Below are 57,671 nucleotides of genomic sequence, written 5' to 3'. Positions count from 1 at the left end.
CTGCCAGGAACTTCTGTGCACGCGGATGTTGCGGGCGTTCGAAGAAATCCTTGGGCGTGCCGCGTTCCAGGACCTGTCCGGCATCCATGAAAATGATGCGGTCCGCGACTTCGCGGGCAAATCCCATTTCATGAGTGACGCAGACCATGGTCATGCCTTCGCGAGCCAGGTCGCGCATGACCAGCAGCACTTCGCTGACCATCTCCGGGTCCAGCGCACTGGTGGGCTCATCGAACAGCATCAGCGGCGGTTCCATGGCCAAGGCGCGGGCAATGGCGACGCGTTGCTGCTGGCCGCCGGACAGCGAGTGCGGCATGGCGTCGGCCTTGGCGGCCAGTCCGACCCGTTCCAGCAGCGCCATGGCGCGGGTCCTGGCCGCAGCGGGCGCCAGGCCGCGCAGGCGGATGGGGGCCAGCGTGCAGTTTTCCAGCACGCTCAGGTGCGGGAACAGATTGAACTGCTGGAAGACGAAGCCGATGTGAGAACGGAACTCGTTGAGGTCCAGCTTGGGGTCGTAGATGTCCTGGCCGTTCACGCTGATGGTGCCGGACTGTATGGGTTCCAGCCGGTTGATGGTGCGGATCAGCGTGGACTTGCCCGAACCGGACGGGCCGCAGACGACCACGACCTCGCCCTTGGCGACAGTCTCGTTGACATCGGTCAGCGCCTGGTACTTGCCATACCATTTGTTGACGTTCTCGAACTGAATCATGTTCATGCAGGAACTCCTTGGGGTTCCTGCCGGGCTTGCGGACGGCGCGCCAGGCGCCGCTCCATGGCATAGGCGCAGCGCGACAGTGCAAAGCACAGCAGGAAGTAGGTCAGGCCCAGCACCAGGTAGATTTCCACCGGATGGGTCATGACCTGGGTGTTGATTTGCGAGGTGACGAAGGACACTTCGGACAGGCCGATGATATAGCCCAGCGAGGTTTCCTTGATGGTGGAGACGAATTGATTCACCAGGGACGGCAGCATGTTGACCAGGGCCTGCGGCAGCACGATGAAGCGCATGGCGCGGAAATAGCCCAGACCCAGCGAGCGGGCGCTTTCCATCTGCCCTGGCGGCAGACCCTGGATGCCGGCACGCACGATCTCCGACAGGTAGGCGGCGTCGAAAATCACCAGGGCGATCAGCATGGTGCCGAATTGGTCTGTCTTGACGCCGGTCACGCTGGGCAGGAAGAAATAGGCCCAGAACACGACCATCAGCAGCGGCGTGCCGCGCACCACGAAAACCAGCCCTGTGACCGGCCAGCGCAGCACTTTCCAGGGGCTCAGGCGCGCGAAGGCCAGGAGCACGCCCAGCGGAAAGGCCAGCAGCAAGGCCGCTGCCGCCAGTACGAGGGTCAGCGCCAGGCCGCCCAGCGGGCCGTTGGGGTACTGGCCGACGAGGAAATACAGCCAATAGGTGTCGATGACTTCCAGGAAACTCATAGCGCCCTCGCCGGATAACGATGCTGGTACCAGGCGGCCAGCGCGGTGATGAGCAGCGACAGGCCCAGATAGGAGGCAGATGCGAAGGCGAAGGCCTCGAAGCTGCGGAAGCTTGCGCTTTCCACCTGGCCGGCCTGGTACATCAGCTCGGATACGCCGATGACGGTGGCGATACTGGTGCCCTTCCACAGATTGAGGGTCTGCGAAATCAGCGGCGGCACGGTAATGCGCACCGCCTGTGGCAGGATGACCAGGCGCATGCTTTCCAGGTAGCTGAGGCCCAGCGCCCGGGCGGCTTCGGACTGCACCGGTGCGACGGCGCGTATGCCGCTGCGGATGTCTTCGGCCATGTAGGCGGCGGTATAGAGGGAGAGGGCGACGATGGCCGCGACGGCCTCGATTTCGCCGTCATAAAGCCAGTAGCGCACGCTTTCCGGCAGCAATTCGGGCGCGCCGAAATACCAGAACAGCATTTGCGCCAGCAGCGGCACGTTGCGGATGGCTTCCACATAGGCCATGCCCAGCGCGCGCAGCATGGCGAAGCGCGACAGGCGCATGAGGGCCACGATGACCGCCAGCGGCAGCGCACAGGCCAGCGAAACCACGAACAGCAGCAGCGATAGGCGCAGGCCAGCCATCAGCATCTCGTGATACTGGCCGCCCATCAGCATGGAGAGATCAAAACCCATGGTCACCTGCCGGCGTCAGGGCTGGGAAGCCTCGAAGCGGAAGTCCCGCTGCGTGAAGCCGTGGCGGGTGTTCGGGCCGTACCACTTGAAAAACAGGTTCTCTGCCTTGCCGTCCTGTTCCAGCGCGCCCAGCGCGGCGTTGACGGCATCGAGCAGCGCCGGTTCGTTTTTGCGCAGGCCAATGCCGACGGTCGTGGTGCTGACGCGTTCGGGCAGGATGGCGTAGTCGCTGGCCTTGGTGCCCGCCTTGGAAAGGACGCCGATCAGGCCGGATTCATCATCGACGAAACCTTCCGCCTTGCCTTGCTGCAAGGCAAGGAAAGCCTGGGGCGCGCTGTCGAAGCTCACCACGGTGACGCCAGGGACGGCTGCCTTGATGTTGTCTTCCTGGGTGCCGCCCTTGATGGTCACGACCTTGCGTCCGTCCAGTTCCGCCACGTGCTGCAAGCCGCCGCGGTTCGGCACCAGCACCTTTTGCCCGGTCACAAAGATGGGCAACGAAAAGTCGATCTGCTGCTCGCGTTCGGGAATGCGGGCCAGCGCGGCCGCGAGGATATCCACGTGTCCCTGCTGCAAGGACGGGATGCGGGCCGCCACGGCAATCTGGCGGAACACCGGCTTGACGCCCAGAGCCTGCGCGATTTCATGGCCGAGGTCGATTTCATAGCCGACCAGCTGCCGGCTTTTCGGGTCGATATAGCTGTAGGGTTCGGCCGTGCCCAGCACGCCGATGACGATTTCGCCCTTGGCGCGGATGTCATCGAGCTGGTCGGCGTGGGCGGCGGGCAGGGTCAGCAGGGAGGTCAGGGCGAAGGCCGCAGACAGGGTGAATTTGCGGATCATGCGGATAGGTTCCAGAAGGTCTGCGCCGGGATTGCGGCGGGAGAGGAATGGTACAGGCTGGCGGCACGGACGGGAAACGGCGGCGCGGCCCGCATGGTTGCCATGCGGGCCGCTGCCGGAAAGCCGTGCGCCAGGCTTAGCCGTCGATCTGATCGGTTTCCAGCTTGAAATCGCGGGATTCGAACTGAGACTTGGTGTCCGGACCGTACCACTTGAAGAAGATGCGTTCAGCTTCGCCGCTGCCTTCCAGGCCGCGCAAGGTCTCATCCACCACGGCCTTCAGGCCGGTTTCTCCCTTGCGGATTCCGAAGGCCAGGGATTCCTGGCTCAGGTTGTCCTTGAGCACCACGTAATCTTTCTTGGCATCGCCCAGCTTGGCGTAGACGCGCATCAGCGCCGCCTCGTCGTCCACGTAACCTACGCCCTTGCGCTGCTGCAGGGCCTGGAAGGCTTGCTGGCTCGTATCGAAAGTGACCACGTCCACGCCCGGCACCGCCTTGCGGATATTGGGTTCCTGCGTGCCGCCGCGGATGGTCACGACTTTGCGGCCTTCCAGGCCGGAGAGGTCGGTAATGCCGCTGTCCGCGCGCACCAGGGCCTTCTGGCCGGTCACAAAAGTGGTGACGGAGAAATCAATCAGTTCCTCGCGTTCCTTGTTGTGTGTCAGGCCGGCGGCGATCAGGTCCACATGGCCCTGTTGCAGTTCGGGAATGCGGGCCGCCACTGCCACCTGCTTGAAGACCGGCTTGACGCCGATGGCCTTGGCAACTTCGGTGGCCAGGTCCACTTCATAGCCAATGAACTGGCGGGTCTTGGGGTCGATGAAAGTCGCAGGTTCGTCCGTGCCCAGCACGCCCACGACCAACTCGCCTTTCTGCTTGATGTCATCGAGCTGGTCGGCCTGTGCCGACAGCGCGGCCAGCCCAAGCACGGAGCCAGCCAGAACGGAGAACAAACGGCGGAATTTCATCTTGCATCCCTGATTCACGTTGAGTGATTGCAAGACTATCAATAGGACGGAAAATTATGAAATCACATTTTCATATAAACAAAGGATATCTTTTTATTTGGCCTGCAGAGGGCATACGCCAGGTGTGACGCATCCCGCGCCTGTGCTGGTTTCACCTCAAAAGGGCAGGGTGCGGTCCAGGGCGACGGGCCGGGGCGGCATCAGGGAAAACCGGGAGGGCGGGCCAGGAACGAAAAAACAACGCGGCCGGTGGCTGGGAACGTTGCGGGAATATACATCTGTTGATAATAAGTATTATCATTCCATTCCTGGGCCCCCCGAAGTTTGCCTGGCCGCCAGTGGGCAATCCTGGCGCAGCGGCGGGCCCATGCCCGCCGGATTCCGCGGCTGGCGAGTTTTCCCCCTGGATTTCCCTGGAGTAAGGTACCGACAACATGGCGGGCGATATTGCGCAACGCGACCAGATCGTACATGGTCTGTACCGCGAACATCATGCCTGGCTGGTTTCGCTGTTGCGCCGGCGGCTGGGGGACAACCATCAGGCGGCCGACCTGGCGCAGGATGTGTTCGAACGCCTGTTGCGGGTCGACCTGGCGCACCTGCTGGAACCTCGCGCCTATCTCAGCACCATCGCGACGCGCTTGGTCGCTTCCCATTTCCGCCGCCGTGCGCTGGAGCAGGCCTGGGAGGAAGTCATGGCCGGCCAGCCTGAACCCTGCTGCGATTCGGTGGAAACACAGTATCTGATCCTGGAGTCATTGCTGGCGGTCTGGAAAGCCCTCGATGGGCTATCGCTGCGTACCCGCCAGATATTCCTGATGGCGCAGATAGACGGCCTGTCGCACAAGGAAATTGCGGCGCAGTTGGGCGTCACGGCCAATGCGGTGCAGAAAGCTGTTGCGCGAGGCCTGGAACAATGCTATTTCGCTGTCTATGACTTCTCCTGACAGACAAGGCACGCTATTGCGGCCCCCCGGCCCGGCGGACGAGGCGCCGCTGGAACGCGGCATCGTGCGCCAGGCGGCAGCCTGGGCTGCGCGCATACAGGCCGGTGCGGAGCAGCAGGACCAGGAGTCCTGTCGACGCTGGCGCGCGGCCGATCCCCGGCATGAAATCGCCTGGCAACGGGTGACCGGGCTGGGCGTGGCGCTGCAGGATCACCTTGGCGCTGCCGGCGGACCGCAGGTGCGAGAAGTACTGGGCCGGGCGCAGCATCGCGCAGCGCGCCGGGGCCTGCTGCGCGGCGTGACCGGTGCAGCCGCGCTGGCTGCCATCTGGTATGGCGCCGGGCCGGTGCGCCAGACGTCCGCGATCTGGCTGGCGGATGCCAGCAGCGCACCCGGCGAGCGCCGCATCCTGGAACTGGATGATGGCACGCTGCTGTATCTGAACACGCGTTCTGCGGTGGATGTGAACTACACCGCAACCGCTCGCAGCGTCACCCTGCTGCAGGGGGAAATCCTGATCGAAACGGCCGTGGATCTGCAAGGGCGGCCCTTTTTCGTGCAGACGGCCAATGCTGTCCTGCAACCCGTGGGAACGCGTTTCGTGGTGCGCGAACGCGCCGGCATGCATTACGACCTCACCGTGCTGCAAGGCGCGGTGGACTGGCTGCCGCTGCCGGCGGACGGACGCGCGGCCTTGCGGGTGCACGCGGGCGAACGCCTGGCCTTCGGTGCCGGGGACGCGCAAACCCCGGAGCCGGCGCCGCGCAATGCCGCCGCCTGGGAGCGCGGCATGATTGTGGCCGACAACATGCCCCTGGCCGACTTCCTGGTGGAACTGGGGCGTTATCGCCGTGGCTGGCTGCGCTGCGATCCGGCCATTGCCAGCCTGCCTGTCGTCGGAGTGTTTTCCGTGGAAGATACCGATGCTTCCTTGTTGCTTCTGTCGCAGATCCTGCCGGTCCAGGTGCGCCATCGTTCCCGTTTCTGGGTCACAGTGGAAAGTTTGCCGAGCTGATTGTAAGAGTTGTAAGCAATACGGCGGATTTCCGTCCTTCAAGCGACAACCCTGCTGAAGCGCCCGGACACCACATGGGCGCCAGCAACCGTTTTGATGGGATGCCGTAGCCATGCCAGTTACTTTTCTTCCTCGTCTCACTGTGACGCGGGCGTGCCTGATCACTGTTTTCCTGGGGATGGGACATTTGCCCGGTCCAGGCGTTTCCGTAGCTGTTGCGGCGGAAGCCGCGCCGGCCGCTGCACTGCTGGATTTCAGCATTGCCCCTGGCCGCCTTAATGAGGTGCTGGGCCAGTTCGGGCAGCAGGCCGGCGTCATGGTGGGCAGCGCGCCGGCCCTGACGCAGGGAGTGAGCAGCCCCGGCCTGCAAGGGCGTTACTCGGCGGCCGATGGCTTGGGGCGCCTGCTCTCCGGTACCGGCCTGGAAGCGCGCCAGCTTGAGGATGGCAGTTTCCTGTTGCGCGCCGCTCCCCAGGCGAGTGACACGGCGGTGCTGGATACTGTCGTCGTGACAGGGGATGATCTGTCTCCCAAGGACGAGGCTTACCGCAAGGCGGGTTCATCCAGCTACATTTCGCGCGACGACATCGAACGTTTCCGCGGAACCTCGGTGGGCGATATCTTCAAGGGCACGCCTGGCGTGCTGGTGGGCGAGAATCGCAACAGCGGCGGCCTGGATATCAATATCCGCGGCATGCAGGGCCAGGGCCGCGTACCGGTGCTGATCGACGGCGCACGCCAGGAAACGACGGTCTACCGTGGCTACTCCGGCGTGTCGTCACGCAGCTATGTCGATCCCGATCTGATCGGTGGCATCCAGATCGACAAGGGCGTGACCATGACGGCGCAAAGCACGGGCGCCATTGGCGGCATGGTCAGTATGCGCACGCTGGAAGCGGCAGATATCGTCAAGGACGGTGAAACCTTTGGCATCCGCATGCGCGGTAGCGCCATCGGCAACAACAGCGGTTCACCAGTGGACCCGGGCACGCAATCGGGCTACCGCTCGGTGGGCGGGCTGCTGGGCGGCGTGACGGAATACCGGCAGGATTGCGCCAGCGCCTGGCTGTGCCAGGGGTCGGACGTGGCCCAGCTGTATCCCACCGACGACACCATGGACCGCCCCGGTACCTTCACGCCGAAAAGCTATGCCGGCAGCATCGCCATTGCCAAGCGCTTCGAGAAACTGGACCTGGTGGCTGCCTACGCGCACCGCGAGCAGGGCAATTACTACGCCGGCAAGCATGGTCAGACCCCCTGGCTGGACCTGAGCGAGAAGTACAACCGCGGTTTCTACACCCAGGTGGTGCCCAAGCTGGAAGGCGCTTCGCGGTTTCGCGGCGAAGAGCTGATCGTCAACAGCAACTACAAGAGCAATTCGACGCTGCTCAAGGCCAAGACCTGGCTGCCGGCCGACCAGGAGCTGGAACTGGGCTTCATGCGCTACGACAGTTCCTACGGGCAGCTGATGCCCTCGCAGCTGATCTGGTTCGGTAATGCCGAGCAGACGGAGAACAGCGAGGTCACGGTCAAGACCTATACCTCGCGCTACCGCTGGAATCCCCTGGACAATGACCTGATCGACGTACGCCTGAATGCCTGGCTGACGGACACCGACACGCTCAACCGCAACTACTCGGAAACGATAGGGCAGGTTTCAGGTGGTTCGCTCAATGGCCGCGAGAAATACAAGCGGCGCGGCGTGGATCTCACCAATTCCATGATGTTCTATCGCCTGGGCAGCATCCGCCTGGATTACGGTGCGTCGGTACAGTGGGAAAAAATCGGTTCCCATGCGCTGGGTGACGACCAGGGGGCAAATAATGGCTTCTTCCGTGACGGCAAGCGCACCGAATATGGCCTGTTCACCTCGCTGCAATGGAAGCCGGTGGACAGCCTGACGCTGGACGCGGGGCTGCGCTATACGCGCTTCCGTGTTCAGGACGACAACGCCATCGAGATCGACGAAGAAAGTGCGTTCTGCGTGGATGCGGACAACGACGGTCGTTGCGACCCGGTGTTCTACAGCAACCGCAAGACGGGCGTCACACCCAGTCTCAGCGCAACCTGGGAATTCGCCAACGGCTGGCAGCTCTATGGCCTGTATGCCGAGGCGATCCGCATGCCCAGCCTGTTCGAAAGCTCCAGCGGGTTTTCCGTGACGCCCACGCTGGATGCCGACCTCAAGCCGGAACATGCCTACAACCGTGAATTCGGCCTGAACATCTTCCAGGATGGCGTGCTGGCGTCGAACGATCACCTGCGCCTGAAATTCGCCTATTTCCGCAATACCGTGCGCAATTACCTCACGCGCACCATCAGCAATACCTGGGAAGATACCTCGACCGGGCAGAACTCTTTCTGGCGTATGCGTAATATCGACCGCGCCACCTTCAATGGCCTGGAAGTCAGCGGCTCCTATGACCTGGGCTTTTTGTTCACGGATTTTGGCGCTACTCGCTATACCAAGATCGAAACCTGCCTGACGGGCAGCTACCGCCGCTATGCCTGCACGGATTACGGTATTGCCAACAGCTACATCAACAATATGATTCCGCCCAAGTGGCACGCCACGGCCACTATCGGCACGCGTCTGTTCGATCAGCGCCTGACGATGGGCGTGCGCGGTACCTTCATGGGCAAGCGCAATCCGGTGCCGGAAAACAATAACCAGGCGTCCAGCAATATCGGCCTGGCCTCGACTGCGCCGGTGGAATGGCATGCGTACAAGGTGTTCGATCTGTTCGCGTCCTACAAGGTGAACGACAGCCTCAGCGTGGATTTCAACATCGACAACTTCACCGACCGTTATTACCTGGATGCACTGAGCCTAGGGCTGGTGCCGGCGCCCGGCCGCACCGCGCGCTTGAGCGCCACGGTTTCCTTCTGATTTGCAGCGCTTCGATTTTTCCAAGGGGCCGCAAGCCCCGGGAGGCTAGTTTTTATGAGTTCCATATTCAAACATTCCATGGCCGGGCTGGGCATGGCGCTGTTCCTGGCCGCCTGCGGCGGGGGCGGAGACGGCGGCAGTGCCGCGCCCAGCGTCAGCATCAGCGCCGACAAGACCCTGGTCGAAGTGGGCCAGACCGTCAAGCTGACGAGCAGCACCGATGCTGGCGGTTCGCCCGCCTATGCCTGGAAGCTGCGCAGCTTCCCGCCCGCAAGCAAGGCGGTGCTGGCCACGACTGACCAGCCGGGCAGCGCCATCACGCCGGATCGCGTCGGGGATTATGTCGTCGGGCTGAACATCACGGACGGGCAGCGCGGCGCAGAGGCGCAAGTGACGGTGACGGCGTTCAGCAAGGAACCCACGGCCAATGCCGGCGAGGATATCGCCACCTTGCCAGGACCGGTGCAATTGGACGGTTCCGGCAGCCAGCCGCCTTACCAGGGCGACCCGACCCGGCTGATGTATTCCTGGGTACTGGTAACGGTGCCTGAAGGCAGCACGGCCAGCATTGACGACGCCACGCAGGTGCAGCCTCGCTTCACGGCCGACAAGACCGGGGACTACAAGGCGGCGTTGACGGTGCGCTATGGCGATATGGTCAGTGCGGTGGACGAAGTCGATATCAAGGTCGTGGCGGCCAATGTGCCGCCAGTGGCCGTCATCAGCCAGGGCGGCCAGTCCGTCAATGGCAAGACGCTGATGGTTGTGCGGGGCCAGCCGGTGACGCTGAGCGCGGAACTGAGCACGGATCCGGATCATCCCGGCGAGACCGGCCACCTGCAATACCGCTGGGATTTCCAGGGCAACAGCAATTCCAACGGTTTGCCTATCGGCTCGGAAGCGTTCATGCAGGGCGAGCGTACGGTGACCATGACGTTCACGCCCGATGTCGTCGCGACCTATTACGTTACGCTCTATGTCTATGACGGCGTGACGCGTTCCTCGACCATGCTGGGCCTGCGTGCGCAGCCGCCGGAGGGGGCGGAAAACATGCCGCCGGTCCTGGCGTCGCCGTTGCCGCCTTCGGGCAACAATACCTATGAGATCGAACGCAGCAACCAGAAAGTGATCTTCACGAGCGATCGCGCTGCCTTCGATCCTGATGGCGACAGCTATGTCTATGAATGGACCTGGGTGTCCTATCCCTCGGGCTTTGACCCGGTGGCCGATTCCACATTGAGCACGTCCTATTGGGACAGCGGTTTCATTCCCAAGGTGGACGGCGACTACGTCATCGAGGCGCGCCTCAAGGACAGCAAGGGCGCCTACAGCAATACCGTGCGCCAGACGTACACGGTGGTGCTGGGCGCCAACCATGCGCCGCGCGCCGAGGCCAGCAGTGCGACCGGCAATACGAACTTCATGGTGGGCGAAAAGGCTTCGCTTTCCGGTAGCAACAGTTCTGATGTGGATGGCAACCGCCTGGTATTCCGCTGGGAGCTGCTGGATCGGCCGGATGGCAGCGAGGCCGCTTTTGACAATGCGAAGGTGGAAAGGCCGCTGTTGATGCTGGACAAGCCGGGCTATTACACGGCGCGCCTGACGGTCACTGACGAGTGGGGCTTTCCGAACTACTACGCCAATAACCGTCCGAATTACATCACCATCAAGGCGAAGTCCGAAAACCATGCCCCGGTAGTCCGGCCTACGCTGGACCAGCCGTATACCGCGGAACAGCCTCTGGTCCTGGGCGTGCGGGAACGGCGCCAGTACACCAGCGTGGTGACCAATGTGACGGAAGACGTGGTGGTGTACAAATCGTTCTCGGTCGACGCCAATGCCTACGACCCGGATGGCGATACCATGACCTATCTGTGGAATCTCACGGGGGAACCGTCGGGCCACCAGTTCGCCTTCGCCTCCGACGCTGCGTGCCAGAATGGCCGTACCGCTTCGGATGCCTCGCTGGCTGCGGCGGGCAAGACCCTGATGCAGTATTGGGCGGAAATCCTGGAAGCGCGCAGCTGGTCGTGCGCCAAGCAGACCTTGGCGCCTACCATGCCAGGCAACTACTTGATGGAGGCATTGGTGTACGACGGTTCCATCACCGTCGGGCCTTACACCCTGAGCGTGCCGGCCGTGGATAGGGCCCACTTCCCGACCCTGCTGCTGGAGCAGCTGAAGACGCTGGAGTCGGCCGACGAAACCGAATTGAGTCAGCGTGCCCTGCCCAACAAACAGCAGAACTACGTGAACCGCTATTCGTTCTCTGGGAGCTTCAATCCCGATGTCAGCTATTACCGCCTGACAGCCTTCGACAAGGATTACAAGATAGAGAACCTGAAGGCTGTATCCGATGCGGCCGATTTCAGTGCAATCTTCGAGGGGCTGGAAAATGGCCAGATCATCCGCAAGGGGGAATCCGTCGTGTTCCGCCTGCAGCTGCAGCGGGACAATCCGAATGCGGAGATGATTTTCAACGCAACGCTGCTGTGGTCCTTCGAGATCGCCGGCCGTCCGGACTGGAACTTCAGCTACACCGGCTGGTTGACCTATATGTAAGCCGGCAAGTCTTGTCGGCCGGGTTCCGGTACGCCATGGTGATGGGGCGTACCGGAATGGCCGCCTAGCCGGCCGCCAGCGGGTAGGGCGAGAAGCTGCCCAGGTCCTCGCTGACGGCCAGCTTCCCGCCGATGTACGGAAAGGCCCGCTGCGGACAGGCGGGCCGTTCACAGACTTTGCAACCCATGCCTATGGGCGTGGGCGCCTGGGGGTCATGCAGATCCAGTCCTTGTGCATATACCAGACGGTGCGCATGTTCGATGTCACACCCCAGGGCCACGGCAAACATTTTTTCAGGCTGGCCGAAGCCGCCAGTCTGGTGTGACACGGTACGGGCGATCCAGAGATAGACGCGGCCATCCGGCATGCGCGCCAGCTGTCGCAGAATGCGGCCGGGATGGGAAAACGCTTCATACACGTTCCACAGCGGACAGGTGCCGCCTATGCGTGAAAAATGGAAATGCGCGGCCGACTGGCGCTTGGAAATATTGCCGGCCCGGTCTACCCGGATAAAGAAAAAGGGCACGCCGGTGGCATCCGGCCGCTGCATGGTGCTGAGGCGATGGCAGATGGTCTCGAAGCTGACGCCGAATTGTTGTCCGAGCAGATCAATGTCGTAGCGCAAGGCTTCGGCGGCAGCCAGGAAGCGGCCGTAAGGCAGGATCAGCGCACCAGCGAAATAATTGGCCAGGCCCAGGCGTACCAGGCGGCGGACTTCGGCGCCGGAAAATCGGGGTGCTTCTGACATCCGGCGCAGGGTATCGTCCATTTCCAGGAAAGCCAGTTGCGTGGCCAGCTGGAAGGCCTGCTGGCCCGGTGCCAGGGCGGGTGACAGAGACAGCTCGCCGGTCCTGGCATCCAGCCTGCGCTGCAGGCCAGGACCGGGAGAATGCAGACGCACCGTGATGGCGTGGCGCGCCTGCAGACGCGCGGCAAGGCGGTCCGCGAGCTGCTGCGGGTGGCAGTCGGCCAGTTCCCATTCGTCGAAACACTGTTCGGCGCGGCGATCCAGTTCGGTGAAGTGATTGTGATGGGTGAAAAAGAAATCCCGCACTTCCTCGTAGGGCTGGTCGGGGGCCGCCAGCGCCCGGCCGCGGTCGCCGGCATCGTCGCCCGCCAGTACTTCGGCCATGCTGTCCAGGCGTTCCAGGGCTTCGCGATGGCGCCGGTGCAACTGGATCAGCACGCGCCCGACCGCGGGCATGTTCGCTGCGATTTCACGGATTTCCGCGAGAGAAATACGGGCGTCGTCGGTACCGCCCACGGCCGAGGCAGGCAGGCTGGCCGTCACCTCGCGCAAAGCGGCGACCATGCGTGCTTCGCCGTCATCGGAAAAGCTCTGAACGTCCACGCCCAGGACTTCGTTCAGGCGCAGCAACACCGGCATGGTGAGGGGGCGCTGGTTTTTTTCAAGCTGGTTCAGGTAGCTGGGAGACAGCCCCAGCGTGCGCGCCAGCGCTGCCTGCGTCATGCCGTGCTCTTCACGCAGCCGGCGCAGCCGTACGCCCATGAAAACCTTACGCATACCTGTACCTATCCCTGAAAGCCATTTAAGCCGGCATTTTATTCGCAAGATTCGCAAAAGTGGCATTCAGGGTACGCCGATTTTCGCCTTGTAAAGGATGACATGGCGGGGTGGCTTGCGTAGACTGCAAATAAAAATTCAGCGATTCCGCCCAGTCAGCGGCACTGACCGCCAGGAACAAGAGGAGAGCAAAAATGAGTGAAGAAACGACTTCCACAGGCTTCAAGCCCAAGAAATCCGTGGCACTGTCCGGCATCGTGGCGGGCAATACCGCCTTGTGTACGGTGGGTCGCAGCGGCAACGACCTGCACTATCGCGGCTACGACATCCTGGACCTCGCCAATGGCAGCGAATTCGAAGAAATCGCCTACCTGCTGGTGCATGGCAAATTGCCCAGCCAGGCCGAACTGACCGCCTACAAGACCAAGCTGAAAAGCCTGCGTGGCCTGCCGGTGCAGGTACGTGCCGTGCTGGAGGCACTGCCCGCCGCTGCGCACCCCATGGACGTCATGCGTACCTACGTGTCGGCGTTGGGCACGGTGCAGCCGGAAAAGGACGACCACAACCTGCCGGGCGCTCGCGATATCGCCGATAAGCTCCTGGCTTCGCTGGGGTCCGCGTTGCTGTACTGGTACCACTACGCCAACAATGGCCGTCGCATCGAAGTGGAAACCGACGATGATTCCATTGGCGGCCACTACCTGCACCTGCTGCATGGCAAGACACCGCCTGCATCCTGGGTCGAGGCCATGCACACCAGCCTGATCCTGTACGCAGAGCACGAGTTCAATGCCTCGACGTTCGCCTGCCGCGTCATCACGGGCACGGGCGCGGACCTGTACTCGGCGATTACCGGGGCCATTGGCGCGCTGCGCGGCCCCAAGCATGGCGGCGCCAACGAAGTCGCCTTTGAAATCCAGAATCGCTATGCCACCCCTGACGAAGCCGAGGCCGACATCCGCGCCCGTGTGGAACGCAAGGAAGTCGTGATCGGCTTCGGCCACCCGGTTTATACCGTCAGCGATCCGCGCAACAAGGTCATCAAGGAAGTGGCGCGCCAGCTGTCCGGCGAAGCCGGCACGCTGCGCCTGTTCGACATTGCCGAGCGCCTCGAAAGCGTCATGTGGGACGCCAAGAAAATGTTCCCCAATCTGGACTGGTTCAGCGCCGTGAGCTATCACATGATGGGCGTTCCTACCGCGCACTTCACGCCGCTGTTCGTGTTGGCCCGTACTGCGGGCTGGAGCGCGCATGCGATCGAACAGCGCCAGGACGGCAAGATCATCCGCCCCAGCGCCAATTACATCGGCCCGGAAGACCAGGTCTTCGTGCCGTTGGCAAAGCGCGGCTGAGCGCCAGCCGCCTTGCCCCAGCCGGCCTGCATGGGCCGGCATTTTTTACCCATACTTTCTGACAGACGAGAAGCGCCATGTCCGCACACATTTCCAACGTCCGCCCCGAACCCGATCAGGTCCTGGTCGATATTGCCGATTACGTCATCAACTATCGCATCGAGTCGTCGCTGGCCTATGAAACCGCACGCAACTGCCTGATCGACACCTTGGGTTGCGGGCTGGAAGCCCTGGAATATCCGGCTTGCCGCAAGCTGCTCGGGCCGATCGTGCCCGGCACCATCGTGCCGCATGGCGCCAAGGTACCGGGCACGCAGTTCCAACTGGACCCGGTGCAGGCCGCCTTCAATATCGGCGCCATGATCCGCTGGCTGGATTTCAACGACACCTGGCTGGCGGCGGAGTGGGGCCATCCCAGTGACAACCTGGGTGGCATTCTTGCGACGGCCGACTGGATCAGCCGCAACCGCGTGGCTCAGGGCAAGACGCCGCTGAAAATGCGTGACGTGCTGACGGGTATGATCAAGGCCCATGAAATCCAAGGCGTCATCGCTTTGGAAAATTCCTTCAACAAGGTGGGCCTGGATCACGTGGTGCTGGTCAAGGTGGCTTCGACAGCTGTCGTCGCGGAAATGCTGGGCCTGTCGCGTGACGAAATCATCAATGCGGTATCGCTGGCCTGGGTCGATGGCCAGTCGCTGCGCACCTACCGCCATGCGCCCAACGCCGGCAGCCGCAAGAGCTGGGCCGCGGGTGATGCCACCAGCCGTGCGGTGCGCCTGGCGCTCATCGCCAAAACCGGCGAAATGGGCTATCCCAGCGTGTTGACGGCCAAGACCTGGGGCTTCTACGACGTGCTCTTCAAGGGCCAGCCCTTCAAGTTCCAGCGCAGCTATGGTTCGTATGTCATGGAAAACGTGCTGTTCAAGATCAGCTTCCCTGCGGAGTTCCACAGCCAGACGGCAGTCGAGGCAGCAGTCACGCTGCATGGCAAGCTCAAGGCGGCCGGCAAGTCGATCGAGGACATTCGCAAGATCACCATTCGCACGCATGAGGCCTGCATCCGCATCATCGACAAACAGGGCCCGCTCAACAACCCGGCCGACCGCGATCACTGCATCCAGTACATGGTTGCCGTGCCGTTGATCCATGGCAACCTGGTGGCAGCGCACTATGAAGATGCCTTCGCACAATCCGACGAGCGCATCGACGCGCTGCGCGCCAAGATCCACTGCGAGGAAGACCCACAGTTCACCGCGGATTACCATGACCCGGAAAAGCGCAGCATCGCCAACGCGCTGACCGTGGAATTCAATGACGGCAGCCGCCTGGACGAGGTCGTGGTGGAGTACCCCATTGGCCACAAGCGCCGCCGCGAGCAGGGCATCCCCCTGCTGGAAGCCAAGTTCCGCACCAACCTGGCGCGCCAGTTCCCGGCACGCCAGCAGGAAGCCATCCTGGCGGTGAGCCTGGACCAGGCGAAGCTGGAGGACATCCCGGTCAACGAATACGTTGACCTCTACGTCATCTGAGCGGCCTGCGGCAGGGCCGTGACCGCAGGAGAATGCCGGCAGCACCCCGCCAGTCCCCACGGCTGGCGCCGGGTCACCGGCCATGCCGGGCGCGGCGGGGATCGAGATACCCTCGCCGCGCCCGGAACGGCGGCGCAGGACCGGTCTGGATGGCGGGCCTGTGCGGCGAGCAATCGAAGGAGTCTATCAATGAGTCAGGCATCATCCCCCAGGAAGCAGTTGCGCGCGCTGGCCGAGGCTCGCCGCGGCATCATCGTGCCGGGCGCGTTCAACGCCTTGTCGGCCCGCGTTATTGCGGACCTTGGATTCGAGGCCATCTACATCACCGGCGCGGGTGTGACCAACATGAGTTTCGGCTTGCCGGACCAGGGCTTCATGGGCCTGAGCGACATCGCCGAGCACACCGCGCGCATCCGTGACGCGGTCGAGGTGCCGCTGCTGGTGGATGCGGATACGGGCTTTGGCAATGCACTCAATACCTACCACGCGGTACGTACGCTGGAGCGTGCGGGCGCGGACTGCATTCAATTGGAAGACCAGGTCAGCCCCAAGCGCTGTGGCCACTTCTCCGGCAAGGAAGTCATTGCCGCCGATGAAATGGTCGGCAAGATCAAGGCAGCTGTCGATGCCCGCCGCGACCCGGATTTCCTGGTCATGGCGCGTACCGATGCCCGTAGTACGCATAGCTTCGAGGAAACCCTGGAGCGTGCCGGACGCTATGCCGAAGCTGGCGCCGACATCCTGTTTGTCGAGGCGCTGGAGACCCAGGAAGAGGTCCGTCGCCTGCCTGAGCTGGTCGATAAACCGCAGCTCATGAACCTGGTCATCGGCGGAAAAACTCCGATTTTCAATGCCACGGAACTGGGCGGGCTGGGTTTTGCGTTCGTGCTCTATGCCAATGCGGCTCTGCAAGGGGCGGTGGCCGGCATGCAGAAAGTGCTGACGGTGCTGCGCGATGAAAAGGAAGTGCAGGAAGATCCCGCCCTGGTCACTCCGTTCCTGGAACGCCAGCGCCTGGTGAACAAGCCTTTCTGGGACGGCTTGGAGAAAAAATACAGCTGAGGCAGGAGGGCGGCCGCCATTGCTGTTCGCCCTTGAAAGCCGGACCGCCACGAGTTGGCGGTCCGGCTTTTACTTTTCAGGGGCCTGGCCAGGGGCGAGGTTTCAGAACTGTCGCAGGTCATCCGGCATGATGGCGCCAGGCAGGTTCTGGTATGCCACAGGGCGCAGGAAGCGGCGTATCGACAAGGTGCCTACCGATGTTGCACCGAAGTTGGTGCTGGCAGGATAGGGGCCGCCATGCACCATGCTGTCGACGACTTCCACGCCGGTAGGAAAGCCATTGACCAGAATGCGGCCGGCCTTGCGCTCCAGGATGGGCAGTAGTGCGTGCGCCAATGCCGTGTCGTCGTCATCCATCTGCAGCGTGGCGGTCAGCTGGCCTTCCAGCTGGCGGGCGAGCCGTGTCATGTCCTGGTCGTTGCTTGCACGTACCACCAGGCCCAGGGGGCCGAAAACTTCATGCGCCAGGGTGGGGGCAGCCAGGAAATCCTGCGCGCAGACCTCATAGAGGTTCGGGCTGGCGCTGCGCCCGCTGCTGCCGCTGACGTAGACCTCGCGCACGGCGGGATGTTGCTCGAAACGCTGCTTGCCGTGGCAGTAGGCATCGGCAATGCCGCTGGTCAGCATGGTCTGGGGGCCGATATTCGCCAGGGCGCTGGCCGTGGCATTCACAAAGGCATCTCCCTGCGGGCCAGTGCTGACGATGGCAATGCCGGGGTTGGTGCAAAACTGGCCGGCTCCCAGGGTCAAGGATGCCGCCCAGCCCTGCGCCAGTTCTGCGCCCCTGGCGTGCAGAGCGGCGGGCAGGATGAACATGGGGTTGACGGAGCCCAGTTCGCCGAAAAACGGAATGGGTTCGGGGCGCTGGGCGCAGAGATCAAAGAGCGCCCGGCCGCCTGCCTGTGAGCCGGTGAATCCGACGGCAAGAATCAGCGGGTGCTGGACCAGGGCGGCGCCAGTCGCCGGCCCGCCGTCCTGGATCAGCGAAAAAATCCCGGGTGGCATGTTGGTGCGCTGAATGGCGGCGAGGATGGCCTGCGCGACAATTTCACCGGTACCGGGATGGGCGGGATGGCCCTTGACCACGACCGGGCAACCTGCTGCCAGAGCTGCCGCCGTGTCGCCCCCGGCCACGGAAAAGGCGAGGGGAAAATTAGAGGCTCCGAACACGGCAACAGGCCCGACCGGGCGTTGCATCATGCGAATTTCGGGGCGTGCTTGCGGTTGGCGTTCCGGTTGGGCTTCATCGAGGCGCCGGTCCAGGTATTCGCCTTTCAGTATGTGCCGGGCGAACAGTCGCAACTGGCCGGTGGTGCGGCCGCGTTCGCCATTGAGGCGGGCTTCAGGCAGCCCGGTTTCCTGGCTGCCAATGGCCGTGATATCGGCGCCGCGAGCCTCGATTTCATCTGCGATGGCTTCGAGCAGGGCAGCCCGGTCCTGGCGGCTGCTGGCTGCATAGGCCGGGAAGGCGGCTTCGGCGGCCTGGCAGGCACGGTCCACCAGTTCAGGCGAGCCTGTGGAAAAACGGTACGACGGGCCGTGGGCCGGGCTACTCTGGAAGGCGTCAGTGGTGGCGACCCATTCTCCGGCGATCAGATGCTTGCCGTGCGGGGTGAAAGTCATGGTCATCCTTGCATTTTGGTACTGGCCGCGCGGCCAGGCGCGGTAGGGAAAAGTCAGGTATTGCCGGCCGGTTCAGCGCCCGGTCCTGACGCGCCACTCCTCGTATTTCTTCTGGTTCTCTTCCTGGGTGCAGGGGTAGAGGCCGATGATGGGCGTGCCTGCCTGGACTTCCGACAGCACGAAATCTTCGAAGCGCTCCATATCGGCGCATTCATTCGCAATTTCATCGGCCAGATGCGCGGGGATCACCATCACGCCATCACCATCGCCAACCAGTACATCACCGGGGAAAACCGCCGCGTCGCCGCAGGCGATGGGCACATTGATATCCAGCGCTTCATGCAGCGTCAGGTTGGTGGGCGCCGATGCCCTGGCGCAATAGGCCGGCATGTCCAGTGCGCCGATGGAAGTGACATCGCGCAGGCCTCCGTCCGTCACGATACCGGCAGCGCCGCGCAATGCCAGCCGGGTGATCAGGATGGAACCCGCCGTGGCGGCACGGGCATCCTTGCGGCCGTCCATGACCAGGACCCAGCCGGGCGGGCAGGTTTCCACTGCGACGCGCTGGGGGTGGTCTGCGTTGCGGAAAACACTGAGCGGATTGCGGTCTTCGCGGGCCGGAATGTAGCGCAGCGTGAATGCCTGCCCCACCATGTTCTCGGGCTTGGGGGTGACGGGCACAACTCCCTGGATGAATTGGGTCCGAAGGCCGCGCTTGTAGAGCGCCGTGGCCACAGAGGCGGTGGACACTTTTTTCAGCTTGGCGCGTGTAGCTTCTGAAAGCACATAGTCAGACATCTGATACTCCAGTGGGTCAGTAGATGACCGGCTCATCGACAGGCCGGCCATGATCGGTTTTCAGGAAGTCGAAATCGCAGCCCTTGTCAGCCTGTTCGACATGCTTGGAAAAAATATGTCCGTAGCCGCGTTCGTACTTGGGTTCGGGGGCTTGCCAGGCGGCACGGCGCTCGGCCAGTTCCGCCTCGGGGACCAGCATGTCAAGGCGGCGCGCGGGAATATCCAGCTCCACGATGTCTCCGTTGCGCAGCAGCGCCAGCGGACCGCCGATGAAGGATTCCGGCGCGACGTGCAGCACGCAGGCGCCAAAGCTGGTGCCGGACATGCGCGCGTCGGAAATCCGCACCATGTCGCGCATGCCCAGTTTCATCAGCGCCTTGGGCATCGGGATCATGCCCCATTCAGGCATGCCGGGCCCGCCCAGCGGGCCGGCATTGCGCAGCACCAGTACGGTGTCGGGCGTCATCGGATAATCCGGGTCGTCGATGATCTTCTTCAGTTCGGGGTAGCTGTCGGCAACCAGCGCCGGACCGCGGTGGCGGTGGAATTTCGGGTCGCAGGCCGCAGGCTTGATGACCGCGCCATCCGGACAGAGATTGCCTTTCAAAACTGCCAGTGAACCTTCGTGGTAGACCGGATTCGACAGTGGCCGGATCACGTCTTCATTCCAGATGGGCGTATCTGCCAGGCCCTCCACCAGCGGCCGGCCCGTGACGTCGATCGCGCTGGCATCCAGTTTGTCGCCAAGCTGGCGCATGAGCGCGCGCAAGCCGCCAGCGTAGAAAAAATCCTCCATCAGATACTGCGTACCTGAGGGCCGGATGTTGGCAATGACGGGCGTGGTGCGTCCGATGCGGTCCAGGTCGTCAAGCTCCAGTGGAATGCCTGCGCGCCTGGCCATGGCAATCAGGTGAATGATGGCGTTGGTGGAGCAGCCGGTCGCCATTGCCACCGTCACGGCATTCCGGACGGCGGCCGGGGTGATGATCTTGTTGGGTGTCAGGTCTTCCCACACCATATCCACGATGCGACGCCCGCACTCGGTGGACATGCGTTGGTGATTGGCGTCGGCGGCGGGAATGGATGACGCCCCCGGCAGGCACAGGCCCATGGCTTCGGCGATGGCCGTCATGGTGGACGCGGTTCCCATGGTCATGCAATGCCCGTAGGAACGGGCGATGCCGGCTTCCATGCCCTGCCATTCCTTTTGCGTGACATTGCCGGCGCGGCGCTCATCCCAGAGCTTGAACATGTCGGTGCCGGAACCCAGGTACTTTCCGGCGTAGTTACCCCGCAGCATGGGGCCGGCCGGCAGGTAAATGAAGGGCAGTCCGGCGCTGACGGCACCCATGACCAGTGCCGGCGTGGTTTTGTCACAGCCGCCCATGAGCACGGCGCCGTCGATCGGATGGGAGCGCAGCAGTTCTTCCGTTTCCAGCGCCAGCAGATTGCGGTAGAGCATGGTCGTGGGTTTGACGTAGCTTTCCGACAAAGAGAGGGCGGGCAGTTCCAGCGGGAAGCCGCCGGCCTGGAGCACGCCGCGCTTGACCCGTTCCACCCGTTCCTTGAAGTGCATGTGGCAGGGCTGCGCGTCAGACCAGGTATTGATGATGGCGATGCAAGGCTTGCCCTCCCAGTCGGCCGGGTCGTAGCCCATTTGCAGGGTGCGGGAGCGGTGCCCGGATGAGCGCTGGTCATCGGGTGCAAACCAGCGTGCGGAGCGCAGGTCACTGTATTTTTTCTTTTCAGTCATATCTGTTGCCTTTGGTGTTGATTTTCAAGTGCAGCTTTCAGTTGTCCGGAGTGTCCGGATGAGGATGAGCAGGGCGTGGCCGCTGCCAGGCCGGTCGCTTCATCCAGGGCCAAGGCCGATAGCGTCAGCCCGCCTGCCAGTCTCTCCCCGGGGGCCAGTGTGCTCATGGCCGCCAGCGACCCCAGGCCGGGGCGGTTGATGGCGTCGGGCAGGTGGCTGACGGGTTCGGCGCAGAACACGTCGCGGTCACGCGGGAGGTAGACATGGAGATGTCGCAGTGCGCCAGTGCCAATCAGCGATAGCGTCGTTTGCTGTTCTGGCCAGTTGATGCGGGCCAGGGACGGCTGCCATTGCAGAAAGCACAAGTCCGTGCCCTGCCACGCAGACAGCAGCGTCGGCGTGCCTCGCCCCAGTTCCGGATGGGGCTGCCAGGAACCTGCCGGCAGGCCGTCGGCATCCCGGGGGAAGTGGCCGTTCGCCGAGAATGCCAGCGTCGTGCCGGCAGACCTGGGAAACCAGGGGTGCAGGCCCATGCCGAACGGCAGGGCGTGCTTGCCCCGGTTGGTCAGGCACAGCTGGATCTCGATGCCCGTCGAGGACAGCTGGATGCGCTGTTCGATGCGATAGCACCAGGGCATTCCGGTCTGGCCGGCCGGGGTGCCGGACTCATCGGCCAGCACCGCGAGGCTGGCGTCGGCTTGCAGGACTTGCCAGGAGCGATCCCGGGAAAAACCGTGAATGGCGACGTTCTCTTCCGGCCGGTTGATGGGCAGTTGATGCGTGACATGCTCGAACTCGAAGCGGCCTGCGGCGATGCGATTGGCAAACGGGGCCATGATGAAACAGCCCGCCTTCAAGCCCTGGCCTGGCTGATCCAGCGGCGCCAGAAGCGAAACACGACGGCCGTCGGGATGTTGCCAGTCAGCCGTCAGCATCGTTGCGCCATATTCAGGTGCAACGGTCAGGCGGTATCCATGCGCGTCGAGAACCAGCATTGCGCTACTCCGTTTTCGAATAGTCGATGGCGGTGAAGCTGCCGCCCTGGAAGCGCTGTGCGATGGCATCTCCGACTTCAGGCAATTCGCCATGCCGGGAGGCGTCGTCTTCCGGGGTGTAGCCGATGCGTGCGGCATCGTCCTGGTGCCACCATCTGGCACGGTTGGCCGAGGCGCCCCAGACGATGGCGCAGCCGGTCTCCGGCGCTTCGATGGCAGCGCACACCAGCCGCAGCAGGTCGCCGTGCGACAGCCAGGTGGCCAGGTGCCTGGCCTCGGTCGGCGCGGGCAGGCAGGAGCCGATGCGCAGGTGCACGCTTTCGATGCCATGCTTATCGAACATCATGCGGCCCAGCAACTCTCCCCATGCCTTCGACAAACCGTAGTAGCCGTCGGGACGATAGCTGTCATGGCTATCGAGCGGCGTGTCGCGCCCATGGAAGCCGATGGCGTGATTCGAACTGGCGAAGATCACGCGCTGGCGTGCCTGCCGTGCGGCTTCGAAAATATGCGTGCTGCCCAGCACATTGGATTCAATAATGCCGGGATACGGTTTTTCCACGCTGATGCCGCCGAAATGCAGGATGCAGTCCGTGCCCTGCACCAGGCTGGCGACAGCGCTGGCATCTGCCAGATCGGCTGCCCGGAATTCGCACCCGGCAGGCAGGGGGTCCGGAAACGGCACGATATCGGACAGCCGCAGCCGGTAGCCCAGCGCGGAAAGTTCGCGGGCCAGCAGGCGCCCAAGGTTGCCGGAAGCCCCGGTCAGCAACAAGTGCTTTTTCATCTCAGATTCCTTTCATACGGGCCACCGGTGCGCCCGCCACACCGGATCTGGCCAGGAAAATGCCGCCGGATTGTGGCGCTGCTGCCAGTTGCGCTGCGCTGACGTGCCGGTGGCTGGTCACTGCCAACTGCGTGAGCCCGGGGCCGCAGAAGCAGGGCATGGTCGGGGCCGGGACAGGGAAGGGATAGCAGTCCAGCAAGGCGCCTGCCGGCGAAAACAGGTTCAGGACGCCCGCCGAGACGCCTGCGCTCAGGTAATTACCGTTGGCGTCGCAGGCACCGCCGTCCGGCCTGCCGCTGGCTTCGTCGAGTTCGCGGATACGCCGGTGGTTGGACAGGCCGCCGTTGCTGCAATCGAAGTCATAGCGGTCTATCCAGGGGCCGCGCGAATCGGAATGGAACATGGTGCGGCCGTCTGCGGTCCAGGCCAGGCCATTGGAAATCTCGATGCCGGTCGCCTTGATTTCCGCCGTGCCGTCTGCGGTGATCCGGTAAAGCCGGCTGACCTTTTCCCGTTGTGGCCGTCCATCCATGCTGCCGACCCAGAACGCGCCGTCGGGGCCGACTTTGCCGTCGTTCAGGCGAGAGGTCGCGGGTTCGTCGAACCCGTTCCACAGCACCTCGCGGGCGCCGGTGTCGGGGTTGAAGCGCAGCACCGACCGGGCGAGGGCGACCACCAGCGCGCCGCTGGTGCCCAGGCCCAGTGCCGTGACCGCCTGGCCGAATTGCCAGCGGCCATGCGTGTTGCCTTGCAGGTCAAGCGCCAGGACGAGGCCGGTGTCGATGTCGCAGGCAAACAGCAGCTGGCGCCGATCATCCCACAGCGGGCTTTCCAGCAGCCCGCCGCGCAGATCCGCCAGACAGAGAAAGGGGCCAGTCATGATTCGGCTTCCGTACGGCGGCGGATCACATCAGGGTGCGTTAGCACGAATTCCGAAAGCTCCAGGCCCAGGCCGGCTCCTTCGAAGGGATGGATATGACCTGCCTCGATATGCGGCATGACGGTGACCAGGTCGCGGTACCAGGACGTGTAATAGGCCCGGACCGATTCCTGGAAGACTGCATTGGGGGCGTTCAGCGCAAGGTGGATGGATGCTGCGAAGACAACGGGACCGGTGCAGTCGTGCGGCGCCACGGGCCGCTGGAAGGCTTCGGCCATGGTCGCGATTTTCTTGGCTTCCGACAGGCCGCCGCACCAGGAGATATCCAGCATCACGTAGTCCGTGGCATCCACGCGCAGCACATCCAGGAATTGCGCACGCGTGGCCATGGTTTCGCTGGCGCAGACGGGAATTCCGGCTTGCCGGGAATAGGTGGCCAGCGCCTGCGGGTTGGACATCTTCAGCGGGTCTTCGGCCCAGAAGGGCCTGAAGTCGCGCAGCGCGCTGGCAATCGACAGCGCCGAAGTCAGGTCCCACATCGAGTGCAGCTCGACCATGATCTCCATTCGGTCGCCGACGGCATCGCGTATCTGCCGGAAAGGCTTGAGCGCCTGGTCGATTTCCGTGGCGTGGATGAAGTTGCCGCCATTGGCCACCGCGTAGGGGTCGAAAGGCCAGATCTTCATGGCGCTGATGCCTTGTTCCAGCAGGCTTTCGGCGAGGGCGCCCGCATCGCGGTGGAACGCGATCTGGTCTTCGTAAGGGCCTTCCGCGCCCTGGTCCCCATCGCCGATGTAGCGGCGTGCGCCGGCCTTGTTGTACGTATAGCCGGCGCAGGTGTTGTAGGTACGGATTCGTGGCCGGGATAAGCCGCCAAGCAACTGGTGCACGGGTTGTCCGGTGACTTTGCCGAAGATGTCCCACAAGGCGATATCGACTGCGGATGCTGCGCGGATTTCCACGCCGGAGGAACGGAAGCCGACATAAGGTTCCAGCAGCAGCTTGGAAATGCTGTCGATTTCCAGAGGATCGCGTCCCAGCAGCTGTGGCGCTACCTCGCTGTGCAGGTAGGCCGCCACGGCCGTGGCGCCACGGAAGGTTTCACCCAGCCCGATGATGCCTTCATCAGTATGGATGCGCACCCACAGGATATTGTTGAGGTGCGGCAGTTGGATGGTTTCCAGGGCAGTAATCTTCATCTCAGTGTTCCGAGGGCTGGCGGCTGCGCGCCACAATCTGGGTAGGGTTGACGAAACGCAGGGCAAGCAGCAGCCAGACCAGGGAAGTGACCATGTAGATCACGGCCATGGCGTCAATGGACTGCACCGAGCGCACCCCGGCAGCAAATACCGAGTAGTAGAGGGAGACGACCAGTGTTTGCGAGGTCGGGCCTGCGGTCAGGAAGGTCAGTTCGAACATGGCGACGGTACGGACCAGCACCAGCAGCATGGCGGCCAGGATGCCGGGCAGCAGCATGGGCAGCAGTACGTGCCAGAACAGCTTGAACGTGCCTGCGCCGAAGACCCGTGCAGCGGATTCGATCTTCGTGTCGATCTGCTCGATGAAGGGAATCATGACCAGGATGACGAAAGGCACTGTCGGGACGAGATTGGCCAGTACGACCCCCCAGAATGTGCCGCCCACGCCGACTTTGTACAGAACGGTGGCCAGCGGGATACCGAAGGTGATGGGCGGTACCAGCAGCGGCAGCAGGAAGATCAGCATGACGGCCTTCTTGCCCGGGAACTCGCGGCGCGCCATCGCATAGGCCGCGGTGACGCCGATCAGGCCGGATAGCAGCACGACCAGGAAGACGACCTGGAACGTCACCAGCAGGACTTGCCCAAGCTGGAATTCGGCCCAGGAAGCGGCGTACCACTGGGTGGTGAAGCCTTCCGGAAACCAGGTGCCCAGCCAGCGCGTGCCAAAACTGGACACCAGCACTGCGCCGATGACGGCAATCACGTTGAGGACGAAGAAACCGGTGATCACCCAGACTGCAGTGATCCAGAGGCGGGAGAGGAATGTAGTGTCGCGGATCATTTTTTTATCCTTTGCCGCCAGCAGCGGAGCCGCGGTAGAACATGGAGCGCACGCCCAGCAGTGCGCCGACGACAATCAGCTGCACTGCGGCCATGATCATGGCGATCGCCGACGCCATGGAATCGTCATACTGTTCGAAGGCGGCCTGGGCGGCTGCGATCGAAATGACGCGTGTCGGCCCAGACGGCGCGCCCAGCAGGACAGCCGAAGGGAATACCGCGAAGGCCTGCACGAAGGTCAGGCACGAAGCCACTACCAGACCGGGAACCAGCAAGGGCAGCATGACGTGGCGGAAACGTTGCCAACTGCCGGCGCCCTGGGTGGCAGCCGCCCGTTCCAGGGCAGGGTCTATGCCTGTGACGTAGGAAAGTGTCAGCAGGAAGGTGAACGGGAAGACCGTGATCACCAGTGATACGAAGACCCCCCAGTAGTTGTTGGTCAGTTTCAGCGGGTTATCCACCAGTCCGATGGCCATCAGCGTGCGGCTGAACCAGCCCTGGGGGCCCAGGTAGTTGAGCAGGCCTTCCGCGATCAGAACCGTTCCCAGCGTCACCGGCAGCACCAGGATGGTGGTCAGCAGGCGTTGCCGCGACATCAGCCGCACGCGCATGGCGATGGGGACGGCAAACAGCACCGAGAAGAGGGTGACCGGCACGGCCAGCCAAAGCGTGGCACTGATGGTTTTGTACAGGTAGGGGTCGGAAAAGAACTTGCTGTAGTTCGCCAGTGCACCGCCTCCGTCCAGTGGGTCGAACGACAGGAAAAGACCGTACAGGAAGGGATAGATGAATACGCCGACGACGAAGATCAGGGCGGGCAGGATCAGCAGCGTCGTGCCGTCCACGCCGCGATTGGCAAGCCGCTGACGCCAGCCGGGCTGGTCGTCGTCACGTCGCGTGACCGGCAGAGTTTCGGTGATGGACATCATTCAGCCCTCCGGTGCGAATACCAGTGCGCGCGACTGGTCGATATGCAGGGAAATGCGGCTGCCCAGTTCGACATTCTTCGGTGCGTGGAAAATCAGCTGCAAGCCGGTGTCGGTGCGGGCGGTACCGACGTATTCGCGGCCGCGGTACTCAATGGTTTCCACCGTGGCGGAGATCGTGTTGGAACTGGCGCCGCAGGCGGTGACATCGTCGCCGCGTGCGGCCAGGATGGCTTCGTCGCCGATGTCCAGTGCTGCCATGGCGCGGCCGGTCAGGCGGTCGCCGGCGACGGCAATCGTGACTTGATCGCCGGCCTTTTCCACCACCTTGCCGGGGATGGCATTGCGAAAGCCCATGAATGCGGCGACGTCCAGGTATTGCGGGCTTTCATACAGTTCGCTAGGAGCGCCCATTTGCCGGATTTCGCCTTCGCGCATGACGACGATGCGGTCGGCCAGCGACAGGGCCTCATCCTGGTCGTGGGTGACGTAGATGGTCGTGGCGCCCAGCTGGTTGTGGATGCGGCGGATCTCCGAGCGCATTTCCAGCCTGAGCTTGGCGTCGAGGTTGGACAGCGGCTCATCCATCAGCACCAGCGGCGGTTCGATGACAATGGCGCGAGCGATTGCCACGCGTTGCTGTTGGCCGCCGGACAGTTGTCCCGGCAACTTTTCCGCCTGGCCTTCCAGCCGGACCAGCGAGAGAGCCTGGCGGGCGCGTTTTTCGATTTCCGCCTTGGGCATGCCGCGCATCTTCAGGCCGAAACCGACGTTGTGCAGTACGCTCATGTGGGGAAAGAGCGCATAGTTCTGAAACACCATGCCGAAGCCACGTTCTTCGGGCTTGAGCCGGTCGATGCGGCGGTCATCCATGTAGATGCCGCCGCCAGTCGTGCCGAGCAGGCCGGCGATGCAATTGAGCGCCGTGGATTTGCCGCAGCCCGACGGGCCCAGCAAAGCAATGAATTCACCCTTGCGGATGGAGAGGTCGATGGCCTTCAGGGCGTTGAATGCTCCGAAGGCGCGGCTCATGCGGTTGAGCCGGAGTTCGCTGAAAGACATAGCGGATACCCAGAATGTTGACATGGGGCAAACACCCGGCGCGCGCAGGCGGGCGCCGGGGCAAGGCGATGAATCTAAGGACGGCGAAATGCGGGCGGGAGGCAGCGCCTGGCATGCCTTGCGGCAGCGAGGCCGGCAACGGGTGGCGCGTTGGGCGCTACCCGCCGGGGCGCAGGCGGCCTACCTCCGCTGGACGGCTCAGACCGAGGCGACCAGTTCGTCCCACATCCGGAATGCCGCGACCAGCGCTTCCGGTTCCAGCGGCAGGTCGATCGGATTGTTGGCAATCCAGTCTGCGTATTCCGGGCGTCCGTATTCCGCCATGATTTCCTGGCTGGACTTGGGCGCCATTTCGATGGTGACGTTCTTGACGGCGGGGCCGGGATAGAAGTAGCCCGCGTCGTACGAATAGGCCTGCTGGTCAGGTTGCAGCGCGAACTTGATGAATTCCAGCAGCACGGCGATGCGTTCTTCCGGCACGCCGCGGGGAATGGAGAAGTAATGGGCGTCGCAGACCCAATGGAAACCGTCCAGCTTGCCTACCGCCATGGATTTCGGCACCACGCCCAGGGCCCGCGGGTTGATATCCCAGCCCGTGGTGGTGACCGTCATGTCGCGCGTGCCTTCGCCCAGTTCTTTCATCAGGGCGCCGGTACCTGCGGGGTAGTACTCGACATAGCGATTGAGTTCCTTCAGGTAGGCCCAGGTGTTGCTCCAGCCATTGACCGGGTCCTTGGGATCGCTGTCGCCCAGCAGGTAGGGCAAGCCCATCAGGAAGGTGCGTCCCGGACCGGAATTCGCGGGACGGGCATAGATGAACTTGTTCGGGTTGGCCTTGGCCCAGGCCAGCAGCTGCTCGGCATTTTTGGGCGGGTTGGGAACCTTGGCCGGGTTGTACTCAAGCAGGGGGCCGGAAGGGTAATAGGACACCACCACGCCTCGGCCCTTGCCCATTTCCTGCATCCGCCAGGCGGGGTCCAGGTAGATGTTTTTCAGGTCGGGCAGGCCGCTATTGGGGATGGCGGAAAAGTCCGTCCAGATGTCGTCCCCCAGGCCGGCGGACAGGGCATCGGGGCCGATGATGACCAGGTCAATGTCGATGCGGCGGGCCCGTTGCTGCGCCTTGATCTTGCCGGGCAATTCGGGGGCCGGGGCCTTGTTGAAGGTGAAGCGCGAAACCAGCTCGGGGCGCGCCTTGGCGAAGTTGTCGAAGATCGGTTGCGTCAATGCAAGATTGCCTGCCGCGTCGATCACGTTCAGGGCCACGGGTTTGCTGGGCAGCGCCAGCTGTGCCCAGGCGTTGCCCTTGGGCAGAACCAGCCCCAGCCCTGCAGCACTGGCGCCTGCGATAAAGCTGCGCCGGGAAAAGCGTGCATCCATGTCATCCTCCTTTGTCATTGAACGGCTCGTCTTGTGTGTTGTGTCACGGCCGTTTTCTATAAAAACCAGGTCCAGCCGGCTTCATGTCTCCTCCAGAAGCCACTGTTTCAGGCAAGCAACTCGGCAGGGATGCGCGGGTGGTGGTGCGCTCCATTCCGGGTCGTTGCCGGATGCGCTACATGATTCCGTCGGTCTCCCAGTGTTTGATGATGTGTTCCAGACGGGCGCGGTCCTGGGGTTCCAGGCGCTCCAGGCCAGGCAAGCGCGTAGGGCCGACAGGCAAACCGCGGATTTGCAGCGCTTCCTTCACGACCGTGACGTTGGCTCCATTGCGATACTTGGTACGCATGGTTTCGAATTCTGCGATGCTGTCCACCACGGCGCGGGCGCGGGCATAGTCCCCGGCCTCAAGCGCACGCCAGACTGCCAGGGAGCGCTCGGGGGCGATATTCACCAGCCCGGAAGTGAATCCCTTGCCGCCCAGTGCGTGGAAGGGCAGGGCCCAGCTTTCGGCCAGGCCGCAGATCCAGGTGGCATCCGTACCCTTGGTGGCGCGGCAGCATTCAAAGAACAGCATGGTATTGGTGGCGGCGAACTTGACCCCGGCGACGCGGGGGTGGGTGGCCAGGCGCACCATGTCGTCCAGAGGAATCTGGTCGGAACGGATATACGCAACGACGGGCAGCTCGGTGGCTTCGGCGATGGCGATGAAATAGTCCACCTGAGCATGTGGCGCCGCGAAAGGGTCCAGCGGATGATGGATCATCAAACCGTCGGCGCCGTTGGCAGTGGCGGCTTGCGCCAGGTGGATCGCATCACGCACCGAGCGGCCCGCAGAGGCGGTGACGGCGGCACGGCCGGCGTTGGCTTCGATGGCAATTGCCTGCAGGCGGATGATCTCGTCGAGCGTCAGACTGTAGAACTCGCCGGTATTGCCGCCACTGACGATGTTGTGCACACCGGCTGCCGCAATGCTGGAAATGATGCGCCCGGTGAGCGCTGGATCTATTTCCCCTTGCGCGTCGTAAGCGGTTGCGTGAACCCCCGAGATGCCATGCAGCACCTGGCGGTATGCCTTGAAATCCATTGTCTCCTCCTTTTGTTATTGGCTTAGAAAACCAGTTCGATATGTGTCTGACCGGCTTTCAGGATGTGCTCGCGCATCAGCCGTTCGGCAAGGTCTTCATTTCTTGAAGTGATGGCGGCCATGATGTCCCGGTGCTCGCAGAACGATTGCTCACGCACCTCGGGGCTGCTCAGGACGGTGATGCGTGCCGCATGGTCGTACATGCGCTGGGCGTTCTGCAGCCGGCACAGATACGTACAGCCGGAGGCGCTGTGGATGCCGTCGTGGAAGCTTTCATTGAGTTCCACCAGGGCGTCAATGTCGCCCGCGTCCACGGCCTGCTGCATTTGCACGATGGCGTTGCTCAGGAAACTGAAATCTGCGTCGCTGCCGTGTTTGGCGGCCTGGCGGGCAATGATGCTTTCCAGCGCGGCCCGGGCCAGCGTCATTTCTTCGGCCTGGCGGGCAGAGAAGGTGACATAGGTGCCACGCCTGGCTTCGGTGTGGACCAGGCCTTCGCCTTCCAACTGCCGCAGCGCTTCCTTGAGCGGGCTGGTGCTGATGCCGAACTGTGCGGCCAGCTGTCGCTCGTTGAGCTTTTCCCCGGTGCGGAGCTTGCCGGCGATGATGGCCGAGCGCAGTTGATCGTGCACGTGGTCGCGCAGGCTGCGCAGCTTGATCGGCTGGATGGGCGAGGAGAAAACGGCATTGGACATTGTTGCAGCCCCGGTGGGGATCAAAAAAGGAAACGGGTGACAGCGAAATACGGTCTTGGCATCAACAGGAAAATGACTGGGACTGGGCCGGAACCCGGTTTTTGCTGCGCCTTTTCCTGTTGTTTTGTGTTGAAGCCATTGTTCCATTCTGATATATCACAGTCAATATCTGATATATCAGATTTCATGGGGAGTTTCCCGTAGGGAGAAATGCTAGTCCTGGGCAGGCAGCCTGACGGCTGCCGTGATCCCGTCGCGCCAGGGCTGACTCTTCTGCCAGGTGACCTGGCTACAGGGATGGCAAGGGGAAAAGGGGAAAAGAAGGCTTGGTGACTAGTGACGAAGCACAAGGACGGCAAAGCAGTCAGCCGGTCATTGTCGAGGCATGCAGATAGGCGTGGGCACGTGCGCAGCCAGCCTATTGCCGTCATCTTCGATGAATAGGCTATGAGGCTGGGTAGAGGATGATTTCGGCCCGATGCTATGCTGGTTCCTTACCACGCGCTGGCGGGCTGGATGGGGCTGGCGCATCCACGAACGGGAGATTCGCTTGGACAAGCTCATAGTCAAACAGGTAGCCGTGCTGGGTGCAGGTGTCATGGGGGCGCAGATTGCCGCGCATTTTGCCAATGCCGGCATTTCGGTGCTGCTGTATGACCTGACCGCCAAAGACGGTGATCGCAGCGGGGCCGCGGCGCGCGCTGTGGCCAATCTGGCGCGCCTGCAACCGCCGCCGCTGGCCGAGGCCGCGCGCGTCGGCCTGATCCAGCCTGCCAACTATGACGATGACCTGCCCTCGCTTGAAAATTGCGATCTGGTGCTGGAAGCGATTGCGGAGCGGCTGGACTGGAAGCTCGATCTTTACCGGCGTGTGGTGCCGCACCTGCCTGCCCATGCGGTGTTCGCCACCAATACATCCGGGCTGTCCATCAATACGTTGGCGGATGCGCTGCCGGAACCCCTGCGCCGGCGTTTCTGCGGCGTGCATTTTTTCAATCCGCCGCGCTATATGCGGCTGGTAGAGCTGATTGCTGCGCGCGATACTGATGCCGCCGTGCTCGACGGCCTGGAAAGCTGGCTGACGACGCGGCTAGGCAAGGGCGTCGTGCGGGCGCTGGATACCCCGAATTTCATTGGCAATCGCATCGGGATTTTTGCCATGCTGGCGGCACTGCATCACGCCGAAGCCATGGGCCTGGCGCCGGACGAGGTCGATGCCATTACCGGCCCTGCGATCGGTCGGCCCAAGAGCGCAACCTATCGTACGGCAGACGTGATCGGCCTGGATACTTTCGCGCATGTGGTGGCAACCATGGACCAGCACTTGCCGGACGATCCCTGGCATCGCTACTTCCGCCTGCCAGCCTGGATGCAGGATTTGATCCGCCAGGGCGCGTTGGGGCAGAAAACCGGGGCAGGGGTCTATCGCAAGGAAGGCCGTGTCATCCAGGTGCTGGATGCCGGCACGGGCAAGTACCGCGATGGCGCCGGCCGCATGTCCGCAGCCCTGGCAGAGATACTGAAGCTGGAAGACCCGGCCGCGCGTATGCGCGCCCTGCGCGACAGCAGCGATAAGCAGGCAAATTTCCTGTGGAATGTGTTCCGCGATATTTTCCATTACAGCGCGTACCACCTGGCGGAGATCGCACATTGCGCACGAGACCTGGATCTGACGTTGCGCTGGGGCTTCGCCTGGTCGCAAGGGCCGTTCGAGACATGGCAGCAGAGCGACTGGCAGGCAACGGCGCAGGCCATCGCGGCGGATGTCGCGGCAGGCCGGGCACTGGCCGATGCTCCCTTGCCTGGCTGGGTACTGGAGACGTCGCGCCGGGGCGTGCACCAGGCTGAAGGTTCCTATGGCGCTGGTGACGGCCGCCTGCATCCACGCAGCGCCTTGCCCGTTTACCGGCGCCAATGTTTCCCGGAGCGGCTGGCCGGGGAGAGCGCGGCGTCCGGGCGTACCGTGCATTGGGAAAATGAGGGCGTCAGTCTTTGGGCTCTGGATGGGCTGGATGCACGCATCGCGGTGGTGTCTTTCAAGAGCCGCATGCATGCCGTGGGCGAGGAAGTGCTCGACGGCCTGTTGCAGGCGATTTCCCGCGCCGAGCAGGATTTCGATGGCCTGGTGTTGTGGCATTCTGCGCCATTTTCAGTCGGTGCGAACCTGAAGCAGTTGCTTGCCGCTGCGCAGGATGGGCAGTTCGAGGCCGTGGACGGTATCCTGCAGCGTTTCCAGCAGGTGTCGCTGGCGCTGCAATATGCACAGGTGCCGGTGGTGGCCGCCGTGGAGGGCATGGCGCTGGGCGGCGGCTGCGAATTCGCCGTCCATGCGGCGCGGCGCGTCCTGGCGCTGGAAACCTCCATCGGCCTGGTGGAAACGGGCGTGGGCCTGATTCCCGCTGGCGGCGGTTGCGTCTATGTGGCGCAGCGCGCCGCCCTGCTGGCAGCCACGGCGGATGCTACCGGCACCATTCTGCCGCATTTGCGCCCGCTGTTCCAGAACGTGGCTCAGGCGCGGACGTCGCGCAGCGCCTGGGATGCCCAGGCCCTGGGTTATGCACGCCATGGCGATACGGTGCTGTTCCATCCCGCGGAACTGTTGTACTCGGGCATCAGGGCGGCGCGCGGTCTGGCGGAGTCCGGTTATGCGCCGCCGCCGCGTTATGCCGTGATTCCTGTCGCCGGACAGGCTGGCCTGGATATGCTGGAAACCGAACTGAGTGTCCAGCGCGAGGCTGGCCGCATCAGCAAGCACGATTACCGTGTGGCGCTGGGGGCGGCGACGGTATTGTGCGGCGGCCAGCCGGATAGCGGCACGCAGGCGCCGGTTGCACAGATGCTGGCAGCTGAACGCAGGGTGTTCATCGAGCTGCTGCGCACGCCGGAAACACAGGCGCGCATCGCCCATACGCTTAAGACCGGCAAGCCCTTGCGCAACTGATGATTCCTCTTTCGGGCGGGTAGGGACGCAGGAATCGAGTCCATTCGCATACTCATGTGTTAAAAATGCAATTAACATCAATTTTCATTTGTATGTGTGGGCGTGCCACTGCTGTGCCGGTCAGGCCGGTCGGCTTGTGCATCCAGCATGTCCCACAAGCTTGGCTTTCATGCGTGCCCCCTATACCGATATCGAGCAGATCTACCATGCGCACCAGCCCTGGCTGAAGTCCTGGCTGGCACGCAAGCTGGGTGACGTCCATGGCGCGGCCGACGTGGTGCAGGATGTCTTCATGCGCCTGCTGACGCGCATCGAACCTGCGCCCCTGCTGGAACCGCGCGCCATGCTGACGACGATTGCCCAGCGTGTGCTGGCCAGCCGCTGGCGGCGAGAGCAACTGGAACGTGCCTACCTGGATTCGTTGGCACAGCATGAACAGGCCTATGCCATGTCTGCCGAGGCGCAGGCCATCGTGATCGAAACCTTGATGGAAGTGGACCAACTGTTGGCAGGCTTGCCGCGTGCGGTCAGGGAGGCGTTTCTTCTGAGCCAGCTGGAAGGCTTGAGACAGGCAGAAATCGCCGAGAAAATGGGTATCTCGGTGACGACGGTCAAACGCTACCTGGCGCGGGCTGCCCTGCAGTGCTATTTCCCGGAAGGGGTGCAAGCCATTTGCGGCCAGGGCGGCTGATAGCCTCATGCATCAAGATTTTTCGCGTGATGCCGGCCAGCGGCCGGGCAACCCGTCGGCCGCAGATGCGCCAGATCAGGAAGAGGCACCGGTGCCCAGGGACATTGCCCAGCAGGCCGTGCTTTGGCTGTTGACCCTGCAGGAAGACCCTGGCTCACGCCAAACCTTGCGTGAATGGCTGTGCTGGCGCGATGCGTCGCCTGAGCACGCTCGTGCCTGGCGCCGTATCGAAGCGTTGCACGGCAAGTTCCAGCAAGTGCAGGCTGTGACGCCCGATTCGGCTGCTGCAGCAAGGCGTGCCCTGGTGGGCGCGCCGCCAGACCGGCGCCGCCGTGTCTTTGCGGGCATGATGGCGGCACTGCTGATAGGCGGTGGCGCCTGGACGGCGCAGGACAGCCTGCCGGTGCTGCGTTGGACTGCCCAGGTGCGCACCGGCAAGGGCGAGCGCTGGCAGCAACGCCTGGATGACGGCACGGAACTGGCCGTGGCGGGAAACAGTGCGCTGAACGTTCGGTTCGATGCCGCGCAACGCGTGATCGAGTTGCTGGCCGGAGAAGTATTCATCAGCACCGCACATGCAACCGGCGAGTCGCGGCCATTTCTGGTGCGCACGCCGCTGGGCAGCGCCCAGGCGCTGGGAACTGAATATTCCGTGCGCCTGTTGCAAGGGCAGGGCCGGCCGGCAGCCCAGGTAGCGGTCTTCAGTGGTCGGGTGTTGGTCCGGCCAGAAGCCGGGCTGACCGGTTCGGTGACGGACACCGGTTGGTTCAATGGGACGCAGGCTGGTGCCGAAGCTGGCGCCGGGCCAGGGGACGGGGAGAGTGCGGCAGTTGGCCGGGTGCTGGATGCCGGGGAACAGGTCGAATTCCATGCCGGTGGCTACGGGCAACCCGGCCCGGCAGACGTCAACCGGGAAAGCTGGCGGCGCGGCATGATGGTCGCGCACCAGCAGCGCCTGGATGTTTTCCTGGCGGAACTGGATCCCTTCCTGCCGTTCACTGTCAGTGTCGATCCGGCGGTGGCCGGACGCCGCCTGTCAGGCTCGTATCCGCTGGACCGGCCCGAGGATGTGATTTTCAGCGTGGCGCGCATGCTGGGCCTGGAAGTCGAGGCTCGGCGTCGGCGCTGGCGCAGCGATGCATTCCATCTGTCCGCGCGGGCCGACGGGCCAGGCCGCTAGGTCGCCAGGCGAACGAGGCTGGCGGCTCGCAGTACCCATGGCATGACTGGTGCCATTTTTTCATGGGTGGTCTGTTTTTCAGTCTCATGCGACATGACAGGTAGAAGCCCTGGCCGTGGTGCGCCGGGGCATGCGGTCATCCTGCCTGGATGGCGCTACTTGTACGCGGATGAAATGATGACTGTCAAAAATTCCCGGGCCTGGAAGGCCTCCGTCGCGGGCGCCGTCATGCCAGCCCAATTACCTGTTGCAGTAGTGTCGGCCCTGCTCGCGTTGGGTGCACCTCCGGCTTTTGCCGCGTCCGGCGTCGCTGCTGGGGTTGCGGGCAATGCGGCGGCAGTGCAGGCCGGCAGCGCCGGTGTCAGGGCTTTTTCCATTGCGGCGGGCCCGCTGGAGCAGGTACTCAACGATTTTGGCACGCAGGCGGGCTGGCTGCTGACCTATGCGCCCGAACTGGTCGAGCACAAGCAAAGCCCCGGCCTGGAAGGTAATTATCTGCCTCAGGCCGCGCTGGCACTGCTGCTGGAAAATACCGGCCTGCAGGCGGTGGAAACCGGAAGCGGCGGCTATATGCTGCAACGCACACCGGCGCGTGCACATGGCGCCGGCCCGGCACTATTGGATGTGGTGACGGTGACAGGTGTTGATGGCAGCTATGGCAAGCCGGGGGCGCACAGTTCGCGCGTCATGAACGAGAACATGCAAAGCCTGGATGCCGTCCTGCGCAGCATGCCGGGCACCTATACGCAGCTGGATCCCTTGCAGGGCGCGGTAACGGTGAACGTGCGCGGCATGAGCGGCCTGGGGCGGGTGAACACCATGGTTGATGGCGTGACCCAGACCTACTACGGCGTGGCGCCTTCGAGCTATCACGGCGCGGGTGCAAATACGTCTTCGGGCGTGATGATAGACCCGAATTTCCTGGTGGGCGTGGATGTCAGCCGGGGCAGCAGCGCGGGTTCACAGGGCGTCAATGCGCTGGCGGGCAGCGCCAATATGCGCACCATAGGCGTTGATGATGTGCTGCGAGAAGGACGCAGCTTCGGGATGCTGGGCCGGGCTTCAGTGGGCAGCAATGGCCTGGGCCGCACCGGCATGGTAACGCTGGCCGGGCGTACCCAGGCTTTCACTGACAGCGGCAGTATTGCTGCGCTGGTCGGTATGAGCGCCAGCACGCTGCATGCCACCTACACCAATGGCGGCGGCCGCAGCAGCGAGGATTTCCTGGGCGAGGACAACGAATTCCTCAAGCAAAGCCCCCGGTCCCAGCTTTACAAGGTGGAGCTGCGGCCCAACCGCTTCCATCGCCTGGAATTCAGCGGCCGTAACTACAAGACGCAGATGACCAAGCGCGACATCCGCAGCGATGATTACTACCTGAAGTACAACTACGCGCCGGGTTCCGATCTGGTGGATGTGAGCATGCTGCTCAGTACCAGCCGCTCGCAACAGGATTTCGAGCCGGGTGCTCCGTTCACCTACGAAAGCGCAGCCATCAAAAACCGTTCGCAAACCGTGGACCTCAGCAACACCAGCCGGTTTGCGCTGGGCGAGACCAGGCTGGCGCTGCTGGTGGGCGGCAAGTTCATGAACACTCGTTATCAGCGCGATTACTCCCGAGTATGGGAAGACGAGGGTTACAACGCCTTCCTGCCTGAAGGACGCCAGCGCATCGCAGCACTGTATACCGGGCTGGGGATCAGTCGCGGTATTTACCAGCTCGACCTGAACCTGAATTACACGCGCAGCAAGGTCCAGGGCTTCAAGCCCGAATGCCCGGAGGATGTGGCCTGCTTCCCGCAGGGGGCCTCGGAACTCAACCTGAAGGATTCGTCCTTCAATCCTTCGGTAACGTTCTCGGCGCAGGTGACGCCATGGCTGCAGCCCTTTGTCGGCTACAGCCATTCCACCCGGGCGCCCAACGTGCAGGAAGTGTTTTTCGGCAATGAAGGCGGTGGCTCCATGAATCCTTTCCTCAAGCCCGAGCATGCGCGCACTGTCGAGGCGGGGTTCAACCTGATCAAGCCGGACCTGCTGACTGCCGGTGATTCCTTCCGGCTGAAGGCGCTGGCATACCGCACGCGCATCCGTGACTACATTGCCAGCGAATCGTTCTTCCTGTGCAACGACGGCTCCCGCTGCAAGGATATCGACAATTCCAGCGCCAGTTTCAATGCGCACATGTCGGTCAATACGCTTTCGCCTGTCACCACGCGGGGCTATGAACTGGAAGCTGCCTACGATGCCGGTGTCGGTTTCGTCAATGTGGCATGGAGCTGGCAGCATACCAACCAGCCAACCTCGATTGCCAGCACGACGCAGCTCGGGTTCGGCTATGACGACATGGCCGACTTGCCGCGCAGCTATGGCACGATAGACCTAGGAGGGCGCTTCTTCGACCGCCGCCTGGTCATCGGCAGCCTGATCAAGTACACCGGACGCGTTAAACGCCTGAGTACCGAAGGCATCAGCCTGGACAGCAACACCGTGGAAAAGGAAGACATGCCGCGCATTCCGACCATCGTGGACCTGTATGGCAGCTACAAGGTGTCCGAGGCGCTGAGCCTGCGCTTCTCGGTGCAGAACCTGGCCGACAAGGACTATGCCGAAGCCCTGAACCGGATGAATCAGGACCTGTATTACGCTGAAGAGGGGATGTCCATCAACACCACGGCGCGCGGCCGTACCTACATGATCGGTGCCGAATTGCGGTTCTGAGGATGGCAGCGGGGGCCCAGGCAGCCCCCCGTTTTTTGTTCCATGGTAGATGCCGTTGCCAGCCCTGGGTCAAAAAAATCCTGCCGCAGGCCTGAACGGCCGGGCAGGATACAGGGGTAAAGCGTCAGGTCAGCGCGTAACGGGCAGCAGGCCGCCCGCTACGGTCTCGGCATCAGTCACGGCTGCCGCCGGCGATGCCCAGCAGCGCCAGCAGGTTAGAGAAGACGTTGTAGACGTCCAGGTAGATGGCCAGGGTGGCGGACACGTAGTTGGTTTCGCCGCCATTGATGACGCGCTGCAGGTCTACCAGCATGAAGGCCGAGAAAATCACGACCGCCAGGACCGAGATGGTCAGCATCATGGCCGGCATTTGCAGGAAGATGTTGGCCAGGGCAGCCACCAGGATCACGATGGCGCCAGTGAACAGCCACTTCTGCATGCCGGACAGGTCACGCTTGATGGTCGTGGCGAGCGTGGCCATGGTGCCGAAGACGATGGCGGTGCCGCCGAAGGCGGTCATCACCAGCTGCGCACCGTTGCTCATGCCGAGCACGAAGCCCAGCAGGCGCGACAGCATCAGGCCCATGAAGAAGGTGAAGGCCAGCAGCAGTACGACACCCATGCTGTTGTTCTTGTTGCGCTCGATCATGTACATCAGGCCGAAGGCGCCGGCCAGGAACAGGATGGCGGTCAGGCCGGGGCTGCCGGCAGTCAGGGCGCCGAAGTTCATCGACAGGCCCAGTGCTGCGCCCAGCACAGTGGGAATCAGCGATAGCGCCAGCAGCCAGTAGGTATTGCGCAGGACACGGTTGCGCACGACCTCGCCTGGGGCGCTGGCCGAGCGATTGAAGGGGGAAGGTCGTTCGGTATTCATGACGGCTCCTATAGGGTTCCGAATGCCGGGCGCAAGGGCCCGGACGCAAGTTCAGACACGTAGCATAGCTTACAGTTCCCTGAAAACTCAAATAATCCAGTGAAAAAATGAGCACAGGGAGGCAGGGTACACAGCGGCATGCCCGTGGCGGGCAGCGGTGGGCGCATATCAGCGCTGCGAGAGATCGTGCGCCTTCAGTTCGTGGCCGTCGTCCTGGTAGCGGCGCCAGCGCAGGCGGGCATGCTGCCGATCGGCGTCGCTGCCGGAGACGAATTCCAGAATTCTGGTGTAGTGGCCGTACTCCTGGGGGCAGCCGTCATCCAGGTTGATCAACCAGCTTTCGGCTGAGTCAGGCGGTGGCAGCGGCTGGCTGCGGGTCAGCAGTACCGGCGTCTGCGGTGCCAGCGGATCATTGATGGCGACATGCGGGACGAAAGAAATGTCGTCGAAGGTCCAGAGCAGGCGGTCGAAGGCCTGCAGCCTTTGCGTATCGCTGCAGTAGACCAGCAACCGGCGGCCTGCCAGATACTGTCGGTGGACAGTCTGGCAGGCCACCAGCAGGCGGTCGGCTGCGCCGAAGGCGAAGTCGATGCGCGCCATGGCCGTGGGCTCAGGCCGAAGCCTGTTGGCTCAGCAGGTAGTGCACCAGCAGCGGCACGGGACGGCCCGTGCTGCCCTTGTCCTTGCCACCACGCCATGCGGTGCCGGCGATGTCCAGGTGCGCCCAGGAGTAGGCCTGGGTGAAGCGGGACAGGAAGCAGGCAGCCGTGACGGAACCGGCAGGGGGGCCGCCGATGTTGGCCAGGTCGGCGAAGTTGGACTTCAGCTGTTCCTGGTAGGCCTCTTCCAGCGGCATGCGCCATGCGGGGTCCTGGGCGGCGCGGCCGGCATCCAGCAGGGACTGGGCCAGTTCGTCGTCGGTCGAGAACAGGCCGCTGTTGACATGGCCCAGCGCAACGACGCAGGCGCCGGTCAGCGTTGCGATATCAATGACGGCAGCAGGCTTGAAGCGTTCCGCATAGGTCAGCGCGTCGCACAGTACCAGGCGGCCTTCGGCGTCGGTATTGAGGATTTCGATGGTCAGGCCAGCCATGCTGGTGACCACGTCGCCGGGCTTGTTGGCCGTGCCGCTGGGCAGGTTCTCGCACGAGGGGATGAGGCCGACGACTTCACGCTCCAGGCCCAGTTCGGCGATGGCGCGGAAGGTGCCCAGCACGCTGGCGGCGCCCCCCATGTCGTACTTCATTTCATCCATGGTGGCAGCAGGCTTGAGGGAAATGCCGCCGGCATCGAAGGTGATGCCCTTGCCCACCAGCACGATGGGCTGCGCGGCCTTGCCCTTGGCCTTGACTGCCTTGGCGGGCTTGTAATGCAGCACGATGAAGCGCGGCGGTTCCGCCGAACCCTTGGCGACGGACAGGAAAGAACCCATTTTCAGGGCTTCGATCTGCTTGCGCTCCAGCACCTGGACCTTGATGCTGTCGTAGGTGTTGGCCAGTTGCTTGGCCTGATCCGCGAGGTAGGTGGGGGTGCAGATATTGCCCGGCAGGTTGCCCAGCGTGCGGGTCAGCGCCATGCCGTTGGCAATGGCGGCGCCTTCGGCCAGGCCGCGCTGCGCTTCGGCAGCTTCGTTGCGGGCGACGATCAGCGTGAGCTTCTTCGGGCCGGATGGCGTTTTTTTGTCGTCTTTCTTGCTCAGCGTTGCATCATAGCGGTAGCCGGCATTGATAGCGGCCTGGGCTGCCTGGCTGGCGCGGCTGCGCAGCGTGCTGGCATTGGTGGTGGGCAGGGCGGCCAGGGTCGAGGCGGCATCCGCCAGCGAGAGCTGGGAGAGCGCCGCTGCCAGGCCGCGTTCAGCCTTGGCGTGGGCGGCAGCGGTGTATTCTTCCGCCTTGCCCAGGCCGACCAGAACGACGCGGCGGGCCGTGATGCCCTCGATACGGTGCAGGGTCAGGGTTGCGCCGGCAGTGCCGCGAAAATCCTGTTTGACGACGTCGGTAATCAGGCCCTGGCTGGCGCGATCCAGCGCTTGCGCTTCAGGCGTCAGGGTGCCGTCAGCGTAAACGCCGACGGCCAGAGCGGCACTTTTAATCCGGTGCAGCGACACGGTTGACTGTGTGCTAAATTCCATGAGGATTTCCCGTTGCATTCAATAAGGAACGCGACGATTATCCCGCAATTTGCTTCTTCATGTCCCTGTTCAAGAAATCCGTGGTGGGCGAGATCACCAGCCATGCAGGCGTGGTGTTCTCCACGCTCGTCATTGTCTGGCTGAGCGTGCTGCTCATCCGCCTGCTGGGCGATGCTGCCAGCGGCTCCATTGGCGCCGATGTCGTGCTGGGCCTGGCCGCCTTCTCCACCATCACCGCCTTGCCGGTGGTGCTGTCCGTTTCGCTTTTCATTGCAGTGCTCACGACGGTAACGCGCAATTACCGTGAGTCGGAAATGGTGGTCTGGTTCGCCAGCGGCCTTTCTTTGCTGGACTGGCTGCGGCCGGTACTGCGTTGCGCGGTGCCCACGTCCATCCTGATTGCCGTGCTGACTTTGCAGGCCTCACCCTGGGCCTACCGGCAGATTGCCGAATATCGCCAGCGCTATGAACAACGCTCCGATCTTTCCAAAGTCTCGGCGGGACAGTTCCTGGAAACCAGCGGCGGCGCTCGGGTGTTCTTCGCGGAAGAACCCAAGGCGCCGGACGACGAGTTGGGTACGGTATTCCTGCGGCTCAATGAAGATGGCTGGCTCAGCGTCGTTTCCGCCGATGGCGTGCGCATTGAAAATCAGGATAACGGCGACCGTTTCCTGGTGCTGGGCGAAGGCTACCGCTATGACTTCAAGCCGGGCACGCCGGAGTTCCGCATGGCGGAATTCGAACGCTACGGTGCGCGCCTGGAAAGCCGGGGCGGAGAAGAAGCGCTCAAGCAGGCGCGGCTGGAGGCCGAAAACGTAGTGAAGGCGCGTCCGCTGGGCGCTCTGCTGGAAGATGGTACTGATCGGTCGCGCGCCCAGATCATGTGGCGCCTGGCCTTGCCGCTGGCGGCGCTCAACCTGGCGTTGCTGGCCATTCCGCTGGGCGCGGTCAATCCGCGCCTGGGACGTTCCGGCGACCTGCTGCTGGCGGGTCTGATTGCCTTGCTCTACATGAATCTGATCAATCTTTCGCGCAGCTGGATCGGCTCGGGCAGCCTGTCGTTCGGCATCGGTGTCTGGGCGGTGCATGGCGTGTTTGCCTTGCTAACGGCCTGGCTATTCTATGTACGCATGCGTATCAAGGCGCCGAAGCAGTAGCTGCTGCAGACATTGGCCTACCTGCCGGAGGGGGGGCTGAACCCGCCTTCGGCAGGTAACGGACAGGCCAGCGCAGGGGGCAGGCAGTGGACAAACCCCTGTCCGGGGAAGTCGCTTATGCCGTAGGGAAATAGCTTATGTGCATTATTTATAAGCTTTGCTTCCCTTATTCCCTACAATCGGTTGCTACGATGTCGAGGTAGCCACACCATGAACCTGCAGCAATTTCGTTTTGTCCGGGAAACCATTCGCCGCGACTTCAACCTGACTGAAGCCGCTCGGATGCTCTACACCTCGCAGCCGGGTGTTTCCAAGGCCATTCTCGAATTCGAGGACGAACTGGGAATCAAGATTTTCGAACGCCATGGCAAGCGTATCAAGGGCCTGACCCGCCCCGGCCTGGCGGTTTCCCAGGTCATCGACCGCATCATGCTCGAAGTCGACAATCTCAAGAAAGTCAGCGACGAGTACGCGCGCCGCGATGAGGGCGGGCTGACCATCGCCTGTACCCATACCCAGGCCCGGTATATGCTGCCCAAGGTCATCCCGGCGTTCAGGCAGCGTTTTCCCAAGGTCCACCTTTCGCTGGCCGAAGGCAGCCCGCGGCAATTGGCGGAAATGGTGCTGCACGGGCAAGCCGACCTGGCCATCGCTACGGAATCGCTGGCGTTGACCCCTGGCCTGGTAACGCTGCCCTGCTACACGTGGGAACACGTGGTGGTGGTGCGCCCAGATCATCCGCTGGCGGATTTGCGCTCCAGCGCCGTGAAGAAATTGTCGCTGGAGCAACTGGCCGAATACCCGATCGTTACCTACGACCGGGCCTTTTCCGGCCGGACGGCAATAGACGACGCCTTTGCCGGGCAGCGTATCCATCCCGATATCGTGCTCGAGGCCATTGATGCCGACGTGATCAAGACCTACGTGGATGTGGGCATGGGTATCGGCATCATTGCCGGCGTGGCCTACGACCCGAGACGCGACTCCGGGCTGGTGGGCCTGCCTGTGGGACGGCTGTTCGGCACGCATACCACGCGCATAGGGGTCAAAGCAGGGGTGTTCCTGCGCGACTACGTCTATACCTTCCTGGAAATGGCGGCGCCGCAGCTGACCCGCGAGGTCGTGCAGCAGGCCATCATGGAACACGGCGGCGATATCGCGCCGGAATAACATGCGCCTGCGCCTGCATGACCGGGAACGCAAAGAGAGTGTGCCCACACGTGCCCGCCGGCAGGTGCTGGTGTTGAATGGGGATAGGAACGCGCCTGCGGCTGACGCAGGCGCGTTTTTTCTTTTGGGGTGTGTGGGGTGGCTGCCACGTTTGTGCGGGCCTGTTGGGCAGCCCTGCAAGGCTGCTGACCACCTTGCAATAGCGAAAACCTAACGACGCAATAGCTTGAATAGAAATAAATTCGGCATACCCGACTTTTTTACTCTTGCATTCCAAATAGGAATCACTATCATTACATCTATCGTAACGATGCTATGAGGAAAACCATGTCGCAATCACTGAGTGCCGTCGTCGTCGGGGCCGACCGTCTGGGCAATATCCCGGATCTCCTGAAAGGCCACAATATTGCCATCACGCACCACATCAGTGGCCGTGATCCTTCCCATCAGAAGAAAACCTTGCAATTGCCTTCCGGTACCGAGCTGGTCATCCTGCTGACTGACTTCCTCGGGCATAACGTCATGAAGACCTTCCGTAGCGCGGCCATGCGCAGCGGCGTCCGTGTCGTCGCCTGCCGCCGTTCTGTCTGCAGCATGAAGCAGGCGCTCAATCAGTGCGGCCTCTGTTCTTCCTGCTGAAACGGTTTTTTTCCCATAGCATTTGCGTGTTGTCCGGTATGGCGGGCCATACAGGAAAAAATCATGCAGCACCCGTCAGGACTCTTTGCCAGAGCAAAGAGTCCTGACGGGTTTTTTATTTCATGGGGCATCTGTCGCAGCCAGGACGGGTGAGCGCTGCCGGTCCGCATGCAATCAGCGGCAGGGGGGCGATCCTGGCGTCGGCACTAGGGCCAGATCTAGGGCCGGCTACGGGCAGCAAGGGCAGGGTGGGGTGGCACCCTTGTGTTGCAGGCCCGTCCCTGAGGATCCAGGGAAGGGAACGCAGCCAAAGGTTTTTCAGCGGGTAGGATTCAGCTGGCGGCAGCCGACAGGCGGCGCGCGCCATTGAAGCGTTTGCTCCAATAGCGGATATCCATGCTTTCGATACGAACGACGCCCTTGGAGTTCGGTGCGTGCACGAACTGATTGTCGCCGACATAGATGCCGACATGGGAATAGCGCCGCCCCAGCGTATTGAAGAAGACGAGATCGCCAGGTTGCAGTTCCGAACGGGAGACGGCCTTGCCGGAATGTGCCATTTCAGAGGCGCTGCGCGGCAGTTGCAGGCCCAGGGATTCGCGCGCGGCATAGACGACCAGGCCGCTGCAATCGAAACCGGTGTCGGGATTGGTGCCGCCCCACTTGTAGCGCACGCCCAGGTGTTCCAGGGCGGAGCTGACCAGCGCGTTGTCGGTATCGGAAGTGCCGTGGTCCGCGTAGCGGTCCGAGGCCAGGTTGCTACGCGGCAGGGCTGCGCGGTCACGTTGCCTGGCGGTGTAGCTGGCGATCAGGGCATCCAGGGAGCTTTCATCGGCCTGCGGCTGGCGGGCCGAGCCCGGCTTTTCCAGTGAGATCAGGCGTGCTTGCTGCTGCTGGGGGGGATTGGTGCTGGCGCAGCCAGCCAGGAACAGGACTCCGCATGCAATCAGGCAGCGCGGCGCAGACATTAGAATGGAGGTAATGCCTGGACGGTTTGAGCGGGCGGCGTGCATGGGCGTCGTTGAAAACTTGGCGGCAGCGCTGCAGCAGCAGCGCCAGCTTGAATGGGCTTGACGGTGAGCGTCAATTTTAGCAAATCTGCCAATAAGTCGGGTGCGAAACCTGATCGAAGGCCGTGAAATGCAAGGAAATTTTTCATCCTGGCCATATGCTCATCGTTTCTGGTGTTAATACGAGACATAAATGGCGGTCATATATCCCAGGGCAGGCGGGGCGCGCTGGTCTCTCGCCGGGCCGCCAGTGCCGGTTTCTGTGGTTATGATGGGCCAAGGGCGCTGTCGCCCGATTGTCTTATCGCTGGTTCAGCTAGGGAGTTCCGTATGCAGCAGAAGTTTTTTCTGACACAGTCCGAAGTGACGCAGATCCTGGACGCAGCCCAGTCGTATGCACGGCAGAAGCAATGGGCGGTGACGATCGCCGTGGCCGATGATGGCGGCCATCTGCTCGGGCTGCTGCGCATGGACCGAGCTTCGCCGTTCACGTCGTTGGTGGCGCCGGCCAAGGCGCGTGCTGCGGCAATGGGGCGGCGCGAAAGCAAAGGTTTCGAAGATCTCATCAATCAGGGGCGCTACGCCTTTGGTTCCGCTCCCTTGAGCGAAGGCATGCTGGAAGGCGGTGTGCCCATCATCGTGGACGGGCAGGTGGCGGGCTCGGTGGGGGTCTCCGGAGTAAAGTCGGCGGAAGACGTCGAAATCGCCCGCGCCGGTATCGCTGCACTGGGCCTGTAGGTCGTCAGGACGACAGGCCCTGCCCGCCCGGGCACGGGCCTAGGGAGAGGGGCATCACAGGCCGTTGTAAACCGGCCCTTCGCCGCCCTGGGGCGCTACCCAGACGATATTCTGCGTCGGGTCCTTGATGTCACAGGTCTTGCAGTGCACGCAGTTCTGCGCATTGATGCGCAGCGCGTCGGCACCGGCTTCGTCCTTGACGAACTCGTACACCCCGGCCGGGCAGTAGCGCGCCTCCGGCCCCGCATAGATGGCCAGATTCACCTGCACCGGCACGGCCGGGTCCTTGAGGGTCAGGTGCACCGGTTCGTCTTCATCGTGGTTGGTGTTCGAGATGAAGACCGAACTCAGGCGGTCGAAAGTGATCTTGCCATCCGGCTTCGGGTACTCGATGCGCTCGTACTCCGCCGCCGGCCGCAGACAGGCGTGGTCGGGCTGCTTGCGGTGCAGTGTCCAGGGCATCCGTCCCTTGAGCAGGCCCTGCTCCACGAACGTCATGAAGCTTGCCACCGGCAGCCCCTTCTTGAACCACTGCTTGAAGTTGCGCGCCCGGTTCAGTTCCTCGTGCAGCCAGGAGGCCTGGAAGGCCTGGCCGTAGCCGTCCAGCGCATCCTGGCCACGCCCCTGGGTCAGCGCCGCATGAATGGCTTGCGCCGCCAGCATGCCGGACTTGATGGCGGCATGGCTGCCCTTGATGCGCGAGGCATTCATGAAGCCGGCTTCGCAGCCCACCAGCACACCGCCCGGGAAATCCAGCCTGGGCAGCGACAACAGGCCGCCGGCCGTGATGGCGCGCGCGCCATAAGCCAGGCGCTTGCCGCCTTCGAGCATGGGGCGGATGGCCGGGTGCGTCTTGAAGCGCTGGAATTCCTCGAAGGGCGACAGCCAGGGGTTGGCATAGTCCAGCCCCACTACCATGCCCAGCGCCACCTGATTGTCATTGAGGTGATACAGGAAGGTGCCGCCGTAGGTCTTGCTGTCCAGCGGCCAGCCGCTGGTGTGGATCGCCAGGCCTGGCTGCGATTGCGCCGGGTCTACCTCCCAGAGCTCCTTGATGCCTATGCCATAGCTCTGCGGGTCGCGCCCCGCGTCCAGCCCGAAGCGCGCGATCAGTTCGCGCCCGAGCTGGCCGCGCGCGCCCTCGGCAAACACCGTATAGCGCGCCAGCAGCTCCATGCCGGGCTGGTAGTTCGCCGTGTGGCTGCCGTCGCGCGCCACGCCCATGTCGCCGGTGGCCACGCCGCGCACCGCGCCCTGTGCGTCGTACAGCACCTCCACGGCGGCAAAGCCGGGAAAGATGTCCACGCCCAGCGCCTCGGCCTGCTCGCCCAGCCAGCGCACCACGTGCCCCAGGCGCACGATGTAGTTGCCTTCATTGTGGAAACAGGACGGCAGCAGCCAGTCCGGCGTGCGCAGCGCCTTCTCCTGCGTGAGAAACAGGAAGCGGTCCTGCGTGACCGGCACGTCCAGCGGCGCGCCGCGTTCGCGCCAGTCCGGCAGCAGCTCATCTAACGCACGCGGGTCCATGATCGCGCCCGACAACGTGTGCGCGCCCAGTTCCGCGCCCTTCTCCAGCACGCACACGCCCAGCTCGCTGCCGGACGCCGCCGCCAGCTGCTTGAGCCGGATCGCCGCCGACAGGCCCGCCGGCCCCCCGCCGACGATCACCACGTCATATTCCATGGATTCGCGTTGCAACAATTGCGACATAGCTAATGGTTTTCCTTGCTGGGACTCGAAGTATGATGGGCGGGATTGTAGGGCAAGCCAGCGGGGTGCCACCCGCAGGGCCTGGCCCTCTGATTGCCGGTTTTTCTTAACCTTGTCCTGCTCATAGCCAAGGGTTATCTGGCTGGTGCCGAGGTCTCGTTGTTGTGCAGTATCAATGCCAGTAAGGAGCGACAATCAATGGATAAAGTCTATCGAAGCGCGGAACAAGCGCTGGATGGAATCGTGAAGGACGGCCAGACCATCGGGGTGGGGGGCTTCGGGCTGTGTGGCATTCCGGAAGCCCTGATACGCGCGCTGCGCGACAGCGGCGTCCGTGGCCTGACGTGCGTGAGCAACAATGCCGGCGTCGATGGCGCCGGCCTGGGACAGTTGCTGGAAACCCGGCAGGTGCGCAAGATGGTTTCCTCCTATGTTGGGGAAAACAAGGAATTCGAGCGCCAGTACCTGGCGGGCGAGCTGGAGGTTGAATTCACGCCGCAAGGTACCCTGGCCGAAAAACTGAGGGCGGGCGGAGCCGGCATTCCGGCTTTCTATACCCGCACAGGCGTGGGCACCATTGTTGCGGAAGGCAAGGAAATCAGGCATTTCGATGGACATGATTACGTGCTGGAACGCGCCATCGTGCCCGATGTCTCGCTGGTTCATGCCTGGAAGGCCGACCGCAGCGGCAACCTGATCTTCCGCAAGACGGCGCGCAACTTCAATCCCAATGTTGCGATGGCGGGGCGGGTCACGGTGGTGGAAGTGGAGCATCTGGTTGAAGTCGGCGACCTGGAGCCGGATGAAATCCATCTGCCCGGTATTTTCGTGCATCGCATCGTCGTCAATGCCAACCCTGAAAAACGCATAGAACAGCGCACGACGCGCAGCGCCTGAGGAGGACACCATCGTGGCATGGAGCAGAGATGAAATGGCGGCACGCGCCGCTCGTGAATTGCAGGACGGTTTCTACGTCAACCTGGGCATTGGTCTGCCGACGCTGGTGGCCAACCATGTGCCGCCTGGTGTGGAAGTCTGGCTGCAATCGGAAAACGGCCTGCTGGGCATCGGTCCTTTCCCCACGGAAAGCGAGGTCGATCCCGACCTTATCAACGCTGGCAAGCAGACTGTCACCACCTTGCCGGGGTCGTCGTTCTTTTCGTCGGCGGATTCCTTCGCAATGATACGCGGCGGCAAGATCAACCTGGCCATCCTGGGGGCCATGCAGGTTTCCGAGCGTGGTGACCTTGCCAACTGGATGATTCCGGGCAAGATGGTCAAGGGCATGGGGGGCGCGATGGATCTGGTGGCCGGTGTTGGCCGCGTCGTCGTGCTGATGGAGCACGTCGCGCGCCGCAAGGACGGTGGCGAGGACATCAAGCTGCTGCCGGAATGCACCTTGCCCCTGACCGGCGTGGGCGTGGTCGATTTGATCATTACCGACCTGTGCGTCCTGGAAGTCACGCCTGACGGCCTGCGCCTGCTGGAACTGGCGCCTGGCGTCACGGTAGAGGAAGTCCAGGCGAAAACGTCCGCCAGGCTGGAAGTGCCGGCGCTGTAGGCCGCATGCATGCCGGACGAAGGCAAGCATGGCGCATGCCTTCGTCCTTGTTCCGGTAGCCGCTGCCAGGCCATGCGCGGCTGGGGGCTGGAACAGGCATGGCACAGGCGTGATATCAGCAGTGACATCAGGTGCGGCAATAGGTACCTGCATGGGGGCGGCGGTATGATGCAAAACGTGCAAACCCGAGAGTGCCGCAATGAATCAAGATGCAATACAAGCGCGCCTGGCCGCATTTCGGCGTGCCCTGGCTGATGCCGGCTGCCAGGCCGGCCTGGTACTGACTTCCGATCCCCATCTTTCCGAATACCTGCCTGGATACTGGCAGGTGCGCGAGTGGCTCAGTGGTTTCACCGGCTCGGCGGGCAATCTGCTGGTCACGCAGCAAGCCGCTGCGTTATGGGCCGACAGCCGCTACTGGGAACAGGCACAAGCGCAATTGGCCGGCACGGGTATCGTGCTGATGCGCCTGGGCGGCGGTGCGCCGGGCATGGCCGATTGGCTGGCGCAGCAAGGCGAACCTGGCCGCCTGGCCGTGGATGGTCGCACCGTGTCCTTGTCTTTCTGGCGCCGTATGGAAGCGGACCTGGCGGCACATGGCTGGGCACTGCAAGTGGATTTCGATGGCGTGGATCAGGCATGGCGCGACAGGCCGGCATTGCCGGCAGCGCCAGTCGTAGAACATGATCTGGCCTGGGCTGCCGAGGCTCGTACCGGCAAACTGGAACGGGTACGTGCCGCCATGCGCGAGCACGGGGCGGATTGGCATTTGCTATCCACGCTGGACGACATCGCCTGGCTGTTCAACCTGCGCGGCAGCGATGTCGATTACAACCCGGTGTTTCTGGCCCATGCATTGATCAGCGTGCAGGGGCAGGCGCACCTGTTTGTCGATGCCTCGCGCCTGGCGGCCGGTGTGGCGCCGGCATTGCAGCAAGCCGGTGTGACCCTGCATTCCTATGAAGCGATAACGGCAGCCATTGAAGGGCTGGAGGGCGAGGGCCTGCTGCTTGATCCGGCCAATGTCGTTGTGGATCTTGTGCGGCGGGTACCGGATGCCTTGCCGACAATAGAAGCACCGAATCCTTCGCGCCTGTTCAAAGCCTGCAAATTGCCTGCGCAGCAGGCGCATATCCGCCAGGCAATGGAGCAGGATGGGGCAGCCCTGTGTGAATTCTTTGCCTGGTTCGAGCGCGAACTGGCAGCTGGCGCGGCACTGACCGAACTCACGGTGGACGAAGTCCTGACTGCTGCGCGTGCACGCCGGCCCGGCTATGTATCTCTGAGCTTTCCTACCATCGCCGGTTTCAATGCCAACGGCGCCATGCCGCATTACCGCGCCCTGCCGGAATCCTATGCGGATATTCGTGGCAATGGCCTGTTGCTGATAGATTCGGGCGCTCAATATCTGGGCGGCACGACAGACATCACTCGGGTCATTCCCATCGGGCAGCCTTCGGCGGCCCAGAAGCGGGACTTCACCCTGGTGCTCAAGGGCATGATCGGCCTGTCGCGTGCGCGCTTCCCCCATGGGGCCAGCGGCCAGGCGCTGGATGTGCTGGCCCGGGCGCCCTTGTGGGAACATGGCCTGGATTACGGCCATGGGACGGGCCATGGCGTCGGCTATTTCCTGAATGTGCACGAAGGGCCGCAGAGCATTTCCTGGCGTGCTGCCGTGCAGGTGCCGCTGGAAGCCGGCATGGTGACTTCCAATGAACCCGGGCTGTACCGCCCGGGCCAGTGGGGGATCCGTATTGAGAACCTGGTACTGGCCGTGCCCGCCGGGGAAACGGAGTTCGGTGATTTCCTGGCCTTCGAAACCCTGACGCTTTGCCCGATAGATACCCGTTGCATGGACATCAGCCTGCTGCGCGAGGACGAGCTACGCTGGCTGGACGGCTACCATGCCGACGTCCGGCAACGGCTGGCACCCCTGTTGCAGGGAGAGGCATTGCATTGGCTGGAACAGCGGACCGAGCCGTTGCTGGCGCCACAATAAGCAATGGCGCCCGGTGAGTGCGATGGCAATCGTCCACCGGGTGCGGAAGACGTCTGATCGGGGCGTCGCGCCAATGACCGCACGCAGCGGCAGCGCCGCACCTAGCCAGGCGCGGCGGCGGGGGGCTCTGCTGGCTTTATTGGGCTGCGCGCAGGCGGGCGTCGATATCCGCCATCCAGACCTGATCGCAGGTGACGGCGCCTTCGGGCTCCTTGCCGTATACCTTGAACGACACCGCACGGCACCATTCTTCCGAACCCTGGTCGGGGCCGTGGCCCTGGCCGTCCGTGATGCCTGCCTTGGTTTCAACCCAGTCGAACCATTCGTTGGTGCCGATGGACGGCGTGTCGGCCGACGGTGTGGCCGGGGTTTGCGTGCCGTTGTCGGCCGGGGCCGGCGGCGTGGTGGGTGCCGTCACCGGGGGTTCGGCAGCCGGTGCAGGCGCCGAAGTGGCAGGCGGTGCGGGAGGCGTGGCATCGTTGGCCTTGTTGTCGCAGGCGGCCAGCAGGGCCAGGGCGGGGACCAGAACGCAGGCACTGGCGAATTGACGGGATTTGATACGCATAGGGACTCCTGTATGAGGGATGGGCGATCCAGGGTGATGCGGCGGGCGGCAGCCCGGCGGGGCACAACGGTTTGCTGGGCTTGCCGGGCTGCCTGGGCCGGCAAAGTGACATGTTCATCATATCTGTGGCTGCGGGTACAAGGTTCTCCGGTATGTGTCCGTCTGCGACATCTGGTGACCGTGCGCCAGGAGACAACTTGCAACGCAGGCCACTAGTGGTCCGGAAGCTGAGTTAAACTTCGTCTTTATCCCTATCAACCCGAACCCCGGACGTGGCAGGCCGTGCCCGGGGTTCCTGGGGATGGTGCGGGCTTGGCGCAAGCCGCCTGTTCTGTTCCAGACCGCAACGGCCGATTGCCCCGGCCGTATTCTGAAATGACCAAGTACGTATTCGTGACGGGCGGGGTAGTGTCCTCGCTTGGTAAAGGCATATCTGCAGCTTCCCTGGCCGCGATTCTGGAATCGCGTGGCCTGCTGGTGACGATGCTCAAGCTGGACCCCTACATCAACGTCGATCCGGGCACGATGAGTCCGTTCCAGCACGGCGAAGTGTTCGTGACCGAGGACGGCGCCGAGACCGACCTGGATCTCGGCCACTATGAGCGCTTCATCTCGGCGCGCATGCACAAGGTGAATAACTTCACCACCGGACAAATCTACGAGTCGGTGCTGCGCAAGGAACGCCGTGGCGATTACCTGGGCAAGACAGTCCAGGTGATTCCGCACATCACCAATGAAATCCAGGATTTCATCGCCCGTGGCGCCAAGGCGGCCTACAACGGCAATGCTGATGTCGCCATCGTCGAGATCGGCGGCACCGTCGGGGATATCGAGTCCCTGCCGTTCCTCGAGGCCGTACGCCAGATGAGCCTGCGCCTGGGGCGCGGCAATGCGGCGTTCGTGCACCTGACCCTGGTGCCTTTCATTCCTTCCGCCGGCGAACTGAAGACCAAGCCTACGCAGCATTCGGTGCAGAAGTTGCGCGAAATCGGTATTTATCCGAACGCGTTGCTTTGCCGCGCCGACCGTCCGATCCCGGACGAAGAGCGCGCCAAGATTTCGCTGTTCGCCAATGTGCCGCAGGATGCGGTGATTTCCGTGTGGGACGCCGAGTCCATCTATGAAATCCCGTCCATGCTGCACAAGCAGGGGCTGGACAGCCTGGTGTGCGATGCGCTGAACCTCACGCCGCCACCGGCCGACCTGAGCGCCTGGGATACCATGAACGAGGCGCTGCGCCATCCGGAATCGGAAGTGCGTATTGGCATGGTGGGCAAGTATGTCGACCTGACCGAGTCCTACAAGTCCTTGAGCGAAGCCCTGGTGCATGCAAGCATTCACACGCGCAGCAAGGTTGTCATCGACTACATCGACTCCGAAGAAATCGAAAAGCGCGGCGCGGCCGAGCTGCTTTCCGGTCTGGATGCCATTCTGGTGCCCGGCGGCTTCGGCAAGCGTGGTACCGAAGGCAAGATCGCTGCGGTGCGCTATGCCCGTGAAAACAAGGTGCCCTACCTGGGCATTTGCCTGGGCATGCAGCTGGCTGTCGTCGAATACGCCCGCCACAAGGCCGGCCTGGGCGGCGCCAACAGCACGGAATTCGATCCGTCCGCACCGCATCCGGTGGTGGCGCTGATTACCGAATGGATGGACCGCGAAGGCAAGGTCGAACGCCGCAGCGATAACTCCGACTTGGGTGGCACCATGCGCAAGGGTGCGCAACGCGTGCCGGTCAAGCCGGGCACGCTGGCGCACAAGATCTACGGTGACGAAGTCAACGAGCGCCATCGCCACCGCTATGAAGTCAACAACGTGTACGTGCCTCGCCTGGAAGAAGCCGGGCTGGTCATCAGCGCACGCACGCCGACCGAGAATCTGCCGGAAATCATGGAAATTCCGGATCACCCGTGGTTCCTGGGCGTGCAGTTCCACCCGGAATTCACGTCCACGCCGCGTGACGGCCACCCGTTGTTCATCGGCTATGTGCGCGCTGCCCAGGCTCATCGCCAGGCGCGCCAGCAGGCCGAGCAGAAGTAAGCAGCGGCAGCGGCCATGCAGGATGTCCTGCGACAGCCAGCGGCAGGAAGCGCCTCGCGCCTCCTGCCGCTGGCTGCCATGAGCAGGACGCACAGGCTGCTTGCAGGCGCCTTGGGCGCAAGAACACATGAATCAGTAACCATCTGGGGGTTTTAAGACAATGAGTGCTATCGTCGACATCATCGGCCGCGAAATTCTGGATTCGCGCGGCAATCCCACCGTCGAATGCGACGTCCTGCTGGAATCCGGCGCCATGGGCCGCGCCTCGGTACCGTCGGGCGCATCCACCGGTTCGCGTGAAGCCATCGAACTGCGTGATGGCGACAAGTCGCGCTATCTCGGCAAGGGCGTGCTGCGCGCCGTCGAGAACGTCAATACCGAAATCTCCGAAGCGCTGATCGGCCTGGATGCCCAGGAACAGACCTTCATCGACCGCACCCTGATCGAGCTGGATGGCACCGAGAACAAGGAGCGCCTGGGCGCCAATGCGATGCTGGCCGTGAGCATGGCCGTGGCCCGTGCTGCCGCCGACGAAGCCGGCCTGTCCCTGTACCGCTATTTCGGTGGCAGCGGCCCGCTGAGCATGCCCGTTCCGATGATGAACATCATCAACGGCGGCGCGCACGCCAACAACTCGCTGGACCTGCAGGAATTCATGATCCTGCCGGTGGGTGCCCGCAGCTTCCGTGAAGCGCTGCGCGTCGGCGCCGAAGTGTTCCATGCGCTGAAGAAAATCCTGCACGACCAGGGCCTCTCCACTGCCGTGGGAGACGAAGGTGGCTTTGCTCCCAGCGTGGAAAGCCACGAAGCGGCCATCCAGTTGATCCTGCGCGCCATCGAGGACGCCGGCTACGAGCCGGGTACCCAGGTTGCGCTGGGCCTGGATTGCGCCAGTTCCGAGTTCTACCGCGACGGCAAGTACCACCTGGAAGGCGAGGGCGGCGTTTCCCTGACCGCCGAACAGTTCACCGACCTGCTGGCAACCTGGTGCGACAAGTATCCGATCATCACCATCGAAGACGGCATGGCCGAAGGCGACTGGGCCGGCTGGAAGCACCTGACCGAGCGCCTGGGCAAGAAAGTCCAGCTGGTGGGTGACGACCTGTTCGTGACCAACACCAAGATCCTGAAGGAAGGCATCGACAAGGGCATCGCCAATTCGATCCTCATCAAGATCAACCAGATCGGTACGCTGACGGAAACCTTCGCTGCCATCGAAATGGCCAAGCGTGCGGGCTACACGGCAGTCGTGTCGCACCGTTCGGGCGAAACCGAGGATTCCACGATCGCCGATATCGCGGTGGCAACCAACGCCATGCAGATCAAGACCGGTTCGCTGTCGCGCTCGGACCGCATGGCCAAGTACAACCAGTTGCTGCGCATTGAAGAGGAACTGGCGGACGTGGCGCATTATCCGGGCGTCGAAGCTTTCTATAATCTGCGCTGATCGTAGCCGGGAGGGGGCAGCGGGCATGGTGCCTGCCAGCCTTCCCAGACGGATAATCCCATGCGGCTGTTCGCCCTGCTTCTGTTGATTCTGGTTGGCCTGATCCAGTACCCATTGTGGCTGGGCAAGGGCGGCTGGTTCGCGACCCATGAGTTGCAGCAGCAGCTGGTCGAGCAGTTGGATGTCAACGAAGGCTTGCGTGCGCGCAACCTGGCGCTGGATGCTGAAGTCCGTGACTTGCGCACCGGCACCGAGGCGCTGGAAGAGCGGGCCAGGGGCGAGTTGAGCATGATGCGCCAGGAAGAAATCTTCGTACGCATCCTGCCGCCCGGCGCCCCGCTACCCGAAGTCAAGCAGCCGGACCCCAAACAGGCCAACCGGCGCCGCTGAACCGGACTTGCAATCGGCTGATGCCAGTGCCGTCGGTGACGATCGCTCCTTGTGAACTGACCCCAGGGGTTGGACGGTCGGCTAAAGCCCTAAAGCCCTAAAGCCCTAAAGCCCTGAGGCCTGAGCCGGGAGTGTCGGCTGGGAGTGTCCTTCATGCCGGGTTCCAGGCGAATTGACCAACAGACGGAAGGCTGGATGAATCGCTCTTCACCATGGAGAGCGAATTGATTCATGACGGTCTGCCAATCATGGGCAGAACGATCCCATTTTTTAGTGATGTGGCATAGGGCCAGCCAGATCAGCTTGTTGGCAGCTTCGCCGTCAGGGTAGTGGCCACCTGTCTTGATGGCCTTGCGTACCGCTGCCAGCGCCTCAGGCATGTCCTTGAGGCCATCGTAGGCAGCGCTCAGGAGTCCAGGACATCACGGGTCTTCGATCGTTAAAGACCCCGTATCCAGAATGTAGAACAGACCGCCTTGTCGCGCGCCATGGCATCCTCGCGGATCTTGACTCGCAGGCTATCGAAGAGCGCGACCAGGTGCATGATCTCCAGCGGCCGGACTTGCCAGGCAGGCGCTTCGGCCATGCCCTCGTCGTCAAAACCCGTGAAATGCCGCCCATGCTTGGGAATTAGGATGGGTTCGAAACTCGCCGAGATGCTAGAAGATGCGCCATCTGTCACTGCGCTACTCAACGCACTTTGTCCCAAGGCTTGATGGATGCCGATCTTTTTTATGGAAAGATGCCCAGCATGCGCAAACAGTTTTCCGTGACTGCTTGTGCAAACGCCGTGCAATCCTTTGCTTGAGCGGCGATCACGTCATCGGTTGCGCCATGTACGCCCGAGTAGATCAACAGCGCTACCACTCTCGGATTTTCCGGTGTCCAGAGACCGGCAACCGTGCCGCCCTCAATGATCCCGAGCAACTGATCAAGAATGGCATTCTTGGCCTGGTTGGAACGATCATGATGGTGATGGTTGGTGTAGACAATGTCGTGTATGCGGAATGTGTCAACGTAAGTCACGACACTGGCGTGGATCCAGGCGCGTAGCCGTCCGACCCAGTCCCCTTCCGCACAGGCGTCAACTGCCGTTTCCAGGCTAACAAGGAATTGATCGGTATAGCGTCTGCCAAGCGCCTCCAAAATCTCGTTCTTGGACGAAAAGTAGTGATAGAACGTGCCCTTGGCTACCTGTGCAGCCTCGACGATTTCGTTAATCGTCGTCGAGTCGACGCCTTTTTCGAGAAATAACCTTTCCGCCGCGTTCATCAGTTCATCCAGGCGAACTTCCGCTGGTTTTGTCCGAGGACGGGGCGCTTGCTTGCCTGGCTCCTTCACATCGGAGGACATCTTGTACATTTCTTGGTACTCGATTTGCGTCAAAGTGAGTAGTTTAAAGGTAAGCGCTCAATGATCAGCCCCCTATTTGTTTAGCATGAAATGCATCATCATTGTGTCCGCAAGGACATTAGCGGACGCAATGAAGCAGAACAGGGCGCCGGTTACCGGGTCTTACACGTCAGCGGCCGGCGAGACAGCGGCGGCTTGCATTGCCGGCCGGTGAGGATTCCAATGGCAAGATCCGTTTTTTCGGTTTCATTTTGGTCTGTCGCGTAGGGATGTAGATCGCCATGTCGCTGTTGGTATTTGGGTTGGTGCTGATGGCTGCCGCGTGTCACGCCTCGTGGAATGCCATCGTCAAGGGCGGGACGGATACCTTGTTGAGCACGGTGCTGGTAGCATTCGGTGCGATGCTGATGGCTGGCGTGGTGCTGCCCTTCCTGGATATGCCAGCGCGGGCCAGCTGGCCATTCATCGCAGTTTCCATGCTATTGCAGGTGGCGTATTACGTTCTGCTGGC

At 62.8% G+C, this 57,671-nt stretch carries 49 protein-coding genes and 1 pseudogene (2 of these 50 cut by a window edge); 22 read left to right on the top strand and 28 right to left on the bottom strand.

Translation table 11 applies throughout. The features are described 5' to 3' along the window. The 5 genes from ACEW7X_RS13240 to ACEW7X_RS13220 all read right to left on the bottom strand — a co-directional run. Positions 1-718, bottom strand: the 5' portion of a protein-coding gene (locus ACEW7X_RS13240; RefSeq protein WP_274519705.1) for an amino acid ABC transporter ATP-binding protein. 47 nt of this gene lie to the left of the window's left edge; only the first 718 of its 765 coding nucleotides appear in the window; it begins with the start codon at positions 716-718; the stop codon falls past the left edge of the window. Next, positions 715-1,434 (bottom strand): amino acid ABC transporter permease, encoded by a 720-nt coding sequence (locus tag ACEW7X_RS13235; RefSeq protein WP_068366730.1) that lies wholly within the window; start codon positions 1,432-1,434, stop codon positions 715-717. The genes ACEW7X_RS13240 and ACEW7X_RS13235 overlap by 4 nt, the downstream gene beginning before the upstream one ends. Beyond that, positions 1,431-2,123 (bottom strand): amino acid ABC transporter permease, encoded by a 693-nt coding sequence (locus ACEW7X_RS13230; protein WP_068366727.1) that lies wholly within the window; start codon positions 2,121-2,123, stop codon positions 1,431-1,433. Before ACEW7X_RS13230 ends, ACEW7X_RS13235 begins: the two co-directional genes overlap by 4 nt. 15 nt (positions 2,124-2,138) lie before the next feature. Continuing rightward, complete coding sequence (locus ACEW7X_RS13225) at positions 2,139-2,966, bottom strand: ABC transporter substrate-binding protein (RefSeq protein ID WP_068366724.1); 828 nt, start codon at positions 2,964-2,966, stop codon at positions 2,139-2,141. A gap of 136 nt (positions 2,967-3,102) precedes the next feature. After that, a complete protein-coding gene (locus ACEW7X_RS13220) occupies positions 3,103-3,936 on the bottom strand; it encodes an ABC transporter substrate-binding protein (protein ID WP_068366721.1) in 834 nt (277 codons plus the stop codon). Between the two features lie 434 nt (positions 3,937-4,370). On the opposite strand from ACEW7X_RS13220, the gene ACEW7X_RS13215 reads away from it, so the two are divergent. From ACEW7X_RS13215 to ACEW7X_RS13200, 4 genes are all read left to right on the top strand, one after another. Next, a complete protein-coding gene (locus ACEW7X_RS13215) occupies positions 4,371-4,883 on the top strand; it encodes a sigma-70 family RNA polymerase sigma factor (protein ID WP_068366718.1) in 513 nt (170 codons plus the stop codon). After that, positions 4,870-5,898 carry a FecR domain-containing protein gene (locus tag ACEW7X_RS13210; RefSeq protein ID WP_420177296.1) on the top strand — a complete coding sequence of 343 codons (1,029 nt, stop codon included), beginning with the start codon at positions 4,870-4,872 and terminating at the stop codon, positions 5,896-5,898. The genes ACEW7X_RS13215 and ACEW7X_RS13210 overlap by 14 nt, the downstream gene beginning before the upstream one ends. Positions 5,899-6,085: 187 nt before the next feature. Continuing rightward, on the top strand, positions 6,086-8,788 hold the full coding sequence (locus tag ACEW7X_RS13205; protein WP_253103680.1) for a TonB-dependent receptor: 2,703 nt from the start codon (positions 6,086-6,088) through the stop codon (positions 8,786-8,788). A gap of 54 nt (positions 8,789-8,842) precedes the next feature. After that, complete coding sequence (locus ACEW7X_RS13200; protein ID WP_420177295.1) at positions 8,843-11,350, top strand: PKD domain-containing protein; 2,508 nt, start codon at positions 8,843-8,845, stop codon at positions 11,348-11,350. A gap of 64 nt (positions 11,351-11,414) precedes the next feature. On the opposite strand, the gene ACEW7X_RS13195 is transcribed toward ACEW7X_RS13200, so the two are convergent. Further along, the gene (locus ACEW7X_RS13195; RefSeq protein ID WP_068366707.1) at positions 11,415-12,875 is read right to left on the bottom strand and encodes a short-chain fatty acyl-CoA regulator family protein; all 1,461 of its coding nucleotides are present in this window, start codon (positions 12,873-12,875) and stop codon (positions 11,415-11,417) included. Between the two features lie 194 nt (positions 12,876-13,069). Between ACEW7X_RS13195 and prpC the strand changes: the two genes are divergently transcribed. From prpC to ACEW7X_RS13180, 3 genes are all read left to right on the top strand, one after another. Then, entirely contained in the window at positions 13,070-14,227 is a 1,158-nt protein-coding gene (gene prpC, locus ACEW7X_RS13190) for a bifunctional 2-methylcitrate synthase/citrate synthase (RefSeq protein ID WP_068366704.1), read from the top strand. A gap of 77 nt (positions 14,228-14,304) precedes the next feature. Then, a complete protein-coding gene (locus ACEW7X_RS13185) occupies positions 14,305-15,759 on the top strand; it encodes a bifunctional 2-methylcitrate dehydratase/aconitate hydratase (RefSeq protein WP_068366701.1) in 1,455 nt (484 codons plus the stop codon). 189 nt (positions 15,760-15,948) lie between these two features. Continuing rightward, positions 15,949-16,821, top strand: coding sequence for an isocitrate lyase/PEP mutase family protein (locus ACEW7X_RS13180; protein ID WP_134838783.1), 873 nt, complete (start codon positions 15,949-15,951; stop codon positions 16,819-16,821). A gap of 102 nt (positions 16,822-16,923) precedes the next feature. Here the strand turns inward: ACEW7X_RS13180 and ACEW7X_RS13175 are convergent, their stop codons facing one another. The 14 genes from ACEW7X_RS13175 to ACEW7X_RS13110 form a co-directional block, all read right to left on the bottom strand. Next, positions 16,924-18,444 carry an aldehyde dehydrogenase (NADP(+)) gene (locus tag ACEW7X_RS13175; RefSeq protein WP_130486608.1) on the bottom strand — a complete coding sequence of 507 codons (1,521 nt, stop codon included), beginning with the start codon at positions 18,442-18,444 and terminating at the stop codon, positions 16,924-16,926. A 72-nt stretch (positions 18,445-18,516) separates the two neighbouring features. After that, positions 18,517-19,242 (bottom strand): ribonuclease activity regulator RraA, encoded by a 726-nt coding sequence (locus ACEW7X_RS13170; RefSeq protein ID WP_068366695.1) that lies wholly within the window; start codon positions 19,240-19,242, stop codon positions 18,517-18,519. 16 nt (positions 19,243-19,258) lie between these two features. Then, a complete protein-coding gene (gene araD, locus ACEW7X_RS13165; RefSeq protein ID WP_127775018.1) occupies positions 19,259-20,995 on the bottom strand; it encodes an L-arabinonate dehydratase in 1,737 nt (578 codons plus the stop codon). Further along, on the bottom strand, positions 20,992-21,990 hold the full coding sequence (locus ACEW7X_RS13160) for an aldose 1-epimerase (RefSeq protein WP_257741215.1): 999 nt from the start codon (positions 21,988-21,990) through the stop codon (positions 20,992-20,994). Before ACEW7X_RS13160 ends, araD begins: the two co-directional genes overlap by 4 nt. 4 nt (positions 21,991-21,994) lie before the next feature. After that, a complete protein-coding gene (locus tag ACEW7X_RS13155; protein ID WP_068366686.1) occupies positions 21,995-22,777 on the bottom strand; it encodes an NAD-dependent epimerase/dehydratase family protein in 783 nt (260 codons plus the stop codon). 1 nt (position 22,778) lies between these two features. Next, positions 22,779-23,657 (bottom strand): SMP-30/gluconolactonase/LRE family protein, encoded by an 879-nt coding sequence (locus tag ACEW7X_RS13150; protein WP_420177294.1) that lies wholly within the window; start codon positions 23,655-23,657, stop codon positions 22,779-22,781. Further along, entirely contained in the window at positions 23,654-24,856 is a 1,203-nt protein-coding gene (locus tag ACEW7X_RS13145) for a mandelate racemase/muconate lactonizing enzyme family protein (RefSeq protein ID WP_068366681.1), read from the bottom strand. The genes ACEW7X_RS13150 and ACEW7X_RS13145 overlap by 4 nt, the downstream gene beginning before the upstream one ends. A gap of 1 nt (position 24,857) precedes the next feature. After that, on the bottom strand, positions 24,858-25,700 hold the full coding sequence (locus tag ACEW7X_RS13140; RefSeq protein WP_068366678.1) for an ABC transporter permease: 843 nt from the start codon (positions 25,698-25,700) through the stop codon (positions 24,858-24,860). Positions 25,701-25,704: 4 nt separating this feature from the next. After that, on the bottom strand, positions 25,705-26,628 hold the full coding sequence (locus tag ACEW7X_RS13135) for an ABC transporter permease (protein WP_193755134.1): 924 nt from the start codon (positions 26,626-26,628) through the stop codon (positions 25,705-25,707). Then, complete coding sequence (locus tag ACEW7X_RS13130) at positions 26,629-27,687, bottom strand: ABC transporter ATP-binding protein (RefSeq protein ID WP_130486611.1); 1,059 nt, start codon at positions 27,685-27,687, stop codon at positions 26,629-26,631. Between the two features lie 198 nt (positions 27,688-27,885). Then, positions 27,886-29,067 (bottom strand): extracellular solute-binding protein, encoded by a 1,182-nt coding sequence (locus ACEW7X_RS13125; RefSeq protein WP_134838779.1) that lies wholly within the window; start codon positions 29,065-29,067, stop codon positions 27,886-27,888. Between the two features lie 175 nt (positions 29,068-29,242). Further along, on the bottom strand, positions 29,243-30,154 hold the full coding sequence (locus ACEW7X_RS13120; protein WP_420177293.1) for a dihydrodipicolinate synthase family protein: 912 nt from the start codon (positions 30,152-30,154) through the stop codon (positions 29,243-29,245). A gap of 23 nt (positions 30,155-30,177) precedes the next feature. Beyond that, entirely contained in the window at positions 30,178-30,849 is a 672-nt protein-coding gene (locus ACEW7X_RS13115; RefSeq protein WP_202969500.1) for a GntR family transcriptional regulator, read from the bottom strand. A 20-nt stretch (positions 30,850-30,869) separates the two neighbouring features. Then, positions 30,870-31,037 carry a hypothetical protein gene (locus ACEW7X_RS13110; protein ID WP_420177292.1) on the bottom strand — a complete coding sequence of 56 codons (168 nt, stop codon included), beginning with the start codon at positions 31,035-31,037 and terminating at the stop codon, positions 30,870-30,872. Between the two features lie 362 nt (positions 31,038-31,399). On the opposite strand from ACEW7X_RS13110, the gene ACEW7X_RS13105 reads away from it, so the two are divergent. From ACEW7X_RS13105 to ACEW7X_RS13090, 4 genes are all read left to right on the top strand, one after another. Next, positions 31,400-33,790 (top strand): 3-hydroxyacyl-CoA dehydrogenase/enoyl-CoA hydratase family protein, encoded by a 2,391-nt coding sequence (locus ACEW7X_RS13105; protein WP_420177291.1) that lies wholly within the window; start codon positions 31,400-31,402, stop codon positions 33,788-33,790. Positions 33,791-33,959: 169 nt separating this feature from the next. After that, positions 33,960-34,481, top strand: coding sequence for a sigma-70 family RNA polymerase sigma factor (locus ACEW7X_RS13100; protein WP_134838774.1), 522 nt, complete (start codon positions 33,960-33,962; stop codon positions 34,479-34,481). A gap of 7 nt (positions 34,482-34,488) precedes the next feature. Beyond that, a complete protein-coding gene (locus tag ACEW7X_RS13095) occupies positions 34,489-35,661 on the top strand; it encodes a FecR family protein (protein WP_420177290.1) in 1,173 nt (390 codons plus the stop codon). Between the two features lie 174 nt (positions 35,662-35,835). After that, positions 35,836-38,379, top strand: coding sequence for a TonB-dependent receptor domain-containing protein (locus tag ACEW7X_RS13090; protein ID WP_420177289.1), 2,544 nt, complete (start codon positions 35,836-35,838; stop codon positions 38,377-38,379). Between the two features lie 172 nt (positions 38,380-38,551). On the opposite strand, the gene ACEW7X_RS13085 is transcribed toward ACEW7X_RS13090, so the two are convergent. The 3 genes from ACEW7X_RS13085 to ACEW7X_RS13075 form a co-directional block, all read right to left on the bottom strand. After that, positions 38,552-39,253, bottom strand: coding sequence for a Bax inhibitor-1/YccA family protein (locus tag ACEW7X_RS13085; RefSeq protein WP_068366657.1), 702 nt, complete (start codon positions 39,251-39,253; stop codon positions 38,552-38,554). A gap of 168 nt (positions 39,254-39,421) precedes the next feature. Continuing rightward, positions 39,422-39,853 (bottom strand): DNA polymerase III subunit chi, encoded by a 432-nt coding sequence (locus ACEW7X_RS13080; protein ID WP_068366654.1) that lies wholly within the window; start codon positions 39,851-39,853, stop codon positions 39,422-39,424. A gap of 10 nt (positions 39,854-39,863) precedes the next feature. Then, positions 39,864-41,384: a leucyl aminopeptidase gene (locus tag ACEW7X_RS13075; protein ID WP_420177288.1), complete on the bottom strand. Its 1,521-nt coding sequence runs from the start codon at positions 41,382-41,384 to the stop codon at positions 39,864-39,866. A 59-nt stretch (positions 41,385-41,443) separates the two neighbouring features. Between ACEW7X_RS13075 and lptF the strand changes: the two genes are divergently transcribed. The 3 genes from lptF to ACEW7X_RS13060 all read left to right on the top strand — a co-directional run bounded on the left by lptF (position 41,444) and on the right by ACEW7X_RS13060 (position 44,350). Continuing rightward, positions 41,444-42,541, top strand: a complete 1,098-nt coding sequence (gene lptF / locus ACEW7X_RS13070; RefSeq protein ID WP_068366651.1) for an LPS export ABC transporter permease LptF — start codon at positions 41,444-41,446, stop codon at positions 42,539-42,541. A 210-nt stretch (positions 42,542-42,751) separates the two neighbouring features. Further along, positions 42,752-43,711, top strand: a complete 960-nt coding sequence (locus ACEW7X_RS13065; RefSeq protein WP_068366648.1) for a CysB family HTH-type transcriptional regulator — start codon at positions 42,752-42,754, stop codon at positions 43,709-43,711. A 327-nt stretch (positions 43,712-44,038) separates the two neighbouring features. Next, entirely contained in the window at positions 44,039-44,350 is a 312-nt protein-coding gene (locus ACEW7X_RS13060; protein WP_068366642.1) for a DUF2325 domain-containing protein, read from the top strand. A 332-nt stretch (positions 44,351-44,682) separates the two neighbouring features. Here ACEW7X_RS13060 and ACEW7X_RS13055 read toward each other — a convergent pair whose 3' ends face one another. Next, positions 44,683-45,318 (bottom strand): C40 family peptidase, encoded by a 636-nt coding sequence (locus ACEW7X_RS13055; protein WP_068366640.1) that lies wholly within the window; start codon positions 45,316-45,318, stop codon positions 44,683-44,685. A gap of 372 nt (positions 45,319-45,690) precedes the next feature. Between ACEW7X_RS13055 and ACEW7X_RS13050 the strand changes: the two genes are divergently transcribed. Then, positions 45,691-46,098, top strand: a complete 408-nt coding sequence (locus ACEW7X_RS13050) for a GlcG/HbpS family heme-binding protein (protein WP_068366638.1) — start codon at positions 45,691-45,693, stop codon at positions 46,096-46,098. Between the two features lie 54 nt (positions 46,099-46,152). Here ACEW7X_RS13050 and ACEW7X_RS13045 read toward each other — a convergent pair whose 3' ends face one another. Then, positions 46,153-47,781 (bottom strand): electron transfer flavoprotein-ubiquinone oxidoreductase, encoded by a 1,629-nt coding sequence (locus tag ACEW7X_RS13045; RefSeq protein ID WP_420177932.1) that lies wholly within the window; start codon positions 47,779-47,781, stop codon positions 46,153-46,155. Between the two features lie 225 nt (positions 47,782-48,006). On the opposite strand from ACEW7X_RS13045, the gene ACEW7X_RS13040 reads away from it, so the two are divergent. From ACEW7X_RS13040 to ACEW7X_RS13030, 3 genes are all read left to right on the top strand, one after another. Beyond that, complete coding sequence (locus tag ACEW7X_RS13040) at positions 48,007-48,705, top strand: CoA transferase subunit A (protein ID WP_068366635.1); 699 nt, start codon at positions 48,007-48,009, stop codon at positions 48,703-48,705. 13 nt (positions 48,706-48,718) lie between these two features. Beyond that, positions 48,719-49,369 (top strand): 3-oxoacid CoA-transferase subunit B, encoded by a 651-nt coding sequence (locus ACEW7X_RS13035; protein WP_068366632.1) that lies wholly within the window; start codon positions 48,719-48,721, stop codon positions 49,367-49,369. A 199-nt stretch (positions 49,370-49,568) separates the two neighbouring features. Continuing rightward, positions 49,569-51,368, top strand: a complete 1,800-nt coding sequence (locus tag ACEW7X_RS13030; protein ID WP_068366629.1) for an aminopeptidase P family protein — start codon at positions 49,569-49,571, stop codon at positions 51,366-51,368. 136 nt (positions 51,369-51,504) lie between these two features. Here the strand turns inward: ACEW7X_RS13030 and ACEW7X_RS13025 are convergent, their stop codons facing one another. Next, positions 51,505-51,933 carry a hypothetical protein gene (locus ACEW7X_RS13025; protein WP_083969340.1) on the bottom strand — a complete coding sequence of 143 codons (429 nt, stop codon included), beginning with the start codon at positions 51,931-51,933 and terminating at the stop codon, positions 51,505-51,507. Positions 51,934-52,308: 375 nt separating this feature from the next. Here ACEW7X_RS13025 and ACEW7X_RS13020 point away from each other — a divergent pair, with 375 nt between their 5' ends. From ACEW7X_RS13020 to ftsB, 3 genes are all read left to right on the top strand, one after another. Next, positions 52,309-53,970, top strand: coding sequence for a CTP synthase (locus tag ACEW7X_RS13020; protein WP_068366626.1), 1,662 nt, complete (start codon positions 52,309-52,311; stop codon positions 53,968-53,970). Between the two features lie 160 nt (positions 53,971-54,130). Next, the gene (eno, locus tag ACEW7X_RS13015; protein WP_068366623.1) at positions 54,131-55,417 is read left to right on the top strand and encodes a phosphopyruvate hydratase; all 1,287 of its coding nucleotides are present in this window, start codon (positions 54,131-54,133) and stop codon (positions 55,415-55,417) included. 60 nt (positions 55,418-55,477) lie between these two features. Then, a complete protein-coding gene (gene ftsB, locus ACEW7X_RS13010) occupies positions 55,478-55,807 on the top strand; it encodes a cell division protein FtsB (protein ID WP_127775000.1) in 330 nt (109 codons plus the stop codon). A 188-nt stretch (positions 55,808-55,995) separates the two neighbouring features. Here the strand turns inward: ftsB and ACEW7X_RS13005 are convergent. Continuing rightward, a pseudogene (locus ACEW7X_RS13005) lies at positions 55,996-56,456 on the bottom strand (hypothetical protein); the annotation flags it as partial. A gap of 83 nt (positions 56,457-56,539) precedes the next feature. Further along, the gene (locus ACEW7X_RS13000) at positions 56,540-57,169 is read right to left on the bottom strand and encodes a TetR/AcrR family transcriptional regulator (protein WP_420177287.1); all 630 of its coding nucleotides are present in this window, start codon (positions 57,167-57,169) and stop codon (positions 56,540-56,542) included. Positions 57,170-57,441: 272 nt separating this feature from the next. Here ACEW7X_RS13000 and ACEW7X_RS12995 point away from each other — a divergent pair, with 272 nt between their 5' ends. Next, positions 57,442-57,671 carry the beginning of an EamA family transporter gene (locus tag ACEW7X_RS12995; RefSeq protein ID WP_420177286.1) on the top strand. Its footprint extends 607 nt past the window's final position, so the window shows 230 of its 837 coding nt (coding positions 1-230); the start codon lies at positions 57,442-57,444; the stop codon falls past the right edge of the window.

The sequence above is a fragment of the Kerstersia gyiorum genome (genome assembly GCF_048595715.1).
Classification (GTDB): Bacteria; Pseudomonadota; Gammaproteobacteria; order Burkholderiales; family Burkholderiaceae_B; genus Kerstersia; species Kerstersia gyiorum.
This window is presented reverse-complemented; position numbering and strand designations above follow the sequence as displayed.

Coding starts and splice junctions, on each gene's coding strand:
- ACEW7X_RS13000 (WP_420177287.1), bottom strand. CDS start 57,169: ATGTACAAGATGTCCTCCGATGTGAAGGAGCCAGGCAAGCAAGCGCCC.
- ACEW7X_RS13040 (WP_068366635.1), top strand. CDS start 48,007: ATGGATAAAGTCTATCGAAGCGCGGAACAAGCGCTGGATGGAATCGTG.
- ACEW7X_RS13180 (WP_134838783.1), top strand. CDS start 15,949: ATGAGTCAGGCATCATCCCCCAGGAAGCAGTTGCGCGCGCTGGCCGAG.
- ACEW7X_RS13195 (WP_068366707.1), bottom strand. CDS start 12,875: ATGCGTAAGGTTTTCATGGGCGTACGGCTGCGCCGGCTGCGTGAAGAG.
- ACEW7X_RS13020 (WP_068366626.1), top strand. CDS start 52,309: ATGACCAAGTACGTATTCGTGACGGGCGGGGTAGTGTCCTCGCTTGGT.
- ACEW7X_RS13125 (WP_134838779.1), bottom strand. CDS start 29,067: ATGGATGCACGCTTTTCCCGGCGCAGCTTTATCGCAGGCGCCAGTGCT.
- ACEW7X_RS13225 (WP_068366724.1), bottom strand. CDS start 2,966: ATGATCCGCAAATTCACCCTGTCTGCGGCCTTCGCCCTGACCTCCCTG.
- ACEW7X_RS13235 (WP_068366730.1), bottom strand. CDS start 1,434: ATGAGTTTCCTGGAAGTCATCGACACCTATTGGCTGTATTTCCTCGTC.
- ACEW7X_RS13145 (WP_068366681.1), bottom strand. CDS start 24,856: ATGAAGATTACTGCCCTGGAAACCATCCAACTGCCGCACCTCAACAAT.
- ACEW7X_RS13210 (WP_420177296.1), top strand. CDS start 4,870: ATGACTTCTCCTGACAGACAAGGCACGCTATTGCGGCCCCCCGGCCCG.
- ACEW7X_RS13065 (WP_068366648.1), top strand. CDS start 42,752: ATGAACCTGCAGCAATTTCGTTTTGTCCGGGAAACCATTCGCCGCGAC.
- ACEW7X_RS13230 (WP_068366727.1), bottom strand. CDS start 2,123: ATGGGTTTTGATCTCTCCATGCTGATGGGCGGCCAGTATCACGAGATG.
- ACEW7X_RS13185 (WP_068366701.1), top strand. CDS start 14,305: ATGTCCGCACACATTTCCAACGTCCGCCCCGAACCCGATCAGGTCCTG.
- ACEW7X_RS13110 (WP_420177292.1), bottom strand. CDS start 31,037: ATGAAATCTGATATATCAGATATTGACTGTGATATATCAGAATGGAAC.
- ACEW7X_RS13120 (WP_420177293.1), bottom strand. CDS start 30,154: ATGGATTTCAAGGCATACCGCCAGGTGCTGCATGGCATCTCGGGGGTT.
- ACEW7X_RS13150 (WP_420177294.1), bottom strand. CDS start 23,657: ATGACTGGCCCCTTTCTCTGTCTGGCGGATCTGCGCGGCGGGCTGCTG.
- ACEW7X_RS13100 (WP_134838774.1), top strand. CDS start 33,960: ATGCGTGCCCCCTATACCGATATCGAGCAGATCTACCATGCGCACCAG.
- ACEW7X_RS13215 (WP_068366718.1), top strand. CDS start 4,371: ATGGCGGGCGATATTGCGCAACGCGACCAGATCGTACATGGTCTGTAC.
- prpC (WP_068366704.1), top strand. CDS start 13,070: ATGAGTGAAGAAACGACTTCCACAGGCTTCAAGCCCAAGAAATCCGTG.
- ACEW7X_RS13170 (WP_068366695.1), bottom strand. CDS start 19,242: ATGTCTGACTATGTGCTTTCAGAAGCTACACGCGCCAAGCTGAAAAAA.
- ACEW7X_RS13045 (WP_420177932.1), bottom strand. CDS start 47,781: ATGGAATATGACGTGGTGATCGTCGGCGGGGGGCCGGCGGGCCTGTCG.
- lptF (WP_068366651.1), top strand. CDS start 41,444: ATGTCCCTGTTCAAGAAATCCGTGGTGGGCGAGATCACCAGCCATGCA.
- araD (WP_127775018.1), bottom strand. CDS start 20,995: ATGACTGAAAAGAAAAAATACAGTGACCTGCGCTCCGCACGCTGGTTT.
- ACEW7X_RS13155 (WP_068366686.1), bottom strand. CDS start 22,777: ATGAAAAAGCACTTGTTGCTGACCGGGGCTTCCGGCAACCTTGGGCGC.
- ACEW7X_RS13050 (WP_068366638.1), top strand. CDS start 45,691: ATGCAGCAGAAGTTTTTTCTGACACAGTCCGAAGTGACGCAGATCCTG.
- ACEW7X_RS13140 (WP_068366678.1), bottom strand. CDS start 25,700: ATGATCCGCGACACTACATTCCTCTCCCGCCTCTGGATCACTGCAGTC.
- ACEW7X_RS13200 (WP_420177295.1), top strand. CDS start 8,843: ATGAGTTCCATATTCAAACATTCCATGGCCGGGCTGGGCATGGCGCTG.
- ACEW7X_RS13060 (WP_068366642.1), top strand. CDS start 44,039: ATGTCGCAATCACTGAGTGCCGTCGTCGTCGGGGCCGACCGTCTGGGC.
- ftsB (WP_127775000.1), top strand. CDS start 55,478: ATGCGGCTGTTCGCCCTGCTTCTGTTGATTCTGGTTGGCCTGATCCAG.
- ACEW7X_RS13095 (WP_420177290.1), top strand. CDS start 34,489: ATGCATCAAGATTTTTCGCGTGATGCCGGCCAGCGGCCGGGCAACCCG.
- ACEW7X_RS13030 (WP_068366629.1), top strand. CDS start 49,569: ATGAATCAAGATGCAATACAAGCGCGCCTGGCCGCATTTCGGCGTGCC.
- ACEW7X_RS13220 (WP_068366721.1), bottom strand. CDS start 3,936: ATGAAATTCCGCCGTTTGTTCTCCGTTCTGGCTGGCTCCGTGCTTGGG.
- ACEW7X_RS13090 (WP_420177289.1), top strand. CDS start 35,836: ATGATGACTGTCAAAAATTCCCGGGCCTGGAAGGCCTCCGTCGCGGGC.
- ACEW7X_RS13025 (WP_083969340.1), bottom strand. CDS start 51,933: ATGCGTATCAAATCCCGTCAATTCGCCAGTGCCTGCGTTCTGGTCCCC.
- ACEW7X_RS13080 (WP_068366654.1), bottom strand. CDS start 39,853: ATGGCGCGCATCGACTTCGCCTTCGGCGCAGCCGACCGCCTGCTGGTG.
- ACEW7X_RS13115 (WP_202969500.1), bottom strand. CDS start 30,849: ATGTCCAATGCCGTTTTCTCCTCGCCCATCCAGCCGATCAAGCTGCGC.
- ACEW7X_RS13075 (WP_420177288.1), bottom strand. CDS start 41,384: ATGGAATTTAGCACACAGTCAACCGTGTCGCTGCACCGGATTAAAAGT.
- ACEW7X_RS13055 (WP_068366640.1), bottom strand. CDS start 45,318: ATGTCTGCGCCGCGCTGCCTGATTGCATGCGGAGTCCTGTTCCTGGCT.
- ACEW7X_RS13085 (WP_068366657.1), bottom strand. CDS start 39,253: ATGAATACCGAACGACCTTCCCCCTTCAATCGCTCGGCCAGCGCCCCA.
- ACEW7X_RS13135 (WP_193755134.1), bottom strand. CDS start 26,628: ATGATGTCCATCACCGAAACTCTGCCGGTCACGCGACGTGACGACGAC.
- ACEW7X_RS13160 (WP_257741215.1), bottom strand. CDS start 21,990: ATGCTGGTTCTCGACGCGCATGGATACCGCCTGACCGTTGCACCTGAA.
- eno (WP_068366623.1), top strand. CDS start 54,131: ATGAGTGCTATCGTCGACATCATCGGCCGCGAAATTCTGGATTCGCGC.
- ACEW7X_RS13175 (WP_130486608.1), bottom strand. CDS start 18,444: ATGACTTTCACCCCGCACGGCAAGCATCTGATCGCCGGAGAATGGGTC.
- ACEW7X_RS13130 (WP_130486611.1), bottom strand. CDS start 27,687: ATGTCTTTCAGCGAACTCCGGCTCAACCGCATGAGCCGCGCCTTCGGA.